The 54,695-nt window shown below is 67.7% G+C and carries 53 protein-coding genes and 1 riboswitch (2 of these 54 running past the window's edge); of the genes, 20 read left to right on the forward strand and 33 right to left on the reverse strand.

Annotation, left to right across the window (positions count from 1 at the left end; genetic code table 11):
• Both TSB10GB4_RS15825 and TSB10GB4_RS15830 read left to right on the forward strand, forming a co-directional pair.
• Positions 1-342, forward strand: the 3' portion of a protein-coding gene (locus tag TSB10GB4_RS15825; RefSeq protein ID WP_186396510.1) for a 2-dehydro-3-deoxy-6-phosphogalactonate aldolase. 291 nt of this gene lie to the left of the window's left edge; the window shows 342 of its 633 coding nt (coding positions 292-633); the start codon falls outside the window, past its left edge; its stop codon occupies positions 340-342.
• A 32-nt stretch (positions 343-374) separates the two neighbouring features.
• Complete coding sequence (locus TSB10GB4_RS15830) at positions 375-1,310, forward strand: DMT family transporter (protein WP_186396511.1); 936 nt, start codon at positions 375-377, stop codon at positions 1,308-1,310.
• Between the two features lie 38 nt (positions 1,311-1,348).
• On the opposite strand, the gene TSB10GB4_RS15835 is transcribed toward TSB10GB4_RS15830, so the two are convergent.
• From TSB10GB4_RS15835 to TSB10GB4_RS15915, 17 genes are all read right to left on the reverse strand, one after another.
• The gene (locus TSB10GB4_RS15835; RefSeq protein WP_186386563.1) at positions 1,349-1,819 is read right to left on the reverse strand and encodes an L-2-amino-thiazoline-4-carboxylic acid hydrolase; all 471 of its coding nucleotides are present in this window, start codon (positions 1,817-1,819) and stop codon (positions 1,349-1,351) included.
• A 56-nt stretch (positions 1,820-1,875) separates the two neighbouring features.
• Positions 1,876-2,586, reverse strand: a complete 711-nt coding sequence (locus tag TSB10GB4_RS15840) for an ABC transporter ATP-binding protein (RefSeq protein WP_186396512.1) — start codon at positions 2,584-2,586, stop codon at positions 1,876-1,878.
• On the reverse strand, positions 2,583-3,338 hold the full coding sequence (locus TSB10GB4_RS15845; protein WP_186396513.1) for an ABC transporter ATP-binding protein: 756 nt from the start codon (positions 3,336-3,338) through the stop codon (positions 2,583-2,585). The genes TSB10GB4_RS15840 and TSB10GB4_RS15845 overlap by 4 nt, the downstream gene beginning before the upstream one ends.
• Complete coding sequence (locus TSB10GB4_RS15850) at positions 3,335-4,345, reverse strand: branched-chain amino acid ABC transporter permease (protein ID WP_244292964.1); 1,011 nt, start codon at positions 4,343-4,345, stop codon at positions 3,335-3,337. The genes TSB10GB4_RS15845 and TSB10GB4_RS15850 overlap by 4 nt, the downstream gene beginning before the upstream one ends.
• The gene (locus TSB10GB4_RS15855; protein ID WP_244292962.1) at positions 4,338-5,252 is read right to left on the reverse strand and encodes a branched-chain amino acid ABC transporter permease; all 915 of its coding nucleotides are present in this window, start codon (positions 5,250-5,252) and stop codon (positions 4,338-4,340) included. The genes TSB10GB4_RS15850 and TSB10GB4_RS15855 overlap by 8 nt, the downstream gene beginning before the upstream one ends.
• 171 nt (positions 5,253-5,423) lie before the next feature.
• Positions 5,424-6,548, reverse strand: coding sequence for an ABC transporter substrate-binding protein (locus tag TSB10GB4_RS15860; RefSeq protein ID WP_186396514.1), 1,125 nt, complete (start codon positions 6,546-6,548; stop codon positions 5,424-5,426).
• A gap of 77 nt (positions 6,549-6,625) precedes the next feature.
• The gene (locus tag TSB10GB4_RS15865; RefSeq protein ID WP_244570927.1) at positions 6,626-7,093 is read right to left on the reverse strand and encodes an L-2-amino-thiazoline-4-carboxylic acid hydrolase; all 468 of its coding nucleotides are present in this window, start codon (positions 7,091-7,093) and stop codon (positions 6,626-6,628) included.
• Between the two features lie 76 nt (positions 7,094-7,169).
• Positions 7,170-8,468 carry an FAD-binding oxidoreductase gene (locus TSB10GB4_RS15870; protein ID WP_186396516.1) on the reverse strand — a complete coding sequence of 433 codons (1,299 nt, stop codon included), beginning with the start codon at positions 8,466-8,468 and terminating at the stop codon, positions 7,170-7,172.
• A 111-nt stretch (positions 8,469-8,579) separates the two neighbouring features.
• A complete protein-coding gene (locus TSB10GB4_RS15875; protein WP_186396517.1) occupies positions 8,580-9,875 on the reverse strand; it encodes a TRAP transporter large permease in 1,296 nt (431 codons plus the stop codon).
• Between the two features lies 1 nt (position 9,876).
• Entirely contained in the window at positions 9,877-10,344 is a 468-nt protein-coding gene (locus TSB10GB4_RS15880) for a TRAP transporter small permease (RefSeq protein WP_208984833.1), read from the reverse strand.
• Between the two features lie 84 nt (positions 10,345-10,428).
• Positions 10,429-11,406 (reverse strand): TRAP transporter substrate-binding protein, encoded by a 978-nt coding sequence (locus TSB10GB4_RS15885; protein ID WP_186396518.1) that lies wholly within the window; start codon positions 11,404-11,406, stop codon positions 10,429-10,431.
• Positions 11,407-11,461: 55 nt separating this feature from the next.
• Positions 11,462-12,040: a peroxidase-related enzyme gene (locus tag TSB10GB4_RS15890; protein WP_186396519.1), complete on the reverse strand. Its 579-nt coding sequence runs from the start codon at positions 12,038-12,040 to the stop codon at positions 11,462-11,464.
• Entirely contained in the window at positions 12,037-12,522 is a 486-nt protein-coding gene (locus TSB10GB4_RS15895) for a CMD domain-containing protein (protein WP_186396520.1), read from the reverse strand. Before TSB10GB4_RS15895 ends, TSB10GB4_RS15890 begins: the two co-directional genes overlap by 4 nt.
• On the reverse strand, positions 12,519-13,988 hold the full coding sequence (locus TSB10GB4_RS15900) for an NAD(P)-binding domain-containing protein (protein WP_186396521.1): 1,470 nt from the start codon (positions 13,986-13,988) through the stop codon (positions 12,519-12,521). Before TSB10GB4_RS15900 ends, TSB10GB4_RS15895 begins: the two co-directional genes overlap by 4 nt.
• Complete coding sequence (locus TSB10GB4_RS15905) at positions 13,985-15,739, reverse strand: aminotransferase class V-fold PLP-dependent enzyme (RefSeq protein WP_186396522.1); 1,755 nt, start codon at positions 15,737-15,739, stop codon at positions 13,985-13,987. Before TSB10GB4_RS15905 ends, TSB10GB4_RS15900 begins: the two co-directional genes overlap by 4 nt.
• Positions 15,660-16,175 carry an Lrp/AsnC family transcriptional regulator gene (locus TSB10GB4_RS15910; protein WP_244292960.1) on the reverse strand — a complete coding sequence of 172 codons (516 nt, stop codon included), beginning with the start codon at positions 16,173-16,175 and terminating at the stop codon, positions 15,660-15,662. The genes TSB10GB4_RS15905 and TSB10GB4_RS15910 overlap by 80 nt, the downstream gene beginning before the upstream one ends.
• A gap of 163 nt (positions 16,176-16,338) precedes the next feature.
• A complete protein-coding gene (locus TSB10GB4_RS15915) occupies positions 16,339-17,253 on the reverse strand; it encodes a LysR family transcriptional regulator (protein ID WP_186396523.1) in 915 nt (304 codons plus the stop codon).
• Between the two features lie 116 nt (positions 17,254-17,369).
• Between TSB10GB4_RS15915 and TSB10GB4_RS15920 the strand changes: the two genes are divergently transcribed.
• On the forward strand, positions 17,370-18,923 hold the full coding sequence (locus TSB10GB4_RS15920) for a proton-conducting transporter membrane subunit (RefSeq protein WP_186396524.1): 1,554 nt from the start codon (positions 17,370-17,372) through the stop codon (positions 18,921-18,923).
• 38 nt (positions 18,924-18,961) lie between these two features.
• Positions 18,962-21,379, forward strand: coding sequence for a YbcC family protein (locus TSB10GB4_RS15925; protein WP_186396525.1), 2,418 nt, complete (start codon positions 18,962-18,964; stop codon positions 21,377-21,379).
• Between the two features lie 13 nt (positions 21,380-21,392).
• On the opposite strand, the gene TSB10GB4_RS15930 is transcribed toward TSB10GB4_RS15925, so the two are convergent.
• On the reverse strand, positions 21,393-22,298 hold the full coding sequence (locus TSB10GB4_RS15930) for a LysR family transcriptional regulator (protein WP_186396526.1): 906 nt from the start codon (positions 22,296-22,298) through the stop codon (positions 21,393-21,395).
• A gap of 92 nt (positions 22,299-22,390) precedes the next feature.
• Between TSB10GB4_RS15930 and TSB10GB4_RS15935 the strand changes: the two genes are divergently transcribed.
• From TSB10GB4_RS15935 to TSB10GB4_RS15975, 9 genes are all read left to right on the forward strand, one after another.
• Positions 22,391-23,692 (forward strand): FAD-binding oxidoreductase, encoded by a 1,302-nt coding sequence (locus TSB10GB4_RS15935; protein ID WP_186396527.1) that lies wholly within the window; start codon positions 22,391-22,393, stop codon positions 23,690-23,692.
• Complete coding sequence (locus tag TSB10GB4_RS15940) at positions 23,689-24,867, forward strand: FAD-binding oxidoreductase (RefSeq protein ID WP_186396528.1); 1,179 nt, start codon at positions 23,689-23,691, stop codon at positions 24,865-24,867. Before TSB10GB4_RS15935 ends, TSB10GB4_RS15940 begins: the two co-directional genes overlap by 4 nt.
• A gap of 11 nt (positions 24,868-24,878) precedes the next feature.
• Complete coding sequence (locus tag TSB10GB4_RS15945) at positions 24,879-25,592, forward strand: SDR family NAD(P)-dependent oxidoreductase (RefSeq protein ID WP_186396529.1); 714 nt, start codon at positions 24,879-24,881, stop codon at positions 25,590-25,592.
• A gap of 67 nt (positions 25,593-25,659) precedes the next feature.
• Positions 25,660-27,201: an ABC transporter substrate-binding protein gene (locus TSB10GB4_RS15950; protein WP_186396530.1), complete on the forward strand. Its 1,542-nt coding sequence runs from the start codon at positions 25,660-25,662 to the stop codon at positions 27,199-27,201.
• 170 nt (positions 27,202-27,371) lie between these two features.
• Complete coding sequence (locus TSB10GB4_RS15955) at positions 27,372-28,313, forward strand: ABC transporter permease (protein ID WP_186396531.1); 942 nt, start codon at positions 27,372-27,374, stop codon at positions 28,311-28,313.
• A complete protein-coding gene (locus TSB10GB4_RS15960; RefSeq protein ID WP_244292958.1) occupies positions 28,310-29,224 on the forward strand; it encodes an ABC transporter permease in 915 nt (304 codons plus the stop codon). The genes TSB10GB4_RS15955 and TSB10GB4_RS15960 overlap by 4 nt, the downstream gene beginning before the upstream one ends.
• Positions 29,221-31,017 (forward strand): ABC transporter ATP-binding protein, encoded by a 1,797-nt coding sequence (locus tag TSB10GB4_RS15965; RefSeq protein ID WP_186396532.1) that lies wholly within the window; start codon positions 29,221-29,223, stop codon positions 31,015-31,017. The genes TSB10GB4_RS15960 and TSB10GB4_RS15965 overlap by 4 nt, the downstream gene beginning before the upstream one ends.
• 768 nt (positions 31,018-31,785) lie before the next feature.
• On the forward strand, positions 31,786-32,424 hold the full coding sequence (locus TSB10GB4_RS15970) for a TetR/AcrR family transcriptional regulator (RefSeq protein WP_186396533.1): 639 nt from the start codon (positions 31,786-31,788) through the stop codon (positions 32,422-32,424).
• The gene (locus TSB10GB4_RS15975) at positions 32,421-32,966 is read left to right on the forward strand and encodes a GFA family protein (protein WP_186396534.1); all 546 of its coding nucleotides are present in this window, start codon (positions 32,421-32,423) and stop codon (positions 32,964-32,966) included. Before TSB10GB4_RS15970 ends, TSB10GB4_RS15975 begins: the two co-directional genes overlap by 4 nt.
• A 49-nt stretch (positions 32,967-33,015) precedes the next feature.
• Here the strand turns inward: TSB10GB4_RS15975 and TSB10GB4_RS15980 are convergent, their stop codons facing one another.
• The 5 genes from TSB10GB4_RS15980 to TSB10GB4_RS16000 are packed head-to-tail and all read right to left on the reverse strand — an operon-like array spanning position 33,016 to position 38,686.
• Positions 33,016-34,044, reverse strand: a complete 1,029-nt coding sequence (locus tag TSB10GB4_RS15980; protein WP_186396535.1) for a hypothetical protein — start codon at positions 34,042-34,044, stop codon at positions 33,016-33,018.
• A complete protein-coding gene (locus tag TSB10GB4_RS15985; RefSeq protein WP_186396536.1) occupies positions 34,041-34,829 on the reverse strand; it encodes an ABC transporter ATP-binding protein in 789 nt (262 codons plus the stop codon). The genes TSB10GB4_RS15980 and TSB10GB4_RS15985 overlap by 4 nt, the downstream gene beginning before the upstream one ends.
• Complete coding sequence (locus tag TSB10GB4_RS15990) at positions 34,826-35,824, reverse strand: iron ABC transporter permease (protein WP_186396537.1); 999 nt, start codon at positions 35,822-35,824, stop codon at positions 34,826-34,828. The genes TSB10GB4_RS15985 and TSB10GB4_RS15990 overlap by 4 nt, the downstream gene beginning before the upstream one ends.
• Entirely contained in the window at positions 35,821-36,729 is a 909-nt protein-coding gene (locus tag TSB10GB4_RS15995) for an ABC transporter substrate-binding protein (protein WP_186396538.1), read from the reverse strand. Before TSB10GB4_RS15995 ends, TSB10GB4_RS15990 begins: the two co-directional genes overlap by 4 nt.
• Positions 36,704-38,686 (reverse strand): TonB-dependent siderophore receptor, encoded by a 1,983-nt coding sequence (locus tag TSB10GB4_RS16000; protein ID WP_186396539.1) that lies wholly within the window; start codon positions 38,684-38,686, stop codon positions 36,704-36,706. The genes TSB10GB4_RS15995 and TSB10GB4_RS16000 overlap by 26 nt, the downstream gene beginning before the upstream one ends.
• 179 nt (positions 38,687-38,865) lie before the next feature.
• Positions 38,866-39,082, reverse strand: a riboswitch (cobalamin riboswitch).
• Between the two features lie 427 nt (positions 39,083-39,509).
• Between TSB10GB4_RS16000 and rnk the strand changes: the two genes are divergently transcribed.
• The 3 genes from rnk to TSB10GB4_RS16015 all read left to right on the forward strand — a co-directional run bounded on the left by rnk (position 39,510) and on the right by TSB10GB4_RS16015 (position 41,430).
• Complete coding sequence (gene rnk / locus TSB10GB4_RS16005) at positions 39,510-39,941, forward strand: nucleoside diphosphate kinase regulator (RefSeq protein WP_186386535.1); 432 nt, start codon at positions 39,510-39,512, stop codon at positions 39,939-39,941.
• Positions 39,942-40,105: 164 nt separating this feature from the next.
• Complete coding sequence (locus tag TSB10GB4_RS16010) at positions 40,106-40,657, forward strand: nucleoside-diphosphate kinase (RefSeq protein ID WP_186386534.1); 552 nt, start codon at positions 40,106-40,108, stop codon at positions 40,655-40,657.
• Positions 40,658-40,686: 29 nt separating this feature from the next.
• Positions 40,687-41,430: a sulfite exporter TauE/SafE family protein gene (locus TSB10GB4_RS16015; protein ID WP_186386533.1), complete on the forward strand. Its 744-nt coding sequence runs from the start codon at positions 40,687-40,689 to the stop codon at positions 41,428-41,430.
• A gap of 56 nt (positions 41,431-41,486) precedes the next feature.
• Here the strand turns inward: TSB10GB4_RS16015 and TSB10GB4_RS16020 are convergent, their stop codons facing one another.
• The 9 genes from TSB10GB4_RS16020 to TSB10GB4_RS16060 all read right to left on the reverse strand — a co-directional run bounded on the left by TSB10GB4_RS16020 (position 41,487) and on the right by TSB10GB4_RS16060 (position 50,838).
• Positions 41,487-42,221 carry an ABC transporter ATP-binding protein gene (locus TSB10GB4_RS16020; RefSeq protein WP_371328911.1) on the reverse strand — a complete coding sequence of 245 codons (735 nt, stop codon included), beginning with the start codon at positions 42,219-42,221 and terminating at the stop codon, positions 41,487-41,489.
• Positions 42,221-42,961, reverse strand: coding sequence for an ABC transporter ATP-binding protein (locus TSB10GB4_RS16025; protein ID WP_186396540.1), 741 nt, complete (start codon positions 42,959-42,961; stop codon positions 42,221-42,223). Before TSB10GB4_RS16025 ends, TSB10GB4_RS16020 begins: the two co-directional genes overlap by 1 nt.
• Entirely contained in the window at positions 42,958-43,947 is a 990-nt protein-coding gene (locus tag TSB10GB4_RS16030) for a branched-chain amino acid ABC transporter permease (RefSeq protein WP_186396541.1), read from the reverse strand. The genes TSB10GB4_RS16025 and TSB10GB4_RS16030 overlap by 4 nt, the downstream gene beginning before the upstream one ends.
• A complete protein-coding gene (locus tag TSB10GB4_RS16035; protein WP_244570928.1) occupies positions 43,944-44,834 on the reverse strand; it encodes a branched-chain amino acid ABC transporter permease in 891 nt (296 codons plus the stop codon). The genes TSB10GB4_RS16030 and TSB10GB4_RS16035 overlap by 4 nt, the downstream gene beginning before the upstream one ends.
• An 85-nt stretch (positions 44,835-44,919) precedes the next feature.
• Positions 44,920-46,149, reverse strand: a complete 1,230-nt coding sequence (locus TSB10GB4_RS16040) for an ABC transporter substrate-binding protein (RefSeq protein ID WP_208984834.1) — start codon at positions 46,147-46,149, stop codon at positions 44,920-44,922.
• A 50-nt stretch (positions 46,150-46,199) separates the two neighbouring features.
• Positions 46,200-46,610, reverse strand: coding sequence for a carboxymuconolactone decarboxylase family protein (locus tag TSB10GB4_RS16045; RefSeq protein ID WP_186386529.1), 411 nt, complete (start codon positions 46,608-46,610; stop codon positions 46,200-46,202).
• An 11-nt stretch (positions 46,611-46,621) separates the two neighbouring features.
• Positions 46,622-47,887 (reverse strand): alpha/beta fold hydrolase, encoded by a 1,266-nt coding sequence (locus TSB10GB4_RS16050; protein WP_244570929.1) that lies wholly within the window; start codon positions 47,885-47,887, stop codon positions 46,622-46,624.
• Positions 47,880-48,818: an NAD(P)-dependent oxidoreductase gene (locus tag TSB10GB4_RS16055; RefSeq protein WP_186396543.1), complete on the reverse strand. Its 939-nt coding sequence runs from the start codon at positions 48,816-48,818 to the stop codon at positions 47,880-47,882. Before TSB10GB4_RS16055 ends, TSB10GB4_RS16050 begins: the two co-directional genes overlap by 8 nt.
• Before the next feature lie 1,336 nt (positions 48,819-50,154).
• Positions 50,155-50,838 (reverse strand): GntR family transcriptional regulator, encoded by a 684-nt coding sequence (locus TSB10GB4_RS16060; protein WP_186396544.1) that lies wholly within the window; start codon positions 50,836-50,838, stop codon positions 50,155-50,157.
• Positions 50,839-51,030: 192 nt separating this feature from the next.
• Between TSB10GB4_RS16060 and TSB10GB4_RS16065 the strand changes: the two genes are divergently transcribed.
• From TSB10GB4_RS16065 to TSB10GB4_RS16075, 3 genes are all read left to right on the forward strand, one after another.
• Complete coding sequence (locus TSB10GB4_RS16065; protein WP_244570930.1) at positions 51,031-51,882, forward strand: N-acyl homoserine lactonase family protein; 852 nt, start codon at positions 51,031-51,033, stop codon at positions 51,880-51,882.
• Positions 51,883-51,974: 92 nt separating this feature from the next.
• Positions 51,975-52,514, forward strand: coding sequence for a Chromate resistance protein ChrB (locus TSB10GB4_RS16070; RefSeq protein ID WP_186396545.1), 540 nt, complete (start codon positions 51,975-51,977; stop codon positions 52,512-52,514).
• Between the two features lie 96 nt (positions 52,515-52,610).
• Positions 52,611-53,834, forward strand: a complete 1,224-nt coding sequence (locus tag TSB10GB4_RS16075) for an MFS transporter (RefSeq protein ID WP_186396546.1) — start codon at positions 52,611-52,613, stop codon at positions 53,832-53,834.
• Between the two features lie 120 nt (positions 53,835-53,954).
• On the opposite strand, the gene TSB10GB4_RS16080 is transcribed toward TSB10GB4_RS16075, so the two are convergent.
• Positions 53,955-54,269 carry a helix-turn-helix transcriptional regulator gene (locus tag TSB10GB4_RS16080; protein ID WP_186385890.1) on the reverse strand — a complete coding sequence of 105 codons (315 nt, stop codon included), beginning with the start codon at positions 54,267-54,269 and terminating at the stop codon, positions 53,955-53,957.
• A 77-nt stretch (positions 54,270-54,346) separates the two neighbouring features.
• Here TSB10GB4_RS16080 and TSB10GB4_RS16085 point away from each other — a divergent pair, with 77 nt between their 5' ends.
• A protein-coding gene (locus TSB10GB4_RS16085; protein WP_186396547.1) for a DUF6428 family protein crosses the window boundary here: on the forward strand, positions 54,347-54,695 show its 5' portion. 197 nt of this gene lie beyond the right edge of the window; 349 of the gene's 546 nt are visible here — the first part of the coding sequence; it begins with the start codon at positions 54,347-54,349; its stop codon lies beyond the right edge, outside the window.

Raw genomic sequence — 54,695 nt, forward strand, 5'->3', positions numbered from 1 at the left:
GCGGCGGCGCAAGCCTGCGGACTGGTGACGCTTCCGGGCGTCGCCACCCCGTCCGAGGCCTTCGCCGCGCTGCGCCAGGGGGCGGACGCGCTGAAGCTCTTCCCGGCCGAGGCGATGGCGCCGCGCGCGCTGAAGGCCTGGCGCAGCGTCATGCCGCAGGACGCGCTGCTGCTCCCCGTCGGCGGCATCGACACCACGACGATGGCACCCTGGTGCGAGGCCGGCGCCAGCGGCTTCGGCATCGGCTCCTCGCTCTACCGGCCGGGCCTTTCGCTGGACCAGCTTGCGGAACGCGCGCGCGACCTCATTGCCGCCGCCCGCAAGGCCTTCCCCGGCACCTGATTCCCTCTTCCTCCCTTCGGGATCCCACCGCCATGCCGCCAGATGCCGGCCGATTGCGCGATCACCCCACATCCGGGCACCCCAAATCCGGGCAGCCCGCACCCGATCAGGGCCCGCCGCCGCCCCCCGGCGACCGGCGGCCGCTGATCGAGGGCCTGCTGGCGACAGGGGCCGGCACCGTCAACAATGCCTGCGTCAAGCTGCTGGCGGTGATGCCGACCAGCCAGTTGATCCTGCTGCGCGCGGTCGGCACGATCTTCCTCCTGCTGCCGCTGATGATCCGGCGCGGCCTGCGCTGGCCGCCGCGCGTCGTGCTGGCGCGCGCCGCGCTGGAGGCCATCGCCACGGCCGGATTGATGCACGCGCTGACCCTCGCCCCGCTCAGCTTCGTCGCCACGGTGATGATGACCATTCCCCTCGGCGTGATGGCGATGAACTGGCTGCTGGCCGGCGAGCCCCTGTCGCCGCGCGGGCGCATCCTGCTGCTGCTGGCGTTTTCCGGCGCCTTGATCGCCACCGGCCCGGCGCTTGCGGGAAGCATGGAGGGCGCCCTCTCGGCCATCTTCTCGGCCGGCTTCTATGTCGCCCGCGACCTGCTGACGAGCCGGCGCGCCTCGAGCGTGCCGAGCCTTGAACTCTCCTTCACGGCCAGCATCGCGACGCTGATGCTGGCATTCGCCCTGGGTGTCGTCGGTGACTGGCGGCCCCTGGTCGCCGGCGAGACCGGCATCATCGCGGCGATGATCGTCTTCTATATCCTCAGCAACCTGCTGATCGCCTCGGCGACGCGGGCGCGCCATTCGACCATGGTCGCCGCCACCCGCTATTCGGCGGTGATCTGGGCCGCCCTCTTCGATCTCGTGCTGTTCGACCTCGCGCCGCGCCCGCTGACGCTGGTCGGTGCGGCGCTGATCGCCGCCTGCGGCATCGGCCTCGTCTTCACCGAAAGAAAACGGCGCGGCCCGTGAGAGCCGCGCCGTCATTTTGAAACAGGAAAGCGAGGAGCCTATTCGGCCGCCGGCTTCAGCCGGTAGCGGAAGTCGCAATGCGACGCGCCCTTCATGATCGTCTGGGTGCGCGTCAGCTCCATCCTCGGATTGTAGCCGATGCAGAAGTCGCCATCGCGGTTGCAGGAGAGCAGATGGCCGATATCGCCGAGCCCCATCTCCTTGTAGACCTCGGAATAGCGGCAGCGCTTGACGTTGAAGTCGAGCCGGTCCGGCCCCTTCTCCAGCACCTCGATCTGCAGCGCGTCGTCCATCTGCCACAGCGGCAGCAGGTCGGCGAAGTTCTCAAGGTCAGGCTCGCTCGGCTCCTTCTCCCGGAACTCCTTGCCTTGCGCGATGGCGGAGTTGGAGACGGCCTCGCCGATCACCTTTTCCGCTTCCTCGCGCCCGTGCCGCTCCACCAGCACGTCGAAGACATGCTTGAGGACCGCGGCCTCGATGCGGCGTTTCTCGATCATCGGCAGCGTCATCGTCGTTCCCTCGTTTTTCCGTGTCGCGCCCGTGGTGTCCTGGCGGGTGTCGCGGCTCAGTGAGCTGCGACATGCCCTCCCAGATAGGCATCGGCGACGCGGCTGTCATTGGCGAGATCCTTGGCCGCGCCCTCCATGACGATCCGCCCGCCCTCGATCACCGCGGCCCGGTCGGCGATGCGCAGCGCCGCCTTGGCGTTCTGCTCGACGATCAGGATCGAGTAGCCCTGGGCGCGGATCTCCTCGACCAGGTCGAAGATGAAGCGCACCAGCATCGGCGCAAGGCCGAGCGAGGGCTCGTCGAGCAGCAGCACCTTGGGCCGGCGCATCAGGGCGCGGCCGATGCACAGCATCTGCTGCTCGCCGCCGGACAGGGAGCCGGCGCCCTGCTTGAGCCGTTCCTTCAGCTTGGGGAACAGCCCGAGCACCCGGTCGAGTTCCTGCGTCTTCAGCGGCCCGCCGCCGATGGTCAGGTTCTCCAGCACGCTCATGTTGGAGAAGATCTGCCGTCCCTCCGGCGCCTGCAGAATGCCGAGATCGACGATCTGGTGGCTCTTCAGGCCGACGATGTTCCGGCCCTCGTAGCGGATCTCGCCGCCGGTCGGGTGGTAGATGCCGGAGATGCAGCGCATCAGGCTGGTCTTGCCGACACCATTGGCGCCGAGGATGGCGTAGATGCCCTTTTCGGGCAGGTCCAGGCTGATGTCGTGCAGGATGTCCTGGACGCCGATCCGCAGGGACAGGTTTGCGATTTCGAGAACGTTCACTCGTCCACCCCCAGATAGGCTTCCAGGACCTCGCGGTTCTGCCGGACGACCGCCGGTTCCGCATCGGCGATCTTGCGGCCCGACGCCAGCACGACGATCCGCTCGCAGATGCTCATCACGAGACCCATGTCGTGCTCGACGAGCATGACGGTGATCCCGCCCGAATGTAGCTCCTTGATGAAGGCGGCAAGCTCCGCCGTCTCGGAATCGTTCAGTCCCGCCGCCGGTTCGTCAAGGATCAGCAGGTCCGGGTTCATCGCCAGCGCCCGGGCGATCTCCAGATACTTGCGCTTGCCATAGGCAAGGTTCGCCGCCAGGTCGTTGGCGTATTGGGTCAGCCGGACCTTCTCCAGCGCCTCCCAGCTTCGCTCGGAGATCTGCTGCGCCCGCTTCGAGCCGCCGGTGATCGCCTGCCACGGGCTCTGGCCGATGGCCCCGACCGCGCCGACCGAGACATTGTCGAAGACGGTCATGTTGGGGAAGACGCGCAGGTTCTGGAAGGTGCGGGAAATGCCCTTCGAGGCGATCACCGACGGCTTGAGGCCGCTGATCGTCTCGCCGCGATAGCGGATCTCGCCGGAGGAGACCGGGGTGAAGCCGGAGATCAGGTTGAACAGCGTCGTCTTGCCGGCGCCATTCGGGCCGATCAGCCCGACGAGTTCCCCTTCCCCGACCGTGGTGGTGACGCTGTCGACCGCCATCAGGCCGCCGAAGCGCCGGGACACGTTGTCCACCTCAAGCATGGCGCTCATTTCCAGCCCACCTTCTGCTTGTCGGGATTGTCCTGCCAGGCGGACCCGAACTGCCGGCGGATGAAGTTCAGTGCCGGCACCTCACCGAACAGTCCCTTGGGCAGGAACAGGATCGAGAAGAACAGCACGAAGCCGACGATGATGTTGCGGATGTCGCCGACGCCGCGCAGCGCCTCGGGCAGCAGGATCAACAGCAGGGCGCCGATGACGGCGCCGGGAATGCTGCCCAGCCCGCCGACCACGACCATGGCAAGGATCAGGATCGATTCCGAGAAATCGAAGTCCATCGGCGAGATGTAGCCGGTGGTATAGGCCCACAAGGCCCCGGCGATCCCGGCGAAGAAGGACGAGATCATGAAGGCCTCGATCTTCAGCCGCACCGTGTCGATGCCCATCGCATCGGCGCACTGGTCATCCTCGCGCAAGCTGCGCAGCGCATTGCCGTAGTAGGAATGGCTCAGCCGGTGGATGACCCAGATCGAGGCGCAGACGATCGTCGCCACCACGAAATAGGTGCCGAGCTCGCTGTCGACGGTGTAGCCGAACAGGTCGATGCCGGTGAACAGCATCACCCCGTTCGGGCCCTTGGTGACCTCGACCCAGTTCTGCAGCACGAGGAAGATCATCTGGCCGATGCCGAGCGTGGCGACGGCGAAATAGATGCTGACGAGCCGCATGGTCGGCAGGGCGACGACGAAGGCGATCGCCGCCGCGCCGAGGCCCGCCAGCGGCAGGCCGAGGGTGAAGCCGATGCCGTAATCGGCCCCGGCCAGCGCCGCGATATAGGCGCCGACGCCATAGAAGGCGGCATGGCCCAGGTGCAGCAGGCCGGCGATGCCGGTGACCAGTTGCAGCGACACCGCCAGCAGCGAGAAGATCAGCGCCAGCATGACGACCTGGTAGAGATAGCCCTGGCCGAGATAGGCCAGCAGGGCCGGAAGGGCGGCGAACAGCACCGCCAGGATGGCGATCTTGAGGACCGCCGATGTGATCAGATCCTTAGACACGTTCCCTCCTCGCTCCGAAGAGCCCCTGCGGGAAGAACACCAGGGTGACGATCAGGAACAGGTAGGCGACCATGTCGGCCCAGACCGACGACATGAAGGTCGTCGACAGGCTCTCCGCCACCCCCAGCACCAGCGCCGCGATGACGGCACCCGGAATGGAACTCAACCCGCCCATCACCATGGCGACGAAGGCCTTGACCCCCGGAATGAAGCCCATCGAGGGGAACACCGCGCCGTAATAGAGGCCGACGAGAATGCCGGCGAGCGCGCCCATCATCGAGCCGATGACGAAGGTCAGCACGATGGTGCGGTCGGTGTTGATGCCGACATATTTCGCGCCCAAGGGATTGTTCGACACCGCCCGGATCGACAGGCCGATGGCGCTGTATTTCAGCAGCCATTGCAACCCGCCCAGCATCAGCACCGAGACCAGGAAGATGATGATGTCGCCGTTGACGATGGTGACCGGCCCGAGCGAGATCGGCTTGTTGATCAGGTAGCTGATGTCGATGGTCTGGAACTCGGAGCCGAACAGCAGCTCCATGGCCTCGCGGGCGATGATCGACATGGCCAGCGAGGACATCAGCGTCGCCTCGCGCATCGCCCGCGATTTCAGCGAAGCCTCGTCCGAGAACCGTCGGAACGGCCGGAATGCCACCCGCTCCAGGCTGAAGCCGGACAGCGCACCGACCGCCAGGACGATGAAGACGATGACGAGAAAGGGCGGGCCGAAGGCGGCGATCGCCATGATGCCGGCGAAGGCGCCGATCGTGTAGACCTCGCCATGGGCGAAGTTGACGACGTTGAGAACGCCGAAGATCAGCGTGAAGCCGATGGCCATCAGGGCATAGACCATGCCCAGCGATATGCCGATCGTGAACTGTTGCAGGTAATAGGGATCTATCACGGGAGTCTGTCCTGACCTGGGAACACGGGGACCAGGCGCAAGGGGGAGCCGTCCCCGCCGCCCGGAGACCGGGTCGTGGCGGCGGCAGGTCCTCGACACGCGCCAAGTCTGCGGAGCCCGGCTGCGGCCCCGCTCCCCGCACCTTGCGGCCGGAGAGCGGGGAACGCGGCGTTACTTGACCGGGACGAACTGGCCGTCGGTCACCGTTGCCTTGGTGAGCTGCTTCAGCGCCTCGCCGTTCTCGTCGAAGGACGTGACGCCGGTGACGCCGGGGAAGTCCGTCGTCTTGGCCAGCTCATCGCGGACGTTCTGGCGCGAGACGTCCGGATAGGCGCGGGCGACCGCTTCCAGCATGATGTTGACCGCGTCATAGGCCTGGGCCGGGAACTGGCCGGGCTCGGCACCGCCGCGCGCCGCCTTCCACTCGTCGACGAAGGTCTTGACGTGGTCGCTCTCGCTGTTGGGCAGGAAGGTGACCGTCAGGAACAGGCCTTCGGCCGCCGGGCCGGCGAGCTCGACGAGCTTCTGGTTGTAAGCGGCGGAGGTCGAATAGACCGGGGTCTCGACGTTGAGCTGCTTCATCTGCTTGAGGAACTGGGCGCCGTCCTCATAGAAGAAGCCCGTGTAGATCGCGTCCGGCTTGGCGCGCTCGATCTTGGTGATGATCGAGCGGAAGTCCGGCAGGCCGCGGTTGAAGAACTCGGTGAAGACCACCTCGCCGCCATTCGCCTTGACCTGCTCGGCGAAGTCCTTGACCACCGACTGGCCCCAGTCGGTCTGCTCGGCGATCACCGCGATCTTCTTCAGGCCGTTCTGGGTCATCCAGTCGGCGTTGTAGACGCCTTCCTGGGCCTGGGTGGTGATGTTGCGGAACTGCCATTCGGAGATCTTGGCATAGTCCGGGTGCGAGGCGGTCTGGCTGAGCTGGGCCATGCCGGCGCGCTGGTAGACCTGGGCGGCGGCCATCGACACGGTCGAGGTGAAGTCGCCGAGCGCGGCGACGATGCGCTTGTCGTCGACGAACTTGCGGGCGATGGCGACGCCTTCCTTCGCGTCGGAGCGCGAGTCCTCGAAGATGATCTCCACCGGCACCTTCATCTTGCCGGAGGCGTTGAAGTCCTTGAGGGCGATCTCGGCGGCGGTCTTGAAGTCCTGGCCGTACTGCGCCGTGTTGCCAGTCAGCGGCAACTGGTAGCCGAGATAGACCGGGCCGTCGGCGAGCGCGACGGCCGGAACGGCGAGCATGCCGGCAACGCCGGCAAACAGTCCGAGAGTGGTCCTGCGAGACATGGTCATAGTGATCTACTCCTGTATCTGGAAGAGTTTGTCTTGTTGTTTGATGGGGTCACCCCGCGGCCGGGATGACGGTCGTTTCAACCTGCACCAACGCCGGGTTCGACCCGCAGCAGGCAACATCCGGTCTTGCCCTTTGTCCAGGTTTCCCCCTTGAAGGTAAAGCCGGCCTCGGTGAACAGGCCGCCATCGATGGCTCCGGCGGCCTTGCAGAGCAGCTCGAGATCCTCCTCGCTGCGGCCCTGCTCCGTCCACGTGTCCTTCAGCGGACAGCGGTGGAACTGGATTTCCAGACGTTCGTCGTCGCATGTCTTGATCTCGGGCGCGAACATTTCGGCCGAGCACGGGATGCCGCCGATGAAGGCGTCCTTCAGGCCCGGCAGGTCGCCCGGGCCCAGATGCGCGAATTTCTTGCCCATGTCCTTGCCGAGGCGACGGGTGGATTCGGCGATCAGCTCGACCGCGCGCTCGGCGCCATAGGCTTCGCGCAGCACGTCGAACATATGCGCATAGGCTTTGGCGCGCATCGCGAAGGCCGCCTTCAGCATCTCGAGCGTGACGACTGGCTCGCTGGTGGTGTGCTGGGTCATATGGGGCATCGTCCTCTTGGCTGTCTTGCTTGGGTCAGTCGCGGCCGTCGCGCCACCGGTAAAGCGGGAGCATCACCGGCGGGGCGAAGGTCGTGACCAGACCGTGCAGGGGGATTGGCTTGGGGTCGGACATCGGCAGGGCGAGCTCGGCAACCGGGGTGCCGGCGATCGCCGCGGCGAATTCGCGGCCGAGCGAGATCGACAGGGCGACGCCGCGGCCGTTGCAGCCGGCCCAGCACCAGAAATCCGGGCCGAGCTGGCAGATGAAGGGGAAGCGGTCCTCGGTCATGCCGATATAGCCGTTCCAGACGAAGTCGAACTCCGGCTTGCCGAGCACCGGGAACGCCGTCTGCAGCCGGCGGCCGACGAGCTCGCGCAGCCGGTCCGGGCCGTTGTGATCGAGCGCCAGCGCGCCGCCGGTCACCAGGCGGTTCCGCTTGTCGTAGCGGAAGAAATGCAGGTCGCCATGGGTGTCGGAGACCGCTTGGCGGCCCGGCACCACCACCTCGCGCTGCGCCTCCGTGAGCGGGCGCGTCGCCATCTGCCAGGACAGCACCGGCACGACGGAGCGGGCGACCTTCGGCGCCAGCCGCGACGACAGGACGCCGGTATAGGCGTTGCTCGCCAGCATCACCGCGCGGGCGACGACCTCGCCGGCGGGGGTGCGCAGGTGCCAGCGGCCCTCGCGCCGCTCCACCGCCTCGACCGGGCTTTTCTCGTGGATCGTGACGCCCCTGGCCTCGCAGGCGCCTGCCAGGCCGCGGGCCAGCGCCAGCGGATTGATATGGCCGCCGGTCGGGTTGTACATGCCGCCGAACCAGCGGTCGGAGCCGAGCAGTTCGGCGCATTCGGCCGCATCGACCAGGCGGGCGGGCGCGCCGCGCTTCGCCCAGGCCTCGACGCGGGCCCGGCTCAGCTTCAGCCGGCTTTCCCGGTGCGCCGGCTGGAACCAGCCGGTCTGTTCCGCCTCGCAGTCGATGCCCTCCTCGCGGACGGTGTCGAACAGATAGGAGGCGCTGTCGCGCACCAGGGCGGTGAAGCGCTCGCCGGTCTCGCCGAACCGCGTCTCGATCGCGTCCGGCTCGGCCGCCGTCATCGTCGGGATCACCTGGCCGTTGTTGCGGCCCGATCCGCCGAAGCCGACCTCCATGCCTTCCAGCACCGTGACCCGGTGCCCGGCGCGGGCCAGGTGCAGGGCCGTGGAAAGCCCCGAGAAGCCGCCGCCGATGACCGCCACATCGGTCTCGATGCGGCCGGAGACCGGGGGCGCCGGCGGCCTTGGCGGCGCCGTGTCCGCCCACAGGGATGCCGAGATCTGCTTGCTGGAAAACATGGGTTGGTCCGTTCTCAAGAGACCCGGGAGAGAGGTTCGTGGATGGAAGCTCCTGCCCCGGATTGTCGCCGCTGCAGGAGCCGCCATCGCGGTTGCAGGACAGCAGATGGCCTATTTGGGGAATGCATCGGGCAAGAAAGTCCAAGGCAGATACATGAACAGTCCTGGAAACACGATCCCCAATACGATGATCGCCATGACCAGTCCTATCAAGGGCATGATTGCCACGAACGCGCGCAGGCTGGAGACATTCCCGATCTGCGTCGCAATCAGTAGGCAAATCCCGTATGGCGGCGTAATCAGTCCGAGGGTCAGCGACAGGATGACAATAAGACCCAGATGCACCTGATCTATTCCGCCGACATTGCCGATGCTCTGGATGATGGGCAGAAAGATGATGGCGGCGGTGACCGGGCTCAGGACCGTCCCGATGATCAGCATGAACCCCATGATCATCAGCATCAACCCGATGCGCGTGTCCGTCACCGAGAGGATGAACGTGGCCGCATCACTGGCAATGCCCAGATAGGAAATCAACCACCCCATGATCCCCGCCGACGCGACCGCAAACATGGGCAGCGAATACGAGATTACCGAATCCGAGAATATCCTGGGCAGGTCTCTGATCCGGATGGCGCGATAAAAGCCCATCGACAGCAAAAACCCGACCGCCACGGCAATGGCCGCCGCTTCGGTAGCGGTGAAGACGCCCATGATAATCCCACCGAGGACGACGATCGGCAGGATCATCGGCGGCGCAGCATGCAGACCGGTCTCGACAACACGTTTGAACGAGGCTTTTTCTTTTGGTTTTACGTCGAACTTGCCTGCAACAACGTAAGTATAGCCCATTTGGGACAGGCCCACCAGAATTCCCGGTACAATACCGCCCAGAAAGAGGGCGCCGACGGAGACGTTCCCGAACGCGCCATAGATCACCATAAGGATGGACGGCGGTATTATCCCTCCCAATACAGAGGATGCCGCCGTCAACGCGACGGAAAACGGCGCCGGATACCCCGCCTTCTTCATCGCCGGGATCAGCACCCCTCCCACACTGGCTGTATCGGCCGCGGCCGACCCCGACAGGCTGGCAAACATCATCGATACCATGACGTTTATATGCCCCAGCCCACCCCGGATGTGTCCGACAGTCGCGTCCGCAAAATTCAGCAAGCGATCGGTAATTCCTCCGTCGTTCATCAAACGTCCAAGCAGGAGGAAGAACGGAACCGCCAGCAGCGGAAACGAATTGATACTGGCGAACATCTGGTTGATGACGGAGGTCAGCGGGATACCGAGCTGCCAGATCGTGATGATCGACGCCAGGCCAATGGCGAAGGCAATCGGCACGCGCAACGCGATCAGACCCAGGAAGCTGAGAATCAGCGTGAGAAAGGGGGGCATGTCAGTAATCCTCAGGCTGTCGTCCGACGGGCGTGCGGGTTCGCAGACGACGAAAGTCGTCACGAATGACCTCGATCGCAAACAGCGCCATGGCTACGCCCGAAATCGGGATGGCGGCAAAGGCGTAGACCATCGGCATTTGCAGCGCGACAGAGCTTCTCCGCCAGCCCATCTCGGCGAAAATCTGCCCATGGACGACGAGGACGTAAATCACCGGAAGGCAAGCCAGCGACCCGAACAGGCGCAGGATGTTGTTCAGCGTGATGAACCGGTGCGGAAGAATTTCGACCACATAATGCACCCCACGACGAAACGCCACGGCCGCCCCGAAGAACACCGACCAGACAAAACAGAACAGCGCGACTTCATCCGTCCAGTTCACCGAGATCATCAGATAGTTGCGGGCCACAACCTGATACAGGATCGCGGATATGAAAATCGCGAACAGGCAGTTGGCAACAAAGATCATCACCCTTTCAAGAAGGGTATTTAGAGTACGCATCATCCCCTCATTGAAAAATGGCCACGGACAAGGTCCGTGGCCGGTTGCCGACTACAGCCCGCGGATAATCTCCAACAAGTCCCTCGCCCCAAGGCGGTCGGCATAGGTCTCGTGCAAGGGGATGATCTTTGCGATGAAGGCATCCTTGTCGACCTCGGAGACCGTCACGCCCTGTTCGGCCAGCCGGTTGATGAGCTCGGCGTCATATTTCTCGCCCATGTCGGTCCCATGGGCCGCCGCCGCGATGGCTGCACTTTCGATCACCGCCCGCTCTTCTTCCGAGAGCTTGCCCCATGTCAGCTCGCTGATGGAAATATGGCTCATCATGATCTGGTGCTCGGTCTTGTTGTGGAATTTCGCCACTTCATACAGACGCGCGCCGTAAAACCCGCTGATCGTGCTTTCAAACGCACCGACAACGCCGGTCTGCACCCCCGTATAGACCTCGGTCCAGGGCAGCGAGGTGGTCAGGGCCCCGAAGGTCTGCCAGGTCTCGCCGTCCAGGGCCGAGCCCGTCACGCGCATGCGCGTGCCTTGCAGGTCCTCCGGTTTGGTGACGGGTCCCGACGACGTCGACAGATTGCGCGTGCCGCCGCCGGTCAGCGCCAGCAAGTTCAGCCCCACTCCGGCATCGGCCACTTCCTGCTTGAAATGGGCGAAGATCTCGCCTTGCGGATCCGTCGCCGCGCGGAAACTGTCCATTCCGCCAAAAAGATAGTTGAGGCTGAAGAACTCGAATTTCTTGACGAAGGGCGAGATATTCTGGACGCCGCCGATCATCACATCGACCGTTCCGATGCGCATCTCATCGACCACGGTCTGGTCGTTCCCGAGCTGGCCACCGGGGAAAATCTCGACGGTCAGACCCGTTTTCGCCTCGACCTCGGTCTTGAACACCTCGGCAGCATCCACCCAGGGATGCGGCGCAGACACAACTGTGGCCAGACGCAGCGTCTGGGCTGCCGCAGGCATTGCGGAGGCCAGGCCCGTCACTGCTGCCACCGCCAATATCCTGAATGTGCGAGTCATTTAACCGTCTCCTCTTAAGCGCCGGGGGTCTCCTCCCCCGGATTGGTCCTAACCGTCAGGACTTCTCTACAGGCTCACCCAAAGTGTGCATGAGGCGATTGGCCCAGCCAAAAAGCGCCGTCGAAAGCGTCAGGTCCAGAATCTCCTGGCTGTCCAGTCCGACCGCGCGCAGGGCGTCCACATCCTCGGCTGTGATCTCGGGCGGACATAGCGACAGCTTGACCCCGAAGCTCAGAATGGCCTTGGCACGGGGGTCGATGTCTGCCTTCTCGCCATCCAGGAACACCTTTTGCATGACGCTGCTGTCTTTGGTGATCTGATTGTAGCGGCTGGCATGAACCGCCGCACAATAGATGCAGCGATTGACGAAGGACGCCGCCACCGCGCCCAGTTCCCGCTCGGCACGGGACAGACCGCCCGGATCATACATGATGCCGTTGAACAGCGGCGTGCGCAGGGTCAGCGCCTGGGGATCATGGGCCAGAACCAGGACATACTCGGAAATCTTGGTGTTCGACGGCGTTTCCTTCAGCGCCTCGCGCTGTTCGTCGCTCGCGTGATCCAGATCGACCGGCGTGACATGGGGACGCCAATGAGGAACACGGGTCGTGAATTTCGTGATTACCCGGCTCATGACTGCCCCTCCATGACGCGCAAGACCTTTGCCACCCGGATCTGATAGTTCACGAAAGCCACCAGGCCGGCCAGACGAACGATGTCATCCTCTGCAACACCTGCATCGCGCAGGATATCGATGTCTTGAGCCGTGGCTTCCTTGGGATGAAGGGTCATCTTGTCCACATATGCCACCAGTGCGGCCAGGCGCGGGGCTTCAGGCTGATGGCCCGGCCGCGCCAGGTCGGCCAGATCAGGCGAAACCTCGCCAAGCCGATCATAGTGATGCGCCAGCGCATCGTCCGAGCAGATGCGCGACATGCGCGCGGCCAGATGGGCGCGAAGCCCGTGCGCAAGTCCGCCGGGGGTCTTCGGCAGCAGCGCCGCATCATGCGACCCTTCAGTCAGGTCCATCAGCCGCGCCCGGGTGGCCAACGCGGCCCCAAGCTCTCCTCCAGCCTGCGCCACTCCCGCGGCGCGCTCCAGGACATGATCGCTCATACCTCCACCTCCACCTGACGGTTTTCGGGCCACGGGGACTGACGCCATTCGTCGCCCAGCAACTCGGGTTGGTCATAAGCCTCCAGCGCCGACCAGTGGTGATCGACATCCTCGGTATAAAGCGCTGCCGCGATCGCTTCCGCGAGCCATCTCGCCCCTTCGCTGATGCCGGGAATATCGCCGCTCACCTTGCCGAGGCTCAGCGTCGCGCCGTAGTTGAAGCAATGGACCTGCCGCAGCCATGACGACTTGACCGGATCCTTGGGGCGAAAGGCGAAGTCACGCCCGACATAGGGGAAATTCCCCAGTTCGGCATGTTCCAGACCTGGCGGAGGGGTATAGCAGTCCCTCCACAGCAGGATCTGGTCGCTGTGTTCGGCCAGTTCGGGCCGAGCATCGGGCTCGATCCGGAATCCCGTCCCGAGGATCAGGAAATCGGTTTCCAGCGTTCCCTTGGCGGTCTCGACCAGCAACTGCCCCTGTTCGACGCGGGCGCTCTTAACGCCGGCACCAAAATGGAAAAAGGCGTTCGGGTGGCGGCTGACGCGCAGTGTCGAGCCGCGCGGAGACGGCGTCTGGGTGACGAAGGAGTAGCGCATGAACTGCCAGCGCCAGTCGTCCGACATTTGGCAATAGCCCTGCGTGAAGCCATAGGAGCCAATGCCCATCATCTTGTTCACAACCGGCATTTGCGATCGCCGGATCAGATGGCGGACTTCAGCCGCCCCGTGCTCGAGCGCCTCGGCCGCGTTGTCGACAGCGGATGCCCCGATTCCGACAACAGCCACGCGCTTGCCCTTGAGCGCCGCGAAATCAATGTGGTCGGCCGAATGCGCCCAGAGACTGCGCGGCAGCCCCTCGACAAATGCGGGAATATTCGGCCCGCCGGTCCCATCGCGCCCGGTTGCCATCACCACCCTGCGGGTCAGGATCGACGGCTGCCCCGCGCCCCGAAGCGCAAGCCGCAGATAGCGGCCTTCGGGTGCGATCCGAGTGACCTCGATCCCGTTTTCAACGGGTATGTCGAGAACCTCCCGATACCACTTCAGGTAGTCCATCCACATGGGGCGAGGGATCTTGTCGAGATCTTCCCAGGCACTGAACCCAAACTGGGCCTGGAACCACGCCCGGAAGGTCAAGGACCCCATGCCAAAAGCCGGGCCAGGCAGCGTCTTGGGCGAGCGCAGGGTCTCCATGCGGGCATAGGTCAGCCAAGGGCCTTCGTGACCGGCAGGGTTGCGGTCAAGGATGCGGAGATTGCGGATGCCGCCCGACCTCAGAGCGAAGGCCGCGACAAGCCCGCACATGCCACCGCCGATGATCACGACATCATGGACCTGCTCGCCGTCCGGAGCGACCTGTTCGGGCACCCAGTTGGCTGCGGGCAGGTTCAGGCAGTTAAGCTCGAACTTGATGCGAGCCTCAAGCTGCTCAAGCCCCTGCGCGGATGGCGATGCGTCAGTCATAGGCGATCCTCATTCTCGGAACGTGCGGCCTCGGCTGCCTCATGGGGCAACCAGAACCAGCGAATATCCTCCTGCTCGGGCATCGATATCGCTGGATTGCACGGGTATGCGGCGCTGGCCTTCTGCGCGATGTCTTGCGCGATCGCAAGGCACTCGGCGAAGTCGGGCACCTCGGTGCCGGCCGGCGGCGTCGCGCCGTCAAGCGCCTCGAACAGCGAGGCGGGCCGCGCCGCCGGCGCCGCGCCGCTCGCCACCGACCACACGCCGGTGCTCGGATTGACCTTGTAGAGCGACATGAAGGCGGCGCCATGGGCGGCGACGAAGCGCACCGCCTCGATCAGATAGTCCGTCGTGCGCTCGTCGAAGAAATAGTTGAAGCCGAGCCGCACCCAGCCCGGCCGCAGCACGCTGCGGCCGCCATGCACCTCCTGCTGGTGGCGCAGGGCGTCCGCCTCGTCGATGCCGAGCAGGTCGTGACCATAGGGGCCGGCGCAGGAACAGCCGCCGCGCGCCTGGATGCCGAACAGGTCGTTCAGCAGGGCGACGACGAGGCCGTAATGCAGCTTCTTGGAGCCGCAGCGGATGTTGAGCGCGAAGACGCCGATGCGTTCGGCGTCGAGCGGACCCAGCAGCTCGATATTCGGCTCCTGCGCCCAGGCGCGCATGGCGCGCGCCACCATCTCCGTCTCGCGGCGCTCGATCTCGTGGGCGCCGACCCGCGCCTGCAGCTCCAGCACCAGGCCGGTCTTGATGTCGCCGACGATGTTGGGCGTGCCGGCCTCCTCGCGCCGCTCGACGCTGGTCACGTAGCAATGGCCCTCGGCCGTCACGTAGCTGACCGTGCCGCCGCCGGTGGTGGTCGGCTCGATGCCCTCGAAGATCGCCTTGTCGCAGACCAGCAGGCCCGAGGCGCCCGGCCCGCCGACGAATTTGTGCGGCGACAGGACCAGCGCGTCGATATGGTCGTTCGCGCCCGGCGCCGTCTCGCCGATGGCGATCGGCATGTAGGGGGCGCCGGCCGCGTAGTCGCAGAAGACCATGGCGTCATGGGCATGCAGCAGCTTCGCGATCGCCCGCACGTCGGTCTTGATGCCGGTGACGTTGGAGGCGGCGGAGAAGACGCCGAGGCACGGCACGCCGGCCGGCACGGCGGCGAGCTCGCGCGCCAGCGTGTCGAGGCAGATGCCGCCGGCCGCGTTCAGCGGAATGCGGCGGATGCGGGCGCCGGTCTCGCGCCAGGGCAGGTCGTTGGAATGGTGCTCGTAGGGACCGACGAAGACCACCGGCCGCTCGGCCTCGGTCATCTCGGCGAGGCTCGCCCGCCGCGGCAGCCGTCCCTGCAACTGCATCGCCCGCACCAGCTTGTTGACGGCCGAGGTCGCGCCCGAACCGGTGAAGATCACCGCATGGCGCTGGTCGGCGCCGAGCGCCTTGCGGACGGTCTCGCGGGCGGTCTCGCGCAGCACCGTGGTGCGCCGTCCGGTGTGCGAGGTCTCCGTATGGGTGTTGCCATAGTCGGGCAGCACCTGGTCGCGGATCAGATCCTCGATGAAGGACAGTCCGCGCCCGGAGGCGACATAGTCCGCATAGACAAGTGGGCGCGTGCCGAAGGGGGTTTCGATCGGCCGTCCCTCGCCGATGACGCTGGAGCGGATCCGCGCGATCAGCGCGTCAGCGTCCGCCGCCGGCAGCGTCGAGTGGCAGCCTTGTACTTCGCTTGATTTGTTCCATTGAGAAACAGGATGTGACATCATTGAGCTCGATGAGATTGATGAACTTCTTGTAGAAGGCGTCGTAGGACGAATTGCTCTTGGTGATAACCTTCAAGAGATAGTCATACTCGCCCGCCAACCGGTTCACTTCCACGATTTCCGGGAATAAACTCACGACGCTATTGAACTTCTCCAACCAGGCGGTGTTATGCTGGCTGGTCCGTATCATCACGAAAACCGTGAGTTCGAGGCCGATTTTGCTTTGATTCAAAAGCGTTACGCGACCGTCGATATACCCCTCTCGCTCGAGCTTCTGGAGGCGGCGCCAACATGGCGTTGTCGAGAGACCTACCCTCTCAGAAACCTGAGCTATAGATAGGCTAGCATCATCTTGAATTACAGAAAGTATTTTTCTGTCAAACTCATCAATTTGCATCTTTCGTTCTACCTCTGGAGTTTTTGTTAGGATATTCATCCTAAGAAATCCGTTCTCGAAGTCCACCAGAGAATGAGCTTTCTAAACTCCGAAGCCGTCGAAAAAAGCGGGTAGGCAGTGCCTGCACAAAAGGCAGGCAGACATTTCAACTCTTGCGCGTTTGGCGGGATTGTCTTTCGCGTTTAGCGCGTTTGCATGCCGATCATGTCGCCGCTCCCTCCGCGGACCTTGCCGGCACCCCCTCGGGCGTGCGGAACAAAAGGCCCGCCAGCAGCGGATTGGGAAAGCGGCGCTCCACCGTCACCGCCAGGAACACCTCGGTGATGCCCGGCAGCGGGCCGGCCTCGACCAGCACGCCGTTCGCCAGTTCGTCCCGCACGACGATCGGCGGAATGACGGCGAGCCCCGCGTCCTCGCGGGCCAGCAGGCGGATCATCGTCATGTCGTCGACCTCCGCGGCGATGCGCGGGACGATGCCGAGCCGCGCGGCCAGCACGTCGAAAGCGGCGCGGATCGCCGTCTCGCGCGTCGGCAGCACCAAAGGTTCGTGCGCCAGCAGGTCGACCAGCGGCCGGTCGCGCCCGGCCCGTGCCGGCGTGCCGATCAGGCTCGCCGCCTGCTCGGCGATGCGGTGGACGAGATAGCGGCGGGCCTCGTCGCGCGCCGGCGCGACATTGGTCAGCACCACGTCCAGCGCCAGCGCGTCCAGCCCGGCCAGCAGTTCCGTCTGGCTGCCCGAGCGCACCACCACGTCGACATCCGGCTTGCCGATGACCGGCATCAGAAACGCGATCTGCAGGTTGCGCGACAGGGTGCTGAGCGCGCCGACCCGCAGGGCGCGCGGCTTCTGCCCGCCGCCCTTCAGCGTCGCCGACAGGTCCTCGGCAGTGCGAAAGATCGCCTGCGCATGATCGAGCGCGATGCGCCCGGCCTCGGTCAGCACCAGCCCGCGCCCGCGCCGCTCGAAGAGATCGTGCCCCAGCGCCCCCTCCAGCGCCTTGACCTGCGCCGACAGCGCCGAGGCCGACAGGTTGAGCCGGCGCGCGGCCCCGGTCAGCGTGCCGTCCTCGGCCACCGCGCTGAACAGGCGCAGGTGATGGAGGTTGAGCGCCGGCATCGTCCTCTCCTGCGGATCGTTCTATCAAACAGAATGATATCCGCTTAAATATGTAATTTTCTTGAACATTGGCAAGCGCTATCTCCGGCCCCGTCCTTGCTGTTCGGAGATCCCCGATGTTCCCCACCGCGCTCGCGCCCCTGCCGCTGCTGATCCTTGCCGCCTTCGCTCTGGCCCGTCCCGGCCGTCGCCCCGGCGCGTTTCCGGCACTGGCGGAGGGCGCGGCGCTCCTCGCCCTTGCCCTTGCCCTTGCCGGCGGCGTCTGGCTGGCGCTCGTCGGCCCGGCGACGCTCGGCATCGGCGGCGACGCCTTCGCCCTGGCGCTCGGTCTCGACACCGTGTCGGCGGTGATGTCCGTGCTGGTCGCCTTTGTCGGCTGGGTGGTCTTGCGCTTCTCGCGCAGCTATCTCGACGGCGAGGCGCGGGAAGGCGCCTTCCACGGCCTGCTGCTCGCCGCCATCGCCGCCGTTCTGGTACTGGTGCAGGCCGCAACGCTTCCGGTGCTGATCCTAAGCTTCGCCCTTGTCGGCGTCCTGCTGCGGCACCTGCTGCTGTTCTATCCCGAGCGGCCGCAGGCCCGGCGGGCGGCGGCGAAGTTCACCCTCGCCTGGATGGCCGGAGACGTCGCGCTGCTGCTTGCCGCGCTCGGCTTCTGGATCGCGTTCGGCACGCTCTCGCTCGCCGGCATCAATGAGGCCGCCGCAAGCGGCGACATGCCGCTCGCCGCCGGGATCGCCGTGCTGCTGGTCGTCCTTGCCGCGCTGCTGAAGACGGCGGCCTTTCCCCTGCATGGCTGGCTGACGGAGGTGATGGAGGCCCCCACCCCGGTCTCGGCGCTGCTGCATGCGGGCATCATCAATGCCGGCGGCCTGCTGCTCATCCGCCTTGCCGAGCCGGTGCAGGCGAGCCCGGCGGCGATGACGCTGCTGGTGATGGTCGGCGGCTTCTCGGCCCTGTTCGGCGCGCTAGTCATGCTGACCCAGAGCGCGGTGAAGACGGCGCTCGCCTGGTCGACGGTGGCGCAGATGGGCTTCATGCTGCTGCAATGCGGGCTCGGCCTGTGGCCGCTGGCCTTGCTGCATATCGTTGCCCACTCGCTCTACAAGGCGCATGCCTTCCTCTCCTCGGGCACTGCCGTGCGCGCCGTAGCGGCGACGCGGCGGCCGGGACCCGTTGCCGCGCCCGGCATCGCCGCGGTGACGCGTGCCTTCCTGCTCGCCCTCGCCCTTTATGCAGCCGTTGCCGGCGCCTTCTCGCTGCTGCCGCTGGAGAAGTCGACCCAGGCGCTGGCGCTCGGCGCGATCCTGATCTTCGGCGTCGCCTATCTGGTGGCGCAGGGACTGGCCGATGCCGCCCCCGCCGCCCTCACCCGCAAGACGGCAAAGGCCTCGGTCGCGGCCGCCATCGGCTATTTCGGCTTCCATGTGCTGGCCGGGCTGGTGGCCGGCGGCGAGTTGCCCGCCCCGCCGCAGGCCGGCCCTTTGGAATGGGCGCTGATCGTCCTGGCGCTCGCCTCCTTCGGCGGCGTCGCCATCGCCCAGGCGCTGTTCCCGCATTGGGCGCACCACCCGGCGACGGCGGGCCTGCGGGTCCACTTCGCCAACGGCTTCTACGTCAATGCAACGGTCGACCGCCTGATCGGCGGCTTCCGGACGCCCTCCTCGAACTGATCCCCCCAATTAGCCCAGCGATCCGCAGGACAACCCCGATGCTCACGCCCCCGACCTCCCTTGCCATTCCGCAGGTCACCGCCCTGCTCGCGGCCGCCGACCGCGCCGCCCAGCGGGTGCCGCCGGCCTTCCCGCTGCAGGCGACCGTCGCCGTCAACCCGTTCCTCGGCCAGACCGGCGAGGACATCGCCACCGCCGCCGCGCGCCTTGCCCGGGTCGCCGGCAGCGACATCGTGCCCGCGCGCAGTCTGCATGCCGATGCGCTGGCCTCTGGCGAGATTTCCGATCAGAACCTCAAGGACGCGCTCGACGCCGCGCCCTTCGCCGGCAAGCCGGCAGACATCGAGAGCTTGCGGGCGCAGCTTGCACAACCCGCCGCCGATCCCTCCCCGTTGCCGACGCTGGCGGATCTTGCCGCCCGCGCGACCGGCACCGACTGGCCGGAGATCGTCGCTCGCACCACCGGGCTGTGGGCAGCCGGCCATTTCGACCGGGGCCAGGCGCTGTGGACGCCGGCGCCCGGTCGGCCCGCCTTCGCCGCCTGGCGGGAATGGGCGCAGCACGATCTGACGCCGGAGCTTGCCGGCCTTGCCGGCTTCTGCCGGCATGTCGCCGCCTGCCCGGACACGCCGGAGCGGGCGATCCTGCGCGCGGCAACGACGCTCAGTGTGACGGGTGCCGCGGCCGAAACCCTGTTCCACCGGCTGCTGGTCGATCTCGGCGGCTGGGCCCAGCATGCCCGCTACCTGCTCTGGCAGGCGGAGCTTGCGGGCGCCAGCGACGCCACGCTCACGGACCTTCTCGCCATCCGGCTCGTCTTCGAGGAGGCGCTGTTCCTCACCTTCGGCGAGGCCGTGGCGCAAGACTGGCAGGGCGTGCTCGCCGCGCATGCCGAGGCGCCCGAACCCACCGCCGACCAGATCGCCGACGCCATCCTGCAGGAGGCGGCCGAACGGTCGTTCCAGCGGCGGCTCGCCGCCCGGCTGCAGGCCCCTGCGATAGCGACGACCGGAGATCGCCCGGCCCTGCAGGCGGCGTTCTGCATCGACGTGCGCTCGGAAGTGTTCCGGCGGGCCTTGGAAAGCCTCGATGCCGGCGTCAACACGCTCGGCTTTGCCGGCTTCTTCGGCCTGCCGGTCGCCCACCATCCGCATGGCTCGGTGGAGAGCGAGGCGCATCTTCCCGTGCTGCTGACGCCGGGCATGACCTCCACCGCCCAGTTGGAGCCGCAGGCGGAAACGGAAGGGCGGATCGCGGCGCGGGCGCGGCGGGCCTGGAACCGGTTCCGGCAGGCCGCCGTCTCCTCCTTCGCCTTCGTGGAAGCCGCCGGCCCGCTCTATGCGGCAAAGCTGGTGCGCGATGCGCTGTCGCTGGCGCCCACCCATCGCCATGACCATCATCACCACGCCCACCATCACGGTTGCGCGCCGCGGCTCGACCCGGCGCTGACCGCCCGGCAAAAGGCCGAGACGGCGGCAACCGTGCTCAGGGCGATGTCGATGACGCAGGGCCATGCCCGGCTGGTGCTGCTGCTCGGCCACGGCGCCAGCACCGCCAACAACCCGCAGGAGAGCGCCTATCATTGCGGTGCCTGCGGCGGCCATACCGGCGAGGTCTCGGCGCGGCTGCTGGCGCAGCTTCTCAACGATCCCGAAACCCGCACCGGGCTTGCCGAAAGGGGCCTTGCAATCGCCGACGACACGCTGTTCGTCGCCGGCCTGCACGACACCACCACCGACGCGGTGACGCTCTTCGCGCAGGACGCTCCGTCCGGCGACCACACCCACGATCTTGCCTTCGCGCAGGAAAAACTCGCCGAGGCGGGGCGGCTCGCGCGGATCGAGCGGGCCGCCCGGCTGCCGGGCGCCAGCCACGACCGGCTGGCCTTGCGGGCGCGCAACTGGGCCGAGACCCGCCCCGAATGGGGGCTTGCCGGCTGCTCCGCCTTCATCGCCGCGCCGCGCGGCGTCACCGCCGGCGTCGACCTTGGCGGGCGCGCCTTTCTGCATTCCTATGACTGGCGGGCGGACGAGGGCATGCAGGTGCTGGAGCTGATCCTCACCGCGCCGGTGGTCGTGGCGAGCTGGATCTCGCTGCAATATTACGGCTCGACCGTGGCGCCCGACCTGTTCGGCAGCGGCAACAAGCTGCTGCACAATGTCGTCGGCGGCATCGGCGTCGTCGAGGGCAATGGCGGGCGGCTGCGCGCCGGCCTGCCGTGGCAGGCGGTCAGCGACGGTGCCCGGCTGATGCACGAGCCGCTGCGGCTGTCGGTGCTGGTCGAGGCCCCGCGCGCGGCGGTGCACGACGTCCTTGCCCGGCACGAGGATTTGCGCGCCCTCTTCGACAGGGGCTGGATGCACCTGCTTCTGCTGGAGAACGGCAAGGTCGCGGCGCGCTACCGGCCCGGCCTTGCCTGGCAGGAGGTGACGGGCGAGCGGCGCGACGCGGCGTGAGGCCCGTCACTCGTCACTCATCCTGATAATCGCGCACGTAGCGCTCGAACCCGTCGACCAGCGCCAGCGCCTCGGGGCCGAGCTTGTCGCCATGCGGCTTGATGATCGAATATTCGAAGCGGTCGGCGATCTCGACCGGACGCATCACGCCGCCCATGCGCATGTGGTCGCGCGCGGTGAAGGCATCGACGATGCCGACGCCGAGCCCGCGCATCACCAGCGCCGAGACGATGTGCGACAGGTAGGATTTCAGCTTCTGCACCGGCGGCCGGCGCATCTTGGCGAACAGCCGGTCGAAGGCGCGGCCCGACATGGTGGAATCGACGAAGCCGACGAAGTCGACGCCGGCAAGGTCCTCCTCGCGGATGACGTCCCGCGCGCCGAGCGGGTGGCCGGGCGGGGCAATGAAGCGGAACGGCACCGAGCCGGTGCCGACCACATCCACCTCGTGCTTGTGGCGCGTGGGGATGCCGAAGCCGACCTGGCACTGGCGCAGCGCCACCTGCCGCACCACCGGCAGCGTCGTCATCGCCAGGAATTCGCCGCGAAACTCGGGCCGCTCCTGCGACAGCAGCGCGATCACGCCGGGCAGCGCCGACTGGGCGATCGCCGGGGCGGCGGCGATGGTCAGCGTCGCCCGGTAGCCCTGGCGGATCTGCGTCGCCGCCCGCTCGATCTGCCCCAGGCCGACGAAGCTGCGCTCGACTTCCGTCCACAGCTCGTGCGCCTCGCGGGTGGCGACGACGCGCCCGCCCCTGCGGCTGAACAGCGGCAGTTGCAGCCGCTCCTCCAGGTCGCGGATCAGCCGGCTGACCGCCGGCTGCGAGATCGCCATCTCGTCGGCGGCGGCGGAGACGGTGCCCGCCCGCATCACGCAGCGGAAGGCTTCCAGGGAGCGTTGCGACAGGGGGGAGCTCATAACATTTCCGCATAAGCGTGGAAGAAAACGGTATTTGCCTTATACCCGGCGCCTTCGCACTGTGACAACAGGCCACAGTCTGGAGGGGCAAGGTGAGCACGGCAGACGATCGCCGGCAGGTGCCGGCAAGCACGCAGGTCGTTGTCATCGGCGGAGGCATCGTCGGTGTCTGCACAGCCCTCTTCCTCGCCGAAAAGGGCATTCCCGTCGTCCTGTGCGAGAAGGGCCGCATCGCCGGCGAACAGTCCTCGCGCAACTGGGGCTGGATCCGCAAGGCCGGCCGCGACAGCCGCGAATTGCAGTTGATGATCGAGAGCGCCGCCATGTGGCGCGACCTTGCCCCGCGCCTTGGCGAGGACATCGGCTACGGCATTCGCGGCACCACCTATCTCGCCGCCGACGAGGCGGAACTGGCAAAGCACGAGGAGTGGCTGCGCGACAATGCCGGCTTCGACCACGGCGCGCGCCTGCTGAGCCCGCAGGAGACCGACGACCTTCTTAAGCGCAACGACCGGCAATTCGCCGGCGCCCTGCACACGCCGTCCGACGCCACCGCCGAACCCACCCTCGCCGTGCCGGCGATGGCGCGCTACGCCGCCCGCCTCGGCGCGACGATCCTTGAGGGCTGCGCGGTGCGCTCGGTCGAGCGCGCCGGCGGCAAGGTCCGCTCCGTCGTCACCGAGCATGGCGAGATCGCCTGCCAGAGCGTGGTGCTCGCCGGCGGCGTGTGGTCGCGCACCTTCCTGGAAAATCTCGGCCTGTCGCTGCCGCAGCTCGCGGTGAAATCCTCGGTCCTGCGCACCACGGCCGGCCCGGAGGTGATTGCCGGCACCATCGGCGCCACCAGGGCTTCGCTGCGCCGGCGCGCCGACGGCGGCTACACCATCGCCCGTTCGGGCGCGGCGGAGTTCCAGCTCGTGCCGGCCGCCTTCCGCCATTTCGTCGACTTCCTGCCGATCCTCGCCGACCGCTGGCGCATCATGAAGGTCCGCCTCAGTGGCGATTTCTTCGGCCCGCTCGGCCGCCATCGCTGGCAGGCCGACGAGGTCACCCCGTTCGAAGAGGTGCGGGTGATGGACCCGGCCCCGGACGCCCGCCTGCTGCGCGACGTGCTGGCCTCGGCCAAGACCCTGCATCCGCGCCTCGACGGGGTCGAGATCGCCGAGACCTGGGGCGGGTTGATCGACGTCATGCCGGACGAGATCCCGGTGGTCGACGAGCCCGCCGGCTGGTCCGGCCTCGTCATCGCCACCGGCCTGTCCGGCCACGGCTTCGGCATCGGTCCCGGCGTTGCCCGCCTGGTGGTCCAGCGGATCGAGGGCGAGGCGCCGCTGGTCGACACCAAGCCCTTCGCCTTCACCCGCTTCGGCAGAAAACCGAAGGCGGCCGCATGACCTCTCCCGCCCTCGCCACGCCCGACGTGCTCGTCATCGGCGCCGGTATCACCGGCACCGCGGCAGCGCTCGAGGTCGCCGGGGCGGGCGCAAGTGTGAAGGTGATCGACACCTACGGCCCCTCCGCCATGGCCTCGGGCTGGACGCTGGCCGGCGTGCGCCAGTCGGGCCGCCATCCGGCGGAGCTGCCGCTGGCGCTGGCCGCCGTCGAGCTCTGGCAGGGTCTTCACGAACATCTCGGCGCGCCGACCGGCTATCGCCGCTCCGGCAACCTGCGCCTGGCCCGCACGGACGCGGAAGTCGCCACAATCCGTGCGCTGGTCGAGGACCAGACGCGGGCCGGCCTGCAACTCGCCTTCCTGCCGGACCTTTCCAGCGTGCGCGAGATCGCCCCTTCCCTCTCCGACCGGGTGCTCGCCGCCTCCTTCTGCCCCTCCGACGGTCATGCCGACCCGCTCGCCACCGTCGCCGCCTATGCGAAGCGCGCCGAGGCGCTCGGCGCCCGCCTTGCCTTCGGCGAGCGCGTCCTGCGGCTGGAGACGGACGGCACGCGCGTCCTGCGCGTCGTCACCGACCGGCGGACGTTGAGCCCCGGCACGGTGCTGATCGCCGCCGGTTTCCTCGTCAACGAGTTGCTCGCCCCGCTCGGCCACGGCATCCCGCTGCGCCGGCCGATGGTCACGGTGCTGCGCAGCACCCCCTGCCGGCCGATGCTCACCCCCGTGCTCGGCGTCGCCAATGCCAACATGGCGGCGCGCCAGGAGAACGACGGGCGCATGCGCGTCACCAGCGGCATGGAGGACTGGGCCGGCGAGATCGTCGAGGCGGGCGGGCGCCCCGCCATCCGCCCGCGCATGCGCGCCATCCAGGAGACCATCGCCAAGGTCGCCGAGGTGCTGCCGGCCTTTGCCGAGGTGGAGCTGGCCGAGTGCTGGGCCGGCGCGCTCGACTTGACGCCGGACGCGCTGCCCGTGATTGACCGGCTGCCCGGCCTCGACAATGCGGTCGTCGCCGCCGGCTTCTCCGGCCATGGCTTCGGCATCGGCCCGGTCACCGGCACCATCGCCGGCCGCCTCGCGCTCGGCCGCGATCCCGGCCACGATGTGTCCGCCTTCCGCTATGGCCGCTTCGCCGCCCAGTCCGGCCCGGACGCGCCGCTCACCCTGCACGGATAGAGGAGACGCCGATGCTCGATCCCGAAGGCCGCGTGGTGATGGTGTCCGGCGCCAGCCGGGGGATCGGGCTGGCGATCACGCGCAAGCTGCTCGAGAAGGGCTACAGCGTCAGCGCCGGCGCGCGGAACCCGGATGCGCTCGCCGAGCTCCTGGGCGATGCGCCGGGCGACCGGCTGCTCTGCGCCCGCTATGATGCCGCCGACCGCGCCTCGCACGGGGCCTGGCTTGACGCAACGCTCGCCCGCTTCGGCCGGCTCGACGGGCTCGTCAACAATGCCGGCACCTCCAACAGTTTCTCCATCGAAAGCGGCGAGGAGGAGGATCTCGACGCGCTGTGGACCATCAACGTCAAGGGACCGCTGTTCCTGACGCGGGCCTGCCTGCCGCATCTGAAGGCCGCCGGCAGCGGCCGGGTGATCAATGTCGCCTCGCTGTCGGGCAAGCGCGTGCGCAACGAGAACGTTGCCTATAACATGACCAAACACGCCTTGATGGCGCTGACCCATGGCACCCGCCGCATCGGCTGGGACCACGGCGTGCGCGCCACCGCCGTCTGCCCGAGTTTCGTCGCAACGGATCTGACCGACGGGATCACCAAGATCGCGCGGGAGGAGATGATCCATCCCGACGATTTCGCCGAGATTGCCGCCCTGGCGCTGGCCCTGCCGAACACGGCAGCCATGGCGGAAATGCTGGTAAACTGCCGGCTCGAAGACACGCTGTGAGGAGCAGCGTCACAACAACAGGGCCCCATAGACAAAACAAGACCAACAACGACCAGAGGACAGGACCATGAAAACCGGACTGGGAATTGCACTCGCAGCCTTGCTTGCGACAGGACAGGCCTATGCCGCCGGAACGACGCTGAATGTCGGCATGGCGAGCGCCGATGCGGGCAAGCTCGACCCGCATGTGGCGACCTCGACCCCCGACAAGGGCCTCCTTCACTGGATGTTCAACGGCCTGGTGCGGATCAAGCCGGGCGAGGCCAATCCGGAGTTCATCGAGCCGGACATCGCCACGAGCTGGACCACCTCCGAGGACGGCCTGACCTGGGTCTTCTCCCTGCGCGACGACGTGAAATGCCACGGCGACTACGGCACGATCGATGCGGAGGCCGTCGTCTACTCGCTGAACCGCTCGGCCAATGCCGACATTTCCGCCTTCGCCAAGGACTATGCGGCGTTCGAGAGCGTCGAGGCCACCGGCCCGCTGGAAGTCACCATCAAGCTCAAGAACAAGATCCCCAGCCTGCTCGGCCTCTTGGTGCCGTATCATGGCGGCAACATCGTCTGTAAGGACGCGGTCGAGGCGCTTGGCGACGAGTTCCAGCGCACCCCGATCGGCACCGGCCCCTTCATGTTCGCCGAATACCAGCCGCAGCAATATGTGAAGCTGGTCGCCAACCCGGACTATTTCCGCGGCGAGCCGAAGATCAAGGAGATCTTCTACCGCTACATCCCCTCCGACTCCTCGCGTGACCTGGCTTTCCAGGCCGGCGAGGTCGACATGATCTACGGCAAGCAGGAGCAGACCTGGGTCGAGCGCATCAAGCAGGTGCCGGGCACGGTCGTCTCGGTGATGACGCCGGGCGAAATGTCGGTCATCCACCTCAACATGAAGATGCCGCCGCTCGACGATCTGCGCGTGCGCCAGGCCGTCGCCCATGCGATCAGCCGCGATGCAATGGTCCAGTTCAAGGGCCCTGACGTCACCCTTGCGGCGATCTCGCCGGTTCCGGAAGGCAATCTCGGCTTCACCGCCGACGTGCCGACCTACGAGTATTCGGTGGAGAAGGCCAAGGCCCTGCTCGCCGAGGCCGGCCATCCGGACGGGGTGACGATCAAGGCGATCCACACCACCCTGCCGGGCATGCTGACCACGATGGAGGCGATCCAGGCCCTGCTGCGCGAGGCGAGCATCAACCTGGAGATCGAGACCGTCGAGCACGCGACGTTCCACGAGCAGATCCGCAAGGACATGAGCCAGGTGACCCATTACGCCGCCGCGCGCTTCCCGGTGGCCGACGTCTACCTCTCGCAGTTCTACCACTCGGCCGCCATCGTCGGCACGCCGACCGCGATCACCAACTTCTCCCATTGCGCGGTCGCCGATGCGGAGATCGAGGCGGCGCGGGTCGAGGGCGACCTGCAGAAGCAGCTCGAATACTGGGCCGAGGCCCAGCGCAAGATCATGGCCGAGGTCTGCGTCGTGCCGATCGTGCAGAGCATGCAGCTCTGGGCGTGGAAGGACACGCTCGACCTCGGCGTCGAGGTGAACGGCTCGCTGAACCTCAGCCCGCCCGTCACCGAAGCCGCGTCCTTCTCCAAGTGAGAAACGGCGCGTAAGCTCCGCACCGGGCGGCCGCAAGGCCGCTCCGGCAAGTGACGACGCTCCTTCCGCCGGGCGCCCGGCGCGGCCGGCGGGGGCAGCGATCTCATCCGCCATGGCAGCAGACCCGTGCAAGCGGGCCTCCTGGCCATGCGCGACGGAGGCCCGCCTACATGACCGCATTCGTTCTCAAGCGACTTGGCTTCGCGGCGATCACGCTGTTCGCCGTGCTGACCATCGTCTTCTTCATCGTCCGCGTGCTGCCGGGCGATCCCGCCATGGCGATCCTCGGCGACCAGGCCAGCCAGGCGGCGCTGGAGGCCTTGCGCGTGCGCCTCGGCCTCGACGTGCCGCTCTACCAGCAGTATTTCGTCTTTCTCGGCGGCGTCGTGGTCGGCGACTGGGGCGTTTCCATGGTTTCCGGCCGGCCGGTGATCGAGGAGATCCTCAAGGTCCTTCCCGCGACCATCGAGCTCACCGTCGCCTCGCTGATCCTCGGCATCGTCGTCGGCGTGCCCATCGGCGTGTGGTCGGCGGTGCGGCGCAACAAGCTGCCGGACTATCTCGCCCGCATCGGCTCGCTGCTCGGCCTCTCCTTCCCGGCCTTCGTCTCGGCGGTGCTGCTGCTCCTGTTCTTCTCGATCCACCTGCGCTGGTTCCCGGTGATCAGCTCGGGCCAGGGCAGCGGCCTTGCCGACCGGCTGCGCGACCTTGCCCTGCCGGCGATCAATCTCGGGCTGATCATGGCCGCCTACATCACCCGCGTCACCCGCTCGGCGATGCTGGAGGTGCTCAACCAGGACTATGTGCGCACGGCGAGGGCCAAGGGCCTCGCCTTCGCGATCATCGTCTGGCGGCATTGCCTGCGCAACGCCCTGATCCCGGTGGTCACCGTCGTCGGCCTCTATCTCGGCATCCTGATCGGCAATTCGGTGCTGACCGAGATCGTCTTCAACCGCCCCGGTCTCGGCAAGCTGATCGTCGGCGCACTCAACCAGCGCGACTACACGATGCTGCAGGGCATGATGGTCATCTACACGCTGATCGTCGTGCTGGTGAACCTGATCACCGACCTGACCTATGGCCTGATCGACCCGAGGATCAAATACTCATGACGACCCAGCCGAGCGCCGCGACCGGCCAACGCCCGTCGCGCATGACCTATTACCGCCTCGCAATAGCGACGGTGCTTTCGGGTCTGTTCAACGCCTTCAACGCCAACAAGACCTCGTGGGTCGGCCTTGCCGTGTTCCTGATCGTCGCGCTGCTGGCGATCCTGGCACCGGTCATCGCCCCTTACGATCCCTTGCAGCAGAACATCCTCTACCGCCTCAGGCCGCCGACGGACGCGCATTGGTTCGGCACCGACTACTATGGCCGCGACACGCTCTCGCGCATCCTGTGGGGCGCCCGCATCTCGCTGACCATCGGCCTGCTCGCCATCGGCTCGGCGATGATCATCGGCACGCTGATCGGCCTGATCGCCGGCTATTTCGGCGGCCGCACGGACCTTCTCATCATGCAGGTGATGGACGTGCTGCTCGCCTTCCCCTCGCTGATCCTCGGCCTGATCGTCGTCGCCATGCTCGGCCCGTCGGTCGCCAACCTCGTCATCGCCATTTCGCTCACCGCGATCCCGCCGTTCGCGCGCATCGCCAGGGCGCCGACGATCGCGGTCAAGAACCGCGAGTTCATCGAGGCCGGCCACGCGCTCGGCTATTCGCACCTGCGGCTGATGTTCCGCCACATCCTGCCGAACATCGCGCCGGAAGTGCTGGTGATGGGCTCGCTGTGGCTCGCCACCGCCATCCGCGTCGAGGCCTCGCTCGCCTTCATCGGCCTCGGCGTCAATCCGCCGACGGCCACCTGGGGCGGCATGATCCGCGAGGGCTTCGAGAACATTCTCGACAGTTTCTGGCTGGCCCTCTTCCCCTCGCTGGCGATCCTCGTCGTCGTCTTCTCTCTCAACCTTCTGGGCGACGGCCTGCGCGATGCGGTCGACCCGCGACTGAAGGGGGAACAATGACCGAGCCCGTTCTCAAGGTCGAAGGCCTCACCACCTCCTTCCGCATCGACGGTGCCTTCGTGCCGGTGGTGCGCGATCTCGACTTCACCATCGACACCGGCGAGACCGTTGCCATCGTCGGCGAATCCGGCTCCGGCAAGTCGGTCACCGCGCTGTCGATCATGCGGTTGCTGCAGGAAGGCTCGAGCCGCATCGAGGGTTCGGTGCGCCTGTCCGGGCGCGATCTGCTGGCGCTCGACGAGGCGGCGATGCGCGACGTGCGCGGCGGCGACATCGGCATGATCTTCCAGGAGCCGATGACCAGCCTCAACCCGGTGCTGAAGATCGGCTTCCAGATCGCCGAGGTGCTGCGCCGCCATCGCGACATGAGCCAGGCCCAAGCGGAAACAGAGGTGCTGCGGCTGTTCGACCTGGTGCGCATTCCCGACGCGAAACGGCGGATCGGCGAGTACCCGCATTCCTTCTCCGGCGGCATGCGCCAGCGGGCGATGATCGCCATGGCGCTCGCCTGCCAGCCGAAGCTCCTGATCGCCGACGAGCCGACCACCGCGCTCGACGTCACCATCCAGGCGCAGATCCTCCAGCTCATCCGCGAGTTGCAGGGCGAGATCGGCATGGCGGTGATGTTCATCACCCATGACATGGGCGTCGTCGCCGAGATCTCCGACCGGGTCGTCGTCATGCTGCGCGGCGACAAGGTCGAGGAAGCCCCCGTCGGCCGGCTGTTCGCCGCGCCCGAGCACCCCTATACGAAGATGCTGCTCGGCGCCGTGCCCCGCCTCGGCGGGCTCGGCGACACCAAGACGCCGCGCCGCTTCCCCAGGCTCGACGACACCGGCGCCGGCCCCGAGCCCGACAACGAGCCGGACCTGCGCGGCGCCCCGCTGCTGGAGGTGCGCAACCTGACGACGCGGTTCTCCGTGCGCGGCGGGCTGCTCAACCGACCGGTCGGCAATGTCCATGCGGTCGAGGACGTGTCGCTTGAGCTTGCCGCCGGCGAGACGCTGGCGCTCGTCGGGGAATCGGGTTGCGGCAAGTCGACCACGGGCCGCTCGATCCTGCGGCTGGTGCAGCCCGCCGGCGGCGAGATCCTGTTCGAGGGCAAGGACCTGATGGCCGCGAGCCATGCCGAATTGCGCCTTGCCCGCCAGCGGTTGCAGATGATCTTCCAGGACCCCTATGGCTCGCTCAACCCGCGCCAGGCGGTCGGCTCGGCCATTGCCGAACCGATCCGCGTGCACAAGCTGATGGCCGACGAGGCGATCCCCGACCGGGTCAACGAGTTGCTGCGCCTCGTCGGGTTGAAGGAGGAGCACGCCCTGCGCTTCCCGCATGAGTTCTCCGGCGGCCAGCGCCAGCGCATCTGCATCGCCCGCAGCCTGGCGCTGTCGCCGAAGATGATCGTCGCGGACGAGTCCGTCTCCGCGCTCGACGCCTCGATCAAGGCGCAGGTGATCAACCTGATGCTCGACCTGCAACGCGAGCTCGGCCTTGCCTATCTCTTCATCAGCCACGACATCGCCGTGGTCGAGCGGGTCAGCCACCGCATCGCCGTGATGCTGCTCGGCGAGATCGTCGAGATCGGCCCGCGCGACGCGGTGCTGCGCAACCCGCAGCACCCCTATACCAAGAAGCTCATCGAAGCCGTTCCGGTGCCCGATCCCGCCGACAAGCGCCAGCGCGGCGGGCTGCTTACCGACGAGTTGAAGAGCCCGGTGCGGCCGATGGGCTGGGCCCGGCCGCCGTCGCGGATGTATCCGGTCGGCGAGGGCCACATGGTGCGGGAGTTCTAGAGCACCCGCCGACCAGATTGAAACAATCTGGTCGAAAAGCGGGTGCTCAAGCCATTGATCCTGGAGCGATTTCTGATCGACCTGACGATTCCGTCAGGTCGGAAAGCGCTCCAGGGGGCGGAATTAGCAGGCCGGGCGTTCCGGCCTGGGAGTCCTGGCCTACCGCTCACGATGGACCGCTCTTCCGGCCGTCTCCTTCTCGGAGGTCATCCCGGCCGCGCGCAGCGCAGAGCCGGGACCCATTGGCACCCTCAGCAAGATTGAGGCGGGAGCGCATCGCCACCTCTACGGCTGTCATACCTGCGAAGGCAGGTATCCAGTATCCGCCGGCGTGCGGGTCTTCGCGCCAACCTCTCCCCGCGTCTTCCCGGACGAGGCCGAAGGCCGAAGATCCGGGACCAGGGAGGCACGGCGGTCGTGGGGACGGCCGGGCGTGCTGCCGAAAGGCCCTCGACTCTCCGATCCCGCATCTGCGCTTCGCTCCGTGCGGGATGACGAACGCAAGGGAGGGTGCACGGGATGACGCGGGGATGGGTGGTGCGTCCTCGCAACCGCTCTGGCAACCAATAGACCCCGGCTCTCCGGCTTCGCCTGGCCCGGTGTGACGGCAGAGGGTGGGCGGCGGCGGGGGATGTCCCCCAACCGGCCCCCCTCCAGCGCGCCCCAGACCTCAACCAGCCTCCCCTTCCAACGCCCCCTCCAGCCCCCCATCCAGGTCCGCAGGACTCCTCCTTTCCATACATACCAACCGTATGGTATGTATTTTCCATGCCAAGACCATCCAAACACTCTCCCGAACGCGGCGATGCCCGCACCCGCCTTCTGGAGGCCGCCCAGCACAGCATCCGGGCGAAGGGGTTTGCCGCCACCAGCGTCGACGACCTGTGCCGCCTCGCCGAGGTGACGAAAGGCGCGTTCTTCCACCAGTTCGGCTCCAAGGAGGCGCTCGGCATCGCCGCCGCCGAATACTGGGAGAGCGGCACAACGGCCTTCTTCGAGGCGGCGCCCTATCATCTTCCGGACGATCCGCTGGACCGCGTTCTGGCCTATGTCACCTTCCGCAAGTCGATCATCGAGGGCGAGTTCGCGGAGTTCACCTGCCTTGTCGGGACCCTGGTGCAGGAGGTCCACGCCGTCTCGCCCGACATCCGCGACGCCTGCGGCAGGAGCATCTTCGGCCACGCGGCGACGCTGGAGAGCGACATCCGCGCAGCGATGGAGGCGCGCGGCATTCGCGGCGACTGGACGGCCGAAAGCCTTGCCCGCCACACGCAGGCGGTCATCCAGGGCGGCTTCATTCTCGCCAAGGCCGGCAACGATCCCGGCCTTGCCCGCGAAAGCCTCGACCATCTCGACCGCTATATCCGCCACCTGTTCGGCAGCCCCCGAGAGGAGACGACACCATGACCCGGACCATCAAGCTCTCCTGTGCCTGCGGCGCGGTCGAAATGGAGGCCGACGATCCGCCGATCATGAGCACCGAATGCCTGTGCACCTCCTGCCGCAGCGCGGCGGATGTGTTCGAGGCCCTGCCCGGCGCGCCGCGCCTCAGGGAAGCAACGGGCGGCACGCGGACGGAGATGTACCGCAAGGACCGCGTCCGCTGCGTCAAGGGCGCTGCTCACCTGCGCGAGCACCGCCTGACGGCGCAGACCAAGACCCGCCGCGTGGTGGCGACATGCTGCAACACGCCGATCTTCCTCGACTTCACCAGCGGCCACTGGATCGACCTCTACGGCCCCCTGTGGCCCGCCGGCTCCCTGCCGCCGCTACAGATGCGCACGATGACCGGCGACATGGACGATCCCTCCATGCTGCCCGACGACGTTCCCAACCTGAAGACGCATTCGGCCGGGTTCTTCCTTCGCCTGATCGGAGCCTGGGCCGCGATGGGCTTCCGCCGCCCGCGCGCCGACTACGTGAAAGGAACGCTGGATGTCCCGGCCTGACGCGCCCTGACGCCGCCCGCCGGCCTCAGTGCCTCAGTGCCTCAGTGCCTCAGTGGCCCGGCCGGTCCTCGTCCGCCTCGCCGGGCTCCTCCGCCCGGTCGAAGCGCCGGCGCAGCAGGTCGATGCGCCGGGCAAGGTTCGGCCGGCCGACCGCCTCCGCCTGCCGCCCGAGCTGGCGCAGCGCAATGCGCAGGCCCGTGCGGGTCAGCCGGCTGTCCGGCTCGGTGAGCGCGTCCTCCATCCCCTCTTCCAGCGCGTCCAGCACCCTGTCCTTGATCGCCACATAGTCCGGCAGGCCATAGCGGCGCAGCAGCTCCTGGAACGCCTCGTGGCGGGCGGCGTCGAAGGCGATGTCCTCTCCTTGCGACCCCGCCACCGCGCTTGCCGGATGCAGCATGGCGCAGGGCACCAGCCCTTGCGGGATCGGCGTGTTGGCCGAGTGGGTGCGCCCGGAGCGCAGGAGCTTCGGCAGCACATGGGTGTGCGGCCCGTCCGGCGAGACGCCGCCGGTGTCCGGCCCGCCGATCTTCTGGTAGACCTCGACCCGCCCCAATTTGGACCGCACCACCCGGTGCGGATGCGCCCGCAGGATCGCCGCCATCGCCGGGTTCTGCGGATCCATCACCGAGCGGCCGGCAGTGTCCCGCAGGAGTGCCAGCAACTCCGGATCATTGGTGCGGATGCAGAACTCGATCTGCGGCTGCGCCAGCCCCATGTCGAACAGCACCGCGCCCCTGTCCTCCTCGCGCAGGGCGTCCGCGTCCGGCCCCAGCTCGCTCAGCACCGCCCGTCGCGTCACCGCGGCCTGCTCCTCTGGCAGGCACAGCGCCAGCCCCTGGCCCCAGCGATGCGCGCGCGGGCTCAGCGTCTCGAAGGCGATGGCCGCCGCCTCGCTCACCGCCTGCGGATCGAGGCGGATGCCGCCCTTGCCGGTCACCCGGCACAGCTCCTGCGGCCGGTCGAGGCGCAGTTCGTCGTCGGCGCGCTGGTGAAACTCGGCGATGGCGCCGAAGGAGCCGATGCTCCAGCCGGCATCGCGGTCGGCCAGCCGTTCCGCAAGAATGTCGATGAGGCTCAACGTGGTCCCTCCCTGGCAATCAGGTGGCTGGGGACGACGGAGGGCCGCCCCCCGATGTCGATATGTTCGGCGCGGATGCCGTAGACGCCGGCAAGGCGGGCCTCGTCCAGCACCTCGCCCGGCGCCCCGTCGGCAACGAGCCGTCCGCCGTCGAGCAGCAGCAGCCGGTCGCACCAGCGGCTCGCCAGCGTCAGGTCGTGCAGCGACACGAAGACCGGCCGCCCTTCCACGACAAGGTCGGCCAGCACCTGCATCAGGGCGATCTGGTGCGCCGGGTCGAGGCCGTTCACCGGCTCGTCGGCGATGCAGGCATGCGGGGCCTGCGCCAGCATCCGAGCGATCAGCACCCGCGCCTGCTCGCCGCCCGACAGCGTGTCGAAGGGCCGGCGGGCAAAGCCAGTGACGTCCATCCGCTCCATCGCCTCGCGGGCCTGGCGCAGGTCGTCGGCCGACGCCCCGCCGAACCCGCCGCGATGCGGCAGGCGGCCGAGCAGCACCACTTCGATGCACTCCATCGGCCAATGCACCGTCCGCTCCTGCGGCATGTAGCCGATCAGTCGGGCGCGCTCGCTTGCCGGCATCGCGGTAAGCTCGCGTCCCTGCCAGCGGAGGCTGCCCGCATGGGCCTGCAATCCGGTCATCGCCCGCATCAGGGTCGACTTGCCCGCCCCGTTCGGGCCGATCACGCCGACGAGCTGCGGCCGCTCGCAGGAAAACGAGATCCCCCGCAAAGTCTCGCGCGCGCCCCGGCGCACGGTGACGCTGTCGCAGTCGAGACGGATCATGCCGTCCTCCGGCGCAGGCTCACCAGCAGCCAGAGGAAGAACGGCGCGCCGAGAAGGGCGGTGACGACGCCGAGCTTCAGGTCGCGGTCGGGCATCACCACCCGCACCGCGATGTCGGCGGCCAGCAGGAAGGCCGCCCCGCCCAGCGCGCTCGCCGGCAGCAGGCGCGAGGGCCGGTGGCCGACCAGCGGGCGCAGCAGATGCGGCACGATCAGCCCGACGAAGCCGATGGCGCCGCTCACCGCCGTCGCCCCGCCGACGCCGATGGCGGTGCCCACCACCGCCAGCACCCGCGTGCGGTCGAGGTCGATGCCGAGGCTGCGGGCAACGTCCGGGCCGAGCGCCAGCGCATCCAGCGCCCGCCCCGTCAGCGCCAGCATGACGCCGCCGACCGCGATGAACGGCAGCGCCAGCCCGACATGAACGAGGCTGCGGTCGGTCAGCGACCCCAGCATCCAGAAGACGATCTCCAGCGCCGCGAAGGGGCTCGGCGACAGGTTCAGCGCCAGCGAGGTCAGCGCCCCGGCGAGCGAGGACAGGGCAACACCGGCGAGGATGATGACGAGAATGTCGCCCGAGCGCCCCACCAGCATCTGCACCAGCATCACCGCAACCAGCGCCCCGGCCAGCGCGCAGAGCGGCAGCGCGTAGGGGTGCAGCGCCGTCAGCCCGGCATAGATCGCGATCACCGCGCCGAGCGAGGCACTCGCGGAAATGCCGAGCAGGCCCGGTTCGGCCAGCGGATTGCGCAGGAAGCCCTGCAGCACCGCCCCCGACAGGCCGAGGATCGCGCCGATACCCGCGCCCAGCAGCGCGCGCGGCAGGCGGATCTCGGCGAGGATCAGCGCCTCGGCGCTGTCCGTGTCGTTGAACGCTGCCGTCAGCGTCAGCGGATCGATCCACACCTGGCCGATCCCGAGCGAGGCAAGGAACAGCAGCGCGGCCAGCAGGCCAAGGCCCGCCAGCAGCAGCGGATAGCGGCGGTCCGCGCTCATCGGCCGGCCTCCCTATGCCTGGAGGTCCCGCCGCTGGCCTCGGCGCGCAGCCGCTTGACCGCCTCCAGCGTCAGCGGCGTGCCGCAGATCCAGGCGCGGCTGTCGGCGGAAAGCCGCCGCTCGCTCGAAAACCGCGCATCGAGCGCCGGATGGCGCAGGATGTCCGCCGCCCGCGAGGGATCATTGCGCGAGCGTTCCCACAGCAGCACATAGTCCGGATCGGCCAGCACCAAGACCTCCAGCGGCAGCCGCGTCGTGCCGGTGATCGCCAGATCCTCGCCGAGATGGCGCAGGCCCGCCGCGCCGACGATGGCGTTTTCCAGCGTGCCGGCACCCGACGTGTAGCTGTTGGCGCCGAAGGAGCCGAGCACCGGAGCATTCTCGCCCGGCGGTGCGGCGGCCAGCGCCGTCGCCTCGGCGTCGAAGGCGGCGATCAGCCGCGCGGCCTCAGCCTCGCGCCCCAGCAGCTCGCCCATCCGGCGGACGTTTTCGCGAATGTCGGCGAAGCTCGCCTCGGGGCGGAATTCCTCCACCCGGCGCCCCAGGCGCCGCAACAGGTTGACCGTCGCCCGCGTCGTATAGGTACCGGCCACCACCAGGTCGGGGTCGAGGCGGAAGATCTCCTCCGCCAGCCCGTGATTGATCGCAAGCCCCGCCGCCTCAGCGCTCATCAACGAGACGTCCGGCTTGGCGGCCAGATGCGAGACCGAGATGAGCTGGCCGGGCGCGGCCACCAGCATGGCGATCTGGTCGGTGCACAGGTTCATCGAAACGACGCGCCGGGGCGCCTCGCCCGCCGCCAGAGCCGCAGGGGCCGGAACCGCCAGCGCCAGCGCCAGCAGGACGGCGAGGACACGCCCCGCCGCCCCGCGCCTTGCGTCAGAAGCTTGCCTTGATGCCCGCATAGGCGGTCAATCCTTGTGCCCGATAGCTGTAGACTTCCTGGTATCGCTGATCGAGCAGGTTCTCGACCCGTCCATAGACCATGAAATTCTCCGAGACCCTGTAGTCGGCGCCGACATTGACGAGGAAATACTCGGAGAGCGTCACCCGGGTCTGCGGCGTCGCGCTGATGAACTCGCTGTCCTTCATCCGGCCGTTGAAGATCGCATCGAGAAAGACGGTTCCCCGTCCCTCGTCGAAGCCGCGCACCAGGCTGAGCGAGGCCGAGTGCTTGGGCCGGCGCACCTCCTCCAGCCCGCTCGGCTCGGTCGCATCGAGATAGGTATAGGTGCCCTTGACGGAGAGGTCGGCGAGCAGTTCGACACCGAGCGACACCTCGATGCCCTGGCGCTTGCTGGTGCCCGCCATATTGGCCGGCGAGGAGCCGACACCCGGCACCCAGGGCGTCCAGATCTCGTCCTCCAGCCGCTCGTTGAAATAGGTCACGTCGGCGACCGCCCGCCCGTCCCAGAACCGCTGCTCGATGCCGATGTCCCAGGCGAAGTTCTTCTCCGGCCTGAGGTTCGGATTGCCGGTGAAGCTCGCCGGGATGAAGCCGAACTGCTCGAAGAAGGTCGGATTGGTGACGCCGGTGCCGATCGAGGCATGGAAGCGCGTGCCGGTCTCGCGCAGCAGATAGGCGGCGCTGGCGCTGTAGGTCAGCGTGTCCTTGAACTGGTCGTTGCGGTCGTACCGCAGGCCCGCTCCCAGGAACACCGTGTCGAGGAAGGCGCCGCGATACTCGGCGACATAGCTGGTCAGGTCGCGCTGCTTGCCGGGGATCTGCGAGGGATCGAAGCTCGGGAACGCGTTCTTGTAGTGCTCGCGCTCCCATTCGACGGCGCCGGTCAGACTGTGCTCGGCATCGAGGAAGTCCGGCGTCTCGGCGCTCACCGTCGCCTGATAGCTGAGGTGCAGCCGGCGGTCGTCATTGCCGTTCAGGCTGCCGCTGCCAAACCCGCGCCGCTCCAGCCCGGTGTATCTGGCCCGCGCCTTCTGCACCAGCCGGTCGTCGAACAGCGACCAGGACAGGCCGACGCCGGTGTAGAATTCCTTCGTCGCGTTGTAGCCGGGCGTGTCGATGACGAGGCCCTCCGTCGGCGTCGGCGGCCAGGCGAAGTCCTGGTCGTCCGTGTCCGACTTGCGGTCGACATAGCGGGCGCTGAGATCGAGGCTCAGCGCGTCGGTGATGTCCCAGTTGAAGCGGCCGTTCAGCGTGGCGTTGCGGTCGCCGTCCTTTTCCGAGCCGAATTGCGAGATGTTGAAGCCCTCGTTCTGGCGCCAGGCGCCGGAGACGGCGATGTCGTATCTCTCGCCGCCGCCACGCACGCCGACATGGCCGGCCACCGTCCTGTCGGTGCCGGTTTCCGCCCGGCCGGTGATTTCCAGGTCGTTGCGCAGGCCGCCCTTGGTGGTGATGGCGATGACGCCCGAGCTGGCATTGGAGCCGTAGATGGCGCTTTGCGGGCCGCGCAGCACCTCGATCCGCTCGATATCGGCGACCTGCAATCCGCCGAAGTCGAACTCGCCGCTGGAGGTCGCCGCCACCTCGATGCCGTCGATCAGCACCAGAACGTGGTTGGCCTCCGAGCCGCGGATGCGGATCTGCGTCATGCCGCCATTGCCGCCGGTGCGCGAGACGGCGATGCCCGGCACCTTGCGCAGCGCATCGGCGACATAGCGCGTCTGCGTCGTCTCCAGCTCCTCGCCCGTGATCACCGTATGCGCCCGGCCCACCGCCTCGGCGGCGACCGGCGTGCGCCCGGCCGAGACGACGATCCGGTCGAGCTGCGTCGCCTCCTCTTCAAAATCCTGACCGCGGGCATCGCCCGGCGCGGCAATCATCGCCGCCCCCATTCCGGCCCCCAGCACGGCAGCCAACGGCCGGGCGCGCAAGGCGCCCCTCAAAATGAACCTCATCCAGACACACCCCTGACGTGCGCCGGAACGCCCCTCGGCGCTCCGTCGCGATACGGCACGAGCCGGCGGACGCAGGCACGCCCCCAAGCGCGAAGACGCAAGGCGGCGGCCTGCGGACGCAGGCGGTTTTCGGGTGTCACCTCAACGGAAAGCCGCGCCTCGACACACCCCGCGTCGAAGATCGGGTGACCGACAGGGGCAGGTCTCCTGGCTCACGGGTCATCGCGGACATTCACCTTCCCAACCCTGCCTTTGGCGGCGGGGTCAGTGGCCTTCGAACGTCCACTCTCCGTTCACAGTTGCGGGGGCAGCCACGGTTTCGGTCCCTGTTGGGTACGCCTCACCGTGTTCCCTTTTCATCCGGACATGTCCGGAACCTCTGTCGGCGTCAAAGAGAGCGGTTTCGCGCGCCCGAGTCAATCGTCTGTCGCAGTCCCGTTCGCCGCTGCAACCGGACGCTGCGTCAGGTGATCTTCGGGCGTGGCGGGGCGGGGGGCGCGCTCCCTCCAGTGGGCGAATCCGTTCCCGCCGTCGCCGGGTCGCAAAAGCCACCACTTGACTTTCGCCGGCCAAGCACCGACCTTCGGGGCATGAACACGACCGCACCGCGCCAGATTTGCGTTTTCAGGGTGTGCCCCATCGCGGGACACTGACCCCCGGCTAGGTCGCGTCGCGCCCCGGCCGCGGGGCATAGGCCGGCTCGTCCCCTCGCGGGCACACAGCAGGCCATAACGGCGGCGAACACTTCCCCTCACGAGATCCAGACCGCCCGACGCGCGCCTTTGTGCGTCGGCGGCCTTACAACATTGCAAGGACGCCGAGAATGGCTCCAGATACCCGCAAGCGGCGCAAGCCCGCCATCACCGTGACCCGCTCCGACCACGAGCGGCTGTCCGGGCTTGCCGAGTCCATTTCCACCCGCAATCCCGCTGTCGCCGAGCAGTTGGCGAGCGAGCTCGATCGCGCCCGCATCGTCGACGACCGGCGCATTGCCGCCGACGTCGTGCGCATGGGATCGCGGCTGCGCTTCACCACCGATGCCGGCGAGGACCGTTCCGTGACGCTGGTCTTCCCGGGCGAGGCCAATATCGCCGAGGGCAAGATTTCCGTCCTCACCCCGATCGGCGCCGCCTTGGTCGGCCTGTCCGCCGGCCAGTCCATCGACTGGACGGCTCTCGACGGGCGCACCCACCGGCTGACCGTGGAGAGCGTCGAGCCCCCCGCCGTGGCCGAGGCCGAGGCGCGGCCGGCATGAGCGCCACCGCGTCGACCAAAGAGCCGAAGCCGCGCGACCGGCTGGCGATTTTCGGAGGCTGTCTCATCGCAGGATCCTAACCCCTGCGCTGCCGACCCGGCAGCCAGGGGACTCCGATCCGTTTCACCTTTGCCGCTCCACGGACGGAGCGCTGGAGACCTGCGATGTCCACCGAGACCTGCATCCTGACCACCAAGGACTTCACCATTCTCGAGGTGATGCGCGACCGCCGCCGCGGCCGCGAGGATCCTCTCGTGCCGATCCTCAAGCGCAAGCTCGAGACGGCGACCATCGTCTTCCGCGAGGACGTGCCGGAGACGGTCGCCACCTTGAGCAGCCGCGTCACCTACAGCGTCGACGGCCGCCCGCCCGACACGCGGGTGATCTCGCACGACCACCTGTCCATGCCGATGGGGATGTTCCTGCCGATCACCACCCGGCGCGGGCTGGCCCTGCTCGGCCTGTCGGAGGGCGAGGAATTCGTTCTGACGGACGCGGCCGGACACCCCGAGCGGGTCCTGCTGCAGAAGGTCCACTTCCAGCCGGAGGCCGCCCGGCGCGGCGGCACGACGCCGGAGGGCCTGCCGCAGGCGATTCCCGAGCCGGCGCGGCGCCGGCCCGTGCTGAAACTGGTGCATGGCGCCCTGCCCGGCGCGGACGGCCCGCCGGCCGGCGGCTATAAGGGGCCGGAAGACCCCGGCCCCTCGGCGGCCTGACGCCCGCGTCCGATCTGGAGACGACAGCCATGCTCGATTACCTGGTGCTGGCGGCGGCGGCCTTCGCCGCCGGCATGCTCAACACGGTCGCGGGAGGCGGCACCTTCCTCACCTTCCCCGCGCTCGTCTATACCGGCGTGCCGGTGGTGGCGGCCAATGCGACGAGCGCGGTTGCCGTGTTTCCCGGCTATCTCGGCGGCGCCGTCGGCTTCCGCAAGGAGATTGCCGCCATCGATCGGGGCCTGCTGCTGCGCGTCGTCCTCGTCACGGCGCTCGGCGGGTTCCTCGGCTCCTTGCTGCTGCTGGTCTCCTCCAACGAGGCGTTCTCGGCTGTCGTCCCCTTCCTGCTGCTCGCCGCCACCCTCACCTTCGCCTTCGCCGACCGGCTGCAGATCTGGGCGCAGCGGCAGCGCCTTGCGCCCGGCGGGCCGCTCGGTACCGTGCTGGTGTCGATCTATGGCGGCTATTTCAACGGCGGCCTCGGCATCGTGCTGCTGGCGCTGTTCTCGCTGTGGGGCCTGCGCGACCTCAACACGATGAACGGGCTGAAGACCGGCCTTTCCTTCGTCCTCTCCGCCATCTCGGTCGCGACCTTCGCCGCGGCCGGTCTCGTCAGTTGGCCGCAGGCCATCCTGATGATGGTCGCCGCCACCATCGGCGGCTATGCCGGCGCGCCGGTCGCCCGCGCGCTGCCGCGACAGGCGGTGCGGGCCATCGTCATCGCCGTCGGCGGGCTCATGAGTGTCATCTTCTTCTGGCGCCTGGTCTTCTGACGGCAGGTCGCCTGACGGCAGGTCTCCGGCGTGGCGTGCCGGCCGGAGACCCGCGCTCAGATGCCCAGATAGGCCTTGCGGATGCGGTCGTCATGCAGCAGCTCGCGGGCCGAACCCTCGATCTCGATCGCGCCCGAGGCCATCACATAGGCCCGTTCCGCGCTGTGCAGGGCCAGCGACACGTTCTGCTCGACCAGCAGCACCGTGACGCCGGAGCGGTGGATGTCGAGGAAGCGCTGGTGCATCTCCTCCACCACCATCGGCGCAAGGCCGAGGCTCGGCTCGTCGAGGATGAGGAGCTTGGGCTCCAGCATCATGCCGCGGCCGACCGCCACCATCTGCTGCTCGCCGCCGGACATCGAGCCGGCATATTGCGCACGCCGCTCCTTCAGCCGCGGGAACAGCTCGAACACCCGCTCCAGCGCCTGCTGCACCGCTCCCTTGTCGGCATGCGAAAAGGCGCCCATCCTGAGGTTTTCCTCCACCGTCATCTCCGGGAAGACATGGCGCCCTTCCGGAACATGGGCGATGCCGAGGCCGGCGATCTGATGCGCCTTCATCCGCGTCAGGTCGCGCCCCTCGAAGGCGATGCGGCCCCGGCACTGCGGCAGCAGGCCGGAGATCGCGCGCAAAAGCGTGCTCTTGCCGGCGGTGTTGGCGCCGATCACGGCAACGAACTCGTTGCGCGCCACATGCAGCGAGATGCCGTGCAGCACCGGCTGGGCGCCATAGCCGGCGGTCAGCTCGCCGATCTCCAGCAGGACGTCCGTGTGACTGGCCGTGGCCTGCATCAGTGGCCCTCCCCTTGCGTCGAGAAATTGGCGCCGAGATAGGCGTCCAGCACCTTGCGGTTGCTGGCGATCTCCTGCGGCGTGCCGTCGGCGATCATCTCGCCGAAATTCAGCACGATCAGCCGCTCGCACAGTTTCATCACCGCCTTCATGTGGTGCTCGACGACGATGAAGGTCATGCCCTCCTCGCGCAGCGAGCGCACCAGCTCGATGATCTCCTCCATCTCCGCCGGCGTCAGCGCCGCCATCACCTCGTCCAGCAGCAGGAGCTTGGGCGAGGTGCACAGGGCACGGGCCACCTCGACGCGGGCGCGCTCGGGGAAGGACAGGTCGCCCGCCTTCTTGCCGGCGATGGCGCCGATGCCGACCCGCTCCAGGCACTCGGCGGCGAAGCGGCGCGCGTCCGTGAGGCTGCGGTTGACCAGCCCGCCGGTCACCACATTGTCGAGCACGGAGGTTTCGGCGAACAGCGCGACGTTCTGGAACGTCTTGGTCAGGCCGGCCTTGGCGATCTGGTGCGGCTTCATCCCGCCGATGCTCTTGCCGTCGAAGATCACCTCGCCCGAGCTCGGCGGATAGATCCCGACCAGCACGTTGAACAGCGTCGTCTTGCCGGCGCCGTTCGGGCCGATCAGGCCGACGATCTCGCCCGGCGCGACGGTGAAGGCGACGTTGGAATTGGCCACCAGGCCGCCGAAGCGGCGGGTGACGTTGCGCACCTCGAGAAGCTGGCCGCTCATGCGCGCTGCCTCCGCTTGAGCCGGTCGCGCAGCGACTCGAACAGCGAGATCAGGCCGCGCGGGTTGAGCAGGATCACCACGATCAGCAGCACGCCATAGGCGAATTGCGACAGGCCGGCGATGGAGTTGCCGAGATAGGAATTGGCCATCTCTTCCAGCGGAATGATCACCGCCGCGCCGATCCACGGGCCATAGAGCCGGCCGGCACCGCCGAGGATGACGATCAGCGCCATCTTCACCGAGATCGTCGCCACGCCGAAGATCGTGTCGGGATCGAAGAAGAACTGGAACTGGGCATAGAGCGTGCCGAGCATCGCGGTCAGCACCGCCGACAGCAGCGAGGCATGCAGCTTCACCCGGTAGGTGTTGACGCCGATCACCTCGGCCGCCGTCTCGTTCTCCTTGATCGCCCGCAGCCGGTAGCCGAAGGCCGAGGTCTGGACGCGCCAGAACACCAGCGACACCAGGACCATGGCGCCGAGGAACAGGTAATAGTTCGGCAGCACGGTCTGGAACTGCAGCGCCCAGAAGCCGGCATCGGGCCGGTAGGGCACGGAGATGCCGACCGGTCCGCCGGTCAGGCTGGTCCAGGAATTGGCGACGACGCGGGCGACCTCGCCGGCGGCAAGCGTCGCCAGCGCGAAATAGTGGCCCTTCAGCCGGAGCGTCGGCAGCGACAGCACCAGCGCGAAGAACGCCGCCAGGAACATCCCGACGAACACGCCGATCAGCGGCGAGAGGCCGAACGAGCCGAACAGGATCGTCGAACTGTAGGCGCCGATGCCGAAATAGGCCGCGTGGCCGAGCGAGATCTGGTTGGCGAGGCCGCCGACGATGTTCCAGGCCTGGCCCATCGCGCAGAACAGCAGCATCAGGCACAGGATGCGCAGCGTGTAGCCATAGGGATCGAGGCCGAGCGGGGCGATGATCAGCGCCAGCACGACCAGCGCGGGAAGCGCGATGGACAGGGTCTCGGCGCGGGTCATGAGCGCCTCCGGGCGACGATGCCTTCCGGCCGCAGCGCCAGCACCAGGATGAACACCACGAACAGCGCGAGGTTCTGGAGCTGGATCGGCATGAACAGGGCGGAGAAGGACTGGATGATGCCGACGGCGATTCCGCCGATGATCGCGCCGGTCACCGAGCCGAGGCCGCCGAGCACCACCACCGTGAACATCAGCACCGCATAGCCCGAGCCGACCGCCGGCGAGGCGGTGATATAGGGCAGCACGACCGAGCCGCCGAAGGCGGTGGTGCCGACGCCGAGGCCGAAGGCGACCGCGTACATCAAGTCCGTGTTGACGCCCATCAGCTTGGCCGCCATCGGGTCCTGCGAGGTCGCGCGCATGGCCGCGCCGAAGCGGGTCTTGTTGAGGAACAGCCACACCGCGCTGCCCGACAGCAGCGCCATCAGGAAGGCGTAGAGCTTGTCCATGCCGACCAGCACCCGCTCCGTGCCGTGGGAGAACAGCGTCAGCGACTGCGTCTGGTAAGGCGTCGTCACCGAGCGGTATTCGGCGCCCATGATCATCAGCGCGGCGTTTTCCAGCGCGAACAGCATGCCGACGGTCAGGAAGATCTGCGCGACCTGCGGCGCGCCGAGCACCGGGCGGATCAGCACGCGCTGCAGCACCATGCCGAAGCCGAAGGTCACGGCGAGCGCGATGAAGGCGCCGAGCATCGGGTCGAGGCCGAGAAAGTGCCAGCACGCCCAGCCGATGAACATGCCGATCATCATGAACTCCGCATGGGCGAAGTTGACGATGTGCATGACGCCGAAAACGAGGCTGAGACCGATCGCCAGCACCGCGTAGACGCCGCCGATCATGATCCCGTCGAGCAGGGTCTGGAGCAGGATGATGAGGTATTCCATGGTCCCCTCACAAGGTTCGCCGGGAGGGTGCTTGAGGACCCTCCCGGTCGCCTGGCAGCCCCTCAGCGGGGGCTTGAGGTCGGGATCAGAGGCGGTGCCAGACGGCCTCGGCCTTGGCGTAGTCCGCCGGGGCGACGGTCACCAGCTCGTCGCCGCGCCACTGCACCATCATCGGCACCGCGTGGATGTTGAGGCCGGTCTCGTCGAACTTGATCTTGCCGCCCGACATGACGGTGGCCCAGCCCTCGTCGAAGGTCTCGGCGGCGATGACCTCGCGGAGCTGGCGCGGGTCGGCATTGCCGGCCTTCTCCAGCGCCGAGGCCAGCACGCCCATGCAGGCGGCGTGCTCCTGCGCCTCGTGCACCATGAAATAGCCGAAGCGCTCGCGGAACCGCTCGGTGAACTCCGGCGCCTGGTCGTAGGCCGCCGGCGAGATCGACAGCACGTCGTCGGCAAGCTCGCCGAGGCCGTTGCGGAAGTCGGGGATGATGTAGCCGGCCGCGCCGCCGATGGTCGGCAGGTTGATGCCCTGCTGGCGCATGTTGCGGATGATCAGCAGGCTGTCGTTGAGGTAGGAGACCGGGAACACCGCCTGGGCCTGGGTGCGGCGAAGCTGATTGATCAGCGGCGACACGTCGGTGATGCCGAGCGGATAGGCCTCGTCCATCACCACCTCGATGCCGTTGGCCTCCGCCGCCGCGCGCAGGCCGCCGGCCTGCGAGGTGCCGTAGGCGGTGTCCTCGTACATGATGGCGATCTTGCTGATCTCGTCGCCGGCCTTGCGGGCAAGGTCGAGCGTATGGGTGATCGTCGCGCTGCCGAGTTGCGAGGCCTTGGACACCACCTGGAAGATGTTGCGGAAGCCGCGCCCCGTCACCTGGTCCGAGAAGGACATGGTCAGCAGCGGCACGCCGCGCCGCTCGGTCACCTCGGAGATCGCCAGCGTCAGCGACGAGGCGAAGGCGCCGAGCACCGCGCACACGCCGTCCTGCGACATCATCCGCTGCGCCACGGTCGCGGCCTGGGTCGGGTTGGAGGTGGCGTCGGAGATGATCAGGTTGATCTTCGCCCCGCCCATCGACTGGATGCCGCCGGCGGCGTTGATCTCGTCGGCGACGAGCTGGATGCCGTTGCGTGAGTTGATGCCGAACTGGGCATTGGCGCCCGACAGCGGCTGGATCACGCCGACATTGATCGTGTCGGCGGCAAAGCCCCGGCGCGCATAGAACGGCATGGTCAGCGCCGTTGCGGCACCGGCCGCCAGCACCTGGCGGCGCGACAGGCTGAACGGGGATTTCGTCGTGGTCTTGGTCATTGCTTCCTCCCTGGAATGATTGCCCGGATGTCGCTCCGGGCACGGCGCAATCAGATGCCCATCTCGTCGAAGACGTCCTGGGCGGTGCGGAAGCTGTCGATGCCCGCCGGCACGCCGCAATAGATCGCGACCTGCAGCATGATTTCGCGGATCTCTTCCTTGGTGAGGCCGTTGTTGATCGCGCCGCGCACATGCAGGCGCAGCTCGTGGCTGCGGCCGAGCGCCGAGATCATGCCGAGATTGAGGATCGAGCGTTCGCGGCGGCCGAGGCCGGGACGGTTCCACACATCGCCCCAGCAATATTCGGTGACGAGCTGCTGCATCGGCCAGTTGTAGTCCGTCGCCTTGTTGACCGAGGCGTTCACGTAGTCGTCGCCCAGCACCTCGCGGCGGGTCTTGAGGCCGGCTTCGAAGCGTTCGCCGGCCGGCGTGCCGTCGGGACGCATGGTCTTCGTGCTCATGTTCACTTCCTTCAGTTGCTCGCGTTCGAGGGTTGGTCGCCGGGTCCGGCGGCGAGGAGCGCCAGCGCCTGGTCCAGGTAGCCGGCGAAAAGGTCGGGATGTTCGGTCATCGGGAAATGGCCGAGATCGGGCATGACGATCTGGCGGGCGCCCGGCATCAGGGCGCAGAGCCGCGCGCCGTCCTCCGGCGTTGCCGAATAGTCGTAGGCGCCCGACAGCAGCACCACCGGCAGCCGCCGCGCATCGACCTTCGGGGCGGTCTCCTCGCCGTCGAATTCCAGCGAGTAGAAGCCAAGATCCGCCTGATAGATGCCCGGCGCGCCTTGCGAGTAGATCCAGGCGGCGCGGCGGCGGTAGCCTTCCGGCGAAGTCGGCGCCATCAGCCCGCGCACGAAGGCGCCGTTGTGCAGGCCGGCATGGACGCCGACATCGTTCTGGCCGCGGTGGATCCGCCCCTTGGCGCGGTAGGGCGGCTCGATCGCCAGCACGCCGCGCAGCAGCTCCGGCGCGCGGGCCGCGCAGACCAGTGTCACCGCCGCGCCCATCGAGCAGCCGGCAAGGATCGCCGGCCGGCCGACGACCTGCGCCAGATAGGCCCTCACCCAGTCGAGATAGCGCTCCGCCGTCAGGGCGTAGGGCGCGCCGTCCCAGCCAAGCGGCGGCATCGAGCGCCCGTGGAACGGCATGTCCGGCGCGTGCAGCTCATAGGCATCGCCCAGCGCGCTGTCGGCCATCTGCGCCTCGAACTGGCGCGCATCCGCTCCCGCCGTGTGCAAAAAGACCAGCGGCACGGCGCCCTTGCGCCCGGCAATATCGGTGTGGATCTCCAGCGGCCCTTCGGCGCAGTCGAGCGCGACGCGGCGCCCGGTGATCCCCTCGGTGCGGCGGGTGCGCCTCGGCGCGGCGAGTTCGGGCGCGGCGAGCGCCAGTTCGAACAGCCGCTCCAGCGCGGCGCGTGCCCTGGCAAGCCCCAGCGCATCGCCCTCGACCGTTACGCCCGGATTGGCGATCTGCAGCGCCGTGAAGCCCTGGTGGCGCGGCGGCGGCGGCACCTGGAGCATCTTCTCCAGCACGCCCTCGCCGAGGATCATCTCGATATCGGCGGACGCGTCCGCGCCCGCCGGCTCCACCCTGCCCTCCGCGATCCGCAGCACGGCGCGCGCCTCGCCCGCGCGGATCGCCAGCGCCACGGCAAGGCCCGGCGACAGCCGGGTCAGCTCCGGGTCGCCGGAGGCGGCCTGAAGGTGGCCGGCAAGGGCGGCGAGCAGGTCAGCCACGGCGCGCCCCGCCGTCGACATAGCGGTAGATCTCGGTGTGGTCGGCGCCGGCCGGCAGCTCGTCGGTCGCCGCGGTCCACTCCTGAAAGGTTCGCGCCAGCAGCTTCATGTCGAGGCCGAGGTCGCCTGCGAGCCCCGCCGCGATGCCGATATCCTTCGACATCAGCGCCAGGTCGAAGCCGGAGTTGAAGGCGCCCGACAGGATGAACTTCCTGACCTTGTTCTCGGTCGTGTTGTTGCGCCCCGTGGAGGCGTTGAGAATGTCGGTGATCACGCCCTCGTCGAGGCCGAACTCGCGGCCGACGATCAGTGCTTCCACCGCCGCCAGCGCACCGGCCGCCGAGACGTAGTTGTTCAGCACCTTGATCACATGGCCGGCGCCCAGCTTGCCGGCGAGGAAGATCCGCTCGCCCATCGCCTTCAGCACCGGCTCGGCGCGGACCGCATCGCCCGCCTCGCCGCCGACCATGATCGCCAGCGTGCCGTCGATGGCCTTGCCGACGCCGCCGGAGACCGGCGCATCGACCAGCGACAGGCCGCGCGCCGTCAGCTCTTCGGCGAGCTTCAGCGTGTCGGCGGGCACCGACGAGCTCATGTCGATCACCAGCGCGCCCGGCGCCACATCCGCCAGCGCGTTTTCTTCGCCAATGAGGCAGGCGGCGACGATGGCCGAGGTCGGCAGCATGGTGATGACGATGTCGGCACCGTTTGCTGCCGCGCGGGCGCTCGCCGCTGACCTCCCGCCCTTGGCGGCGAAGGCCGCACCGGCCTCCTTCGAGCGGTCGTAGCCGGTCACGTCAAAGCCGGCCTTCAGCAGGTTGACCGCCATCGGCAGCCCCATCCGCCCGAGGCCGATGAAGGCGATCTTCGTGGCCGCACCTGATTTCTGGCCCGTCTGCTGGCCCGTTTGCTGGCCCGACTGCCCGACCATGTCCGCAACTCCCCGCCTGCCGCAACGCTTCGCCGGACGCCGCCGCGCGGCCTCTCCGGCCCCTGCTTGCGGCCTCTGCATAACTGACAGGACGGCATTAGCAGATTATCAGACAATCTGTCAATCAGTCGCGCAACCGCCTGCCCCTGCTGGCAAACCCGCCGCGGCCGAGATCGCGATGCGGGTGTGAACATGCGCAAGAAGAAGGGCGCGAGGGCGTCGGGGGGCGCGCGTCGGGGGGCCTATTCGTTGCCAGAGCGGCGGCGGGGACGCGCCAATCTCTCCTCGCGTCATCCCGCACGAAGCGTAAGCGAAGATGCGGGATCGGAGAGCCGGGAGCCTGTCGACGGCACTCGCGAACAACACCACGCCCGCCGTGGCTCCCCGGTCCCGGATCTTCGGCCTTCGGCCTCGTCCGGGAAGACGCAAGGAGAGGATGGAGCGAATGTCAGCCGCAGGCGGGATGCCGGACAGGAGACGCCACTCCACCCCTGCCGAGGGTACCAATGGCTCCCGGCTCTCCGGCTTCGCCTGCGGCCGGGATGACCTCCGAGACGGAGGCACCGCCCCGCATCCTCTCAGCCGTCACCCCGGCCGCGCGCAGCGCAGAGCCGGGGCCTATTCGTTCCCAGAGCGGCGGCGGGGACGCGCCAATCCCTCCCCGCGTCATCCCGCACGAAGCGTAAGCGAAGATGCGGGATCGGAGAGCCGGGAGCCTGTCGACGGCACTCGCGAACAACACCACGCCCGCCGTGGCTCCCCGGTCCCGGATCTTCGGCCTTCGGCCTCGTCCGGGAAGACGCAAGGAGAGGATGGAGCGAATGTCAGCCGCAGGCGGGATGCCGGACAGGAGACGCCACTCCACCCCTGCCGAGGATACCAATGGCTCCCGGCTCTCCGGCTTCGCCTGCGGCCGGGATGACCTCCGAGACGGAGGCACCGCCCCGCATCCTCTCAGCCGTCACCCCGGCCGCGCGCAGCGCAGAGCCGGGGCCTATTCGTTGCCAGAGCGGCGGCGGGGACGCGCCAATCTCTCCTCGCGTCATCCCGCACGAAGCGCAGCGAAGATGCGGGATCGGAGAGCCGAGAGCCTCACGAGGCCCCCCCCGAACGAACCCGCAACCGCCGTGCCTCCCCGGTCCCGGATCTTCGGCCTTCGGCCTCGTCCGGGAAGACGCCAAGGAGAGGTGGGAGCCAGCAAAACGGCAGCAGCGAAAGGAGCGACACCGTCCCGCCTCACGCCGTCCCGCCTCACCCCTGCCGAGGTTGCCAATGGCTCCCGGCTCTCCGGCTTCGCCTGCGGCCGGGATGACGTCCTGAGAAAGTGGTATCCCCCTCAGGCGACCTCTGCGTCGCTGAGCAGTTGCAGGGCGATCTTGCTGCTTTCTTCCACATGGGTGATGCTCGCTTGGCGCGCCCAGTCGGCATCGCGGGCGCAGATCGCGCGGGTGATGTCGCGGATTTCCTCGACGCTTTTCGGCAGCCGGTGCGGCTGGGTCATCGTCGTCGCGCGCAGCATCGAGACGCGGTTGTGCAGCGAGGTCAGCATGTCCTCGACATAGATGTTGCGCGCCCCCGCGATCAGGCAGCGATAGAACTCCGCCTTGCGCGCGACGAGCTGCTCGGTCGGCGCCTTGCCTTCCGCCGCCGCGGCGAAGGCCTCGCAGGCGGCGTGGAGCCGACGGTGTTCCTCGTCGCTGCCCTTGACGGCGAATTCGGCGCCGCAGAACCCTTCCAGCAGCGCGCGAAGCTGGTAGAGCTGCTGGGCCTCCCCGAAGGAGACCTTGGTGACGATCGGGCCGCGATGCGGCTCGGTGCGGATCAGGCCTTCCGCCTCAAGCTGCCGCAGGGCCTCACGCACCGAGGTGCGCCCGACATCGAAAGTCTCGCAGAGTTCGCGTTCGATGAGACGGTCGCCCGGCTTGAAATGGCCGGTGGCGATCAGTTCGCGCATCTTCTCTTCCACCAAATGGCGGATCGTCGCGCGCTCTTTCGAGATTCTCAGTCTCGGCTGTTCCATCGAGTCCACTTTCTCCGAGCCGGCCGGGCTCCGGTTGCTCGGCGTTGAATAGCACATCCCGCGCCGCGCGCGCTGCTTGTTGGACATCCCGTGGTCCGGCAGGTATAGAGCTAGAATGACAGATTGTCAGACAAACTGCCAGCGCCAGGCCGCCAGGCAACAGCCGACCGTCCACTTCAGGGAGACCGTTCCGTGACCATTCCCAGCCTCCGCAAGGCCTCCTCCTCCTCCTCCTCCTCCTCCTCTTCCTCCTCCTCCTCCCCCGCCGCGCCGTGGCAGGTGATCGCGCTGCGCTATGCCACCAAGGACCTGCCGCCCGGCCATGCCGTGCTCGATCCCGACCCGCACGAGGGCGAGGCCCGTCTCGACTATTATATCTGGCTGTGCCGCAACGGGGACAGAACCGTGCTGGTCGATACCGGCTTTGCGCCCGAGGAAGGCGCCGCCCGCCAGCGGATCCTGCTGGTCCATCCGGTCGCGGCGCTGGAGCGCATCGGCGTCGCGCCGCAGGACGTCACCGACGTCTTCATCACCCATCTGCATTACGACCATGCCGGCAACCTGCGCCATTTCCCCAATGCGACCATCCACTTGCAGGATGCGGAGATGGCTTATGCGACCGGCCGCTGCATGTGCCATGCCCGGATGCGCAAGCCCTTCGCGGTCGAGGATGTCAAGACCGCGGTGGAGATGGTCTACCTGGACCGCGTGCGCTTCCACGAGGGGGATTACACGCTGCTGCCGGGGCTGACCGCCCGCCTCGTCGGCGGCCATTCGCAAGGGTTGCAGATCCTCGTCGTCGACGGGACAACGCCGCTGGTCATCGCCTCGGACGCGCTGCACCTGCGCCGCTACCTGACCGACGGCCAGATCTTTCCGGTCTTCGCCGACTATTTCCGCACGGTCGAGGGTTACCGCGTGCTGCAAGAGCTGATCGAGGCCGGCTGCGAGATCCTGCCCGGCCATGACCCCGACGTCCTCACCCTCTACCCGCGCCTCGACCCCGACTGGGAAGACGCCGTCGTCATCCGCAAGGTCGCGTGAGGGGCGCGACGGCCGTCACTTTCGATACGTTATGCCAATTCTGTGCGAACCTGCCGATTGACATGTAACGGCCGTAACACCATGATGTGACGATGACAACATCCTGGTTGCTGCTGACCTACAAGGTTCCCCCCGAGCCCGCCAGGAAGCGCGTCGCGCTGTGGCGCCGGCTCAAGGGCATGGGCGCCGTCTACCTGCAAAGCGGCGTCTGCCTGCTGCCGAAGACGGACGACCATCTCCGCCGGCTCAAGATGCTGGAGAACGATGTCGCCGAGATGAATGGCGAGTCGGTCCTCCTGCAGACCGTCGGCCTCGACCGCAGCCAGGAGGACAAGGTGCTGTCGCGTTTCAAGGCCGACCGCGACGAGGAATACAAGGAGTTCCTCGACAAGTGCGACGACTTCGAGCGCGAGATCGCCAAGGAAGAGGCGGCCAATCACTACACCTACGCCGAACTCGAAGAGAACGATGTCGACCTGAAGAAGCTCCAGGGTTGGCTGGAGAAGATCAAGAAACTCGACTTCTACGGTGCCACCCTGCGCGCCGAGGCCGAGAGCCGCCTCAAGACATGCGAGACGATCCTGGACGCCTATGCCCAGCGCGTCTTCGAAGCTCACGACGAGAACAAGTAGCGAACCGGGCCATCACACCGGGGCCACCACACCGGCGGCATCATTGGAGTTGAGCGGCATGGTCACGTTGAGCACGATGATCACAAGGGACATCGCATGAGCAATGTCGGGCCGACGGCCAATTCAGGTCCGGTGTGGCGCCGGATTCCCTCCGGCATCTGGGCACTCGGCTTCGTCTCGCTGCTGATGGATGTTTCGTCGGAAATGATCCATGCCCTGCTGCCGGTCTATCTGGTCGTCGGGCTCGGTGCCACCGCGCTCACCGTCGGCATTATCGAGGGCATCGCCGAGGCGACGGCCTCGATCACCAAGATTTTCTCCGGGGCGCTCAGCGACCGGATCGGCCGGCGCAAGGAGCTGGCGGCGCTCGGCTATGGGCTCGCCGCCGTCACCAAGCCGATCTTCCCGCTGGCGCCGACCGTCGGCTGGCTGGTCACCGCCCGCTTCGTCGACCGGATCGGCAAGGGCATTCGCGGCGCGCCGAGGGATGCGCTCGTTGCCGACATCAGCCCGCCCGAGTTGCGCGGCGCGAGCTTCGGCCTGCGCCAGTCCCTCGACACGGTCGGCGCCTTCCTCGGCCCGCTGCTGGCGATCGGCCTGATGTGGCTCTTCGCCGATGATTTCGTCTCGGTCTTCTGGGTCGCCGTGATCCCGGCCTTCCTCGCCTTCGGGCTGATCGTCTTCGCCGTTCGCGAACCCAGGCGCCAGGAGGGGCTTCGGCAGGTACGCAATCCGCTGAGCCGGCGCGAACTGGCACTGCTGGGGACGACCTACTGGTGGGTGGTCGCCGTTGCCGCGGTCTTCACGCTTGCCCGGTTCAGCGAGGCGTTTCTGATCCTGCGCGCCGAAGGCACCGGCCTGCCGCTGATGCTGGTGCCCGCCGTCCTGGTGGTGATGAATGTCGCCTACGCCCTGTCGGCCTATCCCGCCGGCGCGCTCTCGGACCGGATGGACCGTGTCACCATCCTCGTTATCGGCCTGGGCCTACTCATCGCCGCCGACCTCGTCCTCGCCTTAGCCCCCGGCCTTCTCGGCATCGCCTGCGGCGTCGTGCTGTGGGGCCTGCATATGGGGTTCACGCAGGGTCTGCTGGCGACGCTGATCGCCGATGCGGCGCCGGCCGAACTGCGCGGGACCGCCTTTGGCATGTTCAATCTCATCACCGGCATCGCCCTGCTCGCGGCCAGCGTCATCGCCGGCGCGCTGTGGGACGGTGTCGGCCCGCAAGGCACCTTCCTCGCCGGCGCCGCCTTCTCCGTTCTGACGATCATCGGCCTCTACCCGCTGCGCCGGCGGCTGAATGCGCGCAAGGGCGGATGAGGCGATAATCCAGGACTGAGTGCGTGACAATCTCGGCCTTGTCGGAATCCATGGCGTTCGGCCTCGGCCGCGAGGACGAGGATTAGATCAGCCGCGCGATGGGTGTTGGCCCCACCTTGATCACGACCCGCAGCACGACCGCAGGTCCGGGTGGCCGGCGCAGCACTCCTCCAGAAGAAAGCGCATCAGCGCGCCGATCCGGTCGAAGTCGACCCGGTAGCGCAGGCTGCGCGCCTGCCGCTCGGCATGGACGAAGCCGGCTTCCGACAGTGTCGAAAGATGGAACGAGGCGCGCGATGGGCTGGCGCCGATCGCCTCGGCGATCTCTCCGGCCGCAAGGCCGGCCGGCCCCGCCCGCACCAAGGCCCTGATCACCCGCAACCGGTCGTCGTTCGACAGGGCCCCGAAAAGGGTGGCAGCTTCCTGCTCGTTCACAATTCAATTCCTCTTGAAATGTCAGAGTTGCTGTGGCAGATATTATTTCAACATAGCTTGAAATGAAAGGCCCGACCATGATCACCCTTCCCGACCTCATCGCCCTGCTGCGCGACCACCCCCAGGAAACCCCGCTGGTCTTCGCCAGCGAGGCCGGCGACATCGGCCCCGGATATCACGTCACCGAACTGCGCCATTCCGCCTCGACCGGCATCGATTGCGGCGGCACCATCGAGGCCTGGCCCGAGGTGCGCCTGCAACTGCTCGACGGGACGGGCCGCCCCCACATGCCGGCCGGCAAGTTCGTCGGCATTCTCGAAAGGAGCCTCAAGGCGCTGCCCGCGCTGGCGCAGGCTCCGGTGATCGTGGAGTTCGCCCCGGGCAACCGGGGCCTGCGCCTGATGCTTCCCGATGCCCCGCAGGCCG

The organism is Stappia sp. TSB10GB4, from assembly GCF_900185745.1.
In the GTDB taxonomy this organism is placed as follows: Bacteria; Pseudomonadota; Alphaproteobacteria; order Rhizobiales; family Stappiaceae; genus Stappia.

What these genes read in the sequence shown, in the direction of transcription:
- TSB10GB4_RS15830 (WP_186396511.1), top strand. Translation starts at nt 375, where the DNA reads ATGCCGCCAGATGCCGGCCGATTGCGCGATCACCCCACATCCGGGCAC.
- TSB10GB4_RS15835 (WP_186386563.1), bottom strand. Translation starts at nt 1,819, where the DNA reads ATGACGCTGCCGATGATCGAGAAACGCCGCATCGAGGCCGCGGTCCTC.
- TSB10GB4_RS15845 (WP_186396513.1), bottom strand. Translation starts at nt 3,338, where the DNA reads ATGAGCGCCATGCTTGAGGTGGACAACGTGTCCCGGCGCTTCGGCGGC.
- TSB10GB4_RS15860 (WP_186396514.1), bottom strand. Translation starts at nt 6,548, where the DNA reads ATGACCATGTCTCGCAGGACCACTCTCGGACTGTTTGCCGGCGTTGCC.
- TSB10GB4_RS15865 (WP_244570927.1), bottom strand. Translation starts at nt 7,093, where the DNA reads ATGCTGAAGGCGGCCTTCGCGATGCGCGCCAAAGCCTATGCGCATATG.
- TSB10GB4_RS15870 (WP_186396516.1), bottom strand. Translation starts at nt 8,468, where the DNA reads ATGTTTTCCAGCAAGCAGATCTCGGCATCCCTGTGGGCGGACACGGCG.
- TSB10GB4_RS15875 (WP_186396517.1), bottom strand. Translation starts at nt 9,875, where the DNA reads ATGCCCCCCTTTCTCACGCTGATTCTCAGCTTCCTGGGTCTGATCGCG.
- TSB10GB4_RS15880 (WP_208984833.1), bottom strand. Translation starts at nt 10,344, where the DNA reads ATGATCTTTGTTGCCAACTGCCTGTTCGCGATTTTCATATCCGCGATC.
- TSB10GB4_RS15885 (WP_186396518.1), bottom strand. Translation starts at nt 11,406, where the DNA reads ATGACTCGCACATTCAGGATATTGGCGGTGGCAGCAGTGACGGGCCTG.
- TSB10GB4_RS15890 (WP_186396519.1), bottom strand. Translation starts at nt 12,040, where the DNA reads ATGAGCCGGGTAATCACGAAATTCACGACCCGTGTTCCTCATTGGCGT.
- TSB10GB4_RS15895 (WP_186396520.1), bottom strand. Translation starts at nt 12,522, where the DNA reads ATGAGCGATCATGTCCTGGAGCGCGCCGCGGGAGTGGCGCAGGCTGGA.
- TSB10GB4_RS15900 (WP_186396521.1), bottom strand. Translation starts at nt 13,988, where the DNA reads ATGACTGACGCATCGCCATCCGCGCAGGGGCTTGAGCAGCTTGAGGCT.
- TSB10GB4_RS15905 (WP_186396522.1), bottom strand. Translation starts at nt 15,739, where the DNA reads ATGTCACATCCTGTTTCTCAATGGAACAAATCAAGCGAAGTACAAGGC.
- TSB10GB4_RS15910 (WP_244292960.1), bottom strand. Translation starts at nt 16,175, where the DNA reads ATGAATATCCTAACAAAAACTCCAGAGGTAGAACGAAAGATGCAAATT.
- TSB10GB4_RS15915 (WP_186396523.1), bottom strand. Translation starts at nt 17,253, where the DNA reads ATGCCGGCGCTCAACCTCCATCACCTGCGCCTGTTCAGCGCGGTGGCC.
- TSB10GB4_RS15920 (WP_186396524.1), top strand. Translation starts at nt 17,370, where the DNA reads ATGTTCCCCACCGCGCTCGCGCCCCTGCCGCTGCTGATCCTTGCCGCC.
- TSB10GB4_RS15925 (WP_186396525.1), top strand. Translation starts at nt 18,962, where the DNA reads ATGCTCACGCCCCCGACCTCCCTTGCCATTCCGCAGGTCACCGCCCTG.
- TSB10GB4_RS15930 (WP_186396526.1), bottom strand. Translation starts at nt 22,298, where the DNA reads ATGAGCTCCCCCCTGTCGCAACGCTCCCTGGAAGCCTTCCGCTGCGTG.
- TSB10GB4_RS15940 (WP_186396528.1), top strand. Translation starts at nt 23,689, where the DNA reads ATGACCTCTCCCGCCCTCGCCACGCCCGACGTGCTCGTCATCGGCGCC.
- TSB10GB4_RS15945 (WP_186396529.1), top strand. Translation starts at nt 24,879, where the DNA reads ATGCTCGATCCCGAAGGCCGCGTGGTGATGGTGTCCGGCGCCAGCCGG.
- TSB10GB4_RS15950 (WP_186396530.1), top strand. Translation starts at nt 25,660, where the DNA reads ATGAAAACCGGACTGGGAATTGCACTCGCAGCCTTGCTTGCGACAGGA.
- TSB10GB4_RS15955 (WP_186396531.1), top strand. Translation starts at nt 27,372, where the DNA reads ATGACCGCATTCGTTCTCAAGCGACTTGGCTTCGCGGCGATCACGCTG.
- TSB10GB4_RS15960 (WP_244292958.1), top strand. Translation starts at nt 28,310, where the DNA reads ATGACGACCCAGCCGAGCGCCGCGACCGGCCAACGCCCGTCGCGCATG.
- TSB10GB4_RS15965 (WP_186396532.1), top strand. Translation starts at nt 29,221, where the DNA reads ATGACCGAGCCCGTTCTCAAGGTCGAAGGCCTCACCACCTCCTTCCGC.
- TSB10GB4_RS15970 (WP_186396533.1), top strand. Translation starts at nt 31,786, where the DNA reads ATGCCAAGACCATCCAAACACTCTCCCGAACGCGGCGATGCCCGCACC.
- TSB10GB4_RS15975 (WP_186396534.1), top strand. Translation starts at nt 32,421, where the DNA reads ATGACCCGGACCATCAAGCTCTCCTGTGCCTGCGGCGCGGTCGAAATG.
- TSB10GB4_RS15985 (WP_186396536.1), bottom strand. Translation starts at nt 34,829, where the DNA reads ATGATCCGTCTCGACTGCGACAGCGTCACCGTGCGCCGGGGCGCGCGC.
- TSB10GB4_RS15990 (WP_186396537.1), bottom strand. Translation starts at nt 35,824, where the DNA reads ATGAGCGCGGACCGCCGCTATCCGCTGCTGCTGGCGGGCCTTGGCCTG.
- TSB10GB4_RS15995 (WP_186396538.1), bottom strand. Translation starts at nt 36,729, where the DNA reads ATGCGGGCATCAAGGCAAGCTTCTGACGCAAGGCGCGGGGCGGCGGGG.
- TSB10GB4_RS16000 (WP_186396539.1), bottom strand. Translation starts at nt 38,686, where the DNA reads ATGAGGTTCATTTTGAGGGGCGCCTTGCGCGCCCGGCCGTTGGCTGCC.
- rnk (WP_186386535.1), top strand. Translation starts at nt 39,510, where the DNA reads ATGGCTCCAGATACCCGCAAGCGGCGCAAGCCCGCCATCACCGTGACC.
- TSB10GB4_RS16010 (WP_186386534.1), top strand. Translation starts at nt 40,106, where the DNA reads ATGTCCACCGAGACCTGCATCCTGACCACCAAGGACTTCACCATTCTC.
- TSB10GB4_RS16015 (WP_186386533.1), top strand. Translation starts at nt 40,687, where the DNA reads ATGCTCGATTACCTGGTGCTGGCGGCGGCGGCCTTCGCCGCCGGCATG.
- TSB10GB4_RS16020 (WP_371328911.1), bottom strand. Translation starts at nt 42,221, where the DNA reads ATGCAGGCCACGGCCAGTCACACGGACGTCCTGCTGGAGATCGGCGAG.
- TSB10GB4_RS16025 (WP_186396540.1), bottom strand. Translation starts at nt 42,961, where the DNA reads ATGAGCGGCCAGCTTCTCGAGGTGCGCAACGTCACCCGCCGCTTCGGC.
- TSB10GB4_RS16030 (WP_186396541.1), bottom strand. Translation starts at nt 43,947, where the DNA reads ATGACCCGCGCCGAGACCCTGTCCATCGCGCTTCCCGCGCTGGTCGTG.
- TSB10GB4_RS16035 (WP_244570928.1), bottom strand. Translation starts at nt 44,834, where the DNA reads ATGGAATACCTCATCATCCTGCTCCAGACCCTGCTCGACGGGATCATG.
- TSB10GB4_RS16040 (WP_208984834.1), bottom strand. Translation starts at nt 46,149, where the DNA reads ATGACCAAGACCACGACGAAATCCCCGTTCAGCCTGTCGCGCCGCCAG.
- TSB10GB4_RS16045 (WP_186386529.1), bottom strand. Translation starts at nt 46,610, where the DNA reads ATGAGCACGAAGACCATGCGTCCCGACGGCACGCCGGCCGGCGAACGC.
- TSB10GB4_RS16055 (WP_186396543.1), bottom strand. Translation starts at nt 48,818, where the DNA reads ATGGTCGGGCAGTCGGGCCAGCAAACGGGCCAGCAGACGGGCCAGAAA.
- TSB10GB4_RS16060 (WP_186396544.1), bottom strand. Translation starts at nt 50,838, where the DNA reads ATGGAACAGCCGAGACTGAGAATCTCGAAAGAGCGCGCGACGATCCGC.
- TSB10GB4_RS16070 (WP_186396545.1), top strand. Translation starts at nt 51,975, where the DNA reads ATGACAACATCCTGGTTGCTGCTGACCTACAAGGTTCCCCCCGAGCCC.
- TSB10GB4_RS16075 (WP_186396546.1), top strand. Translation starts at nt 52,611, where the DNA reads ATGAGCAATGTCGGGCCGACGGCCAATTCAGGTCCGGTGTGGCGCCGG.